Source organism: Rathayibacter sp. AY1E8, assembly GCF_002931415.1.
Classification (GTDB): domain Bacteria; phylum Actinomycetota; class Actinomycetes; order Actinomycetales; family Microbacteriaceae; genus Rathayibacter.
Genome location: NZ_PSVI01000029.1, coordinates 1 through 47,818, shown reverse-complemented (window position 1 = coordinate 47,818; position 47,818 = coordinate 1). Strand labels below are relative to the sequence as shown.

Genomic DNA, 47,818 nt, shown 5'->3' with positions numbered 1-47,818 from the left:
CGCCTCGGCCGACGGCGGAGCGGATGCGGGAGGTGCGGACGCCTCCGGTGCGGACGCCGGAGACGGCGGCGGCTGGGGCGACTCCGGCGGCGGCGACTTCGGTGGCGGAGGCGACTTCGGCGGGGGCGACTTCGGTGGCGGAGGCGACTTCGGCGGGGGCGGCGACTTCGGAGGCGGCGACTTCGGCTTCTAGCCTCGTTGCAGAGGGCCCCCGATCACGGTCAGTGGTCGGGGGCCCTCGCTCGTTCCGGGCTAGTCCTCGTCGGTCAGCATCGCCTTCACCTGGCGGCGGAGGACCTTGCCGATCATGCTCCGCGGCAGCTCGTCGACGACGGTGATCCGCTTGGGCACCTTGTAGGGCGTCAGCGCCTCCCGGACGGCCTTGCGGGCGGCTGCGACGTCGAGCTGCGCGCCCGGCTCCAGGACGACCGCCGCCGCCACGGACTCGCCGCTGCGCGGATCGGGCAGGCCGACCACCGCCACCTCCTTGATCTCGGGCAGGCGGAGCAGCACCTCCTCCACCTCGGACGGCGAGACGTTGAAGCCGCCCGTGATCACGAGCTCCTTGATCCGGTCGACGATGCGCACGAAGCCGTCCTCGTCGATCGTCGCGATGTCGCCGGTGCGGAACCAGCCGTCGCCGGTGAAGGTCGCCGCCGTCTCGTCGGGCTTGCGGTGGTAGCCCCGGAACACCTGCGGACCGCGCACGACCAGCTCGCCCTGCTCGCCGGTCGCCACCTCCGTGTCGGGATCCTCGGGGTCGACGATCCGCACGTCGGTGCCCGGCAGCGGGAGCCCGACCGTCCCGGCGCGTCGCGTCGGACCGACCGGGTTGGCCATCAGGACCGGAGAGGTCTCCGAGAGGCCGTAGCCCTCGACGAGCGTGCCTCCGGTCAGCGCCTCGAACGACTCGACCAGCGCCGGGTCGAGCGGCATCGCGCCGGAGATGGCGATCTCGATGCCGCGGAGGGAGACGCCCCGCTGCTGCGCGCTGCGCGCCAGACGCTCCGCGATCGGCGGAACGGCCGGGAGGAAGGTGGCGGGGTGCTTCTTGACGACCTTCAGCACCAGCTCCGGGTCGAACTTCGGGAACAGCACCAGGCGCGCGCCCATGCTCATCGCGAAGGTGAGGCAGAGCGTCAGCCCGTAGGCGTGGAACATGGGGAGCACCGCGTAGACCACGCAGTCGCCGCGGCGGACCGTCGGCACCCAGGCGCGCGACTGGGCGGCGTTCGCCGTCAGGTTCGCGTGGGTCAGCTCGGCGCCCTTGGGCGTGCCGGTCGTGCCGCTCGTGTACTGGATGACCGCGAGGTCCTCCGCGACCGGGCGCGGGTGCGCCGGGTCAATCCGCCGGCGCAGCAGCGTCTCCCAGTCGATCGCGCCGCGGACCGGCCCGGTCAGCGCGGCGCGCGACTCCCGGGCCTTCTTCAGCGGCAGGCGGAGGGCTGCGCGCATCGAGGCGGGCATCGCGCGGGTGAGGTCGACGGCGACGACGGTCTCGACGCCGAGATCGGCCGGGAGGTCCTGCACCGTCGGCACGACGCGGTTCCAGGCGATCGCGACACGAGCGCCGTGGTCCTCGAACTGGTGGCGCAGCTCGCGCGGGGTGTAGAGCGGGTTGTGCTCGACCACCACGGCGCCGAGCCGGAGGACGGCGTAGAAGGCGACGACGTGCTGCGGGCAGTTCGGGAGGACGAGGGCGACAGGATCGCCCGCGCGGACGCCCAGGCGGCGGAGGCCCTCTGCGGCCCGCTCCACCTCGTCGGCGAGCTGGGAGTAGCTGGTCGAACGGCCGAAGAACTCGAGCGCGACCTGGTGGGGATACCGCTCGGCCGACTCGGTGACGATGTCGACGAGCGAGCCGGTCGGGAGCTCGAGCTCCGTCGGCACGCCGGGCGCGTAGCTGCGGATCCAGGGGCGGGGCGGGTGGGTGCTCACCCGCCCCACTCTAGGAGGAGGTGCCGGGGCTCAGGCTCCCTGATCCACCGCGTCCTCGATCGGGGTGGGACCGGAGACGATCTCCCACGTCTTCGCGATGGAGGTCGGCTGCGCCAGGGCGGCGATCACCGTGGCGGCGACGTCCGCTCGGGGGATGCTCCCCTTCTCGACGGAGGTGCCGAGCGTGATCGTGCCGGTGCCCTCGTCGTCCGTCAGCCCGCCCGGGCGGAGGATCGTGTAGTCGAGGCCGGAGTCGCGCAGTGCCGCGTCGGCGTCGCGCTTGGCCTCGACGTAGGCCTTCCAGCCCTCCTCCGTGTCCTCGGGGAGCGGCTCGTCCACACCGATCGCGCTGACCTGCACGAAGTGCTGGACCCCGACGATCGCGGCGGCCTTCTGGCTGAGGACGGACGCCCCCAGGTCGACGGTGCGCTTGCGCTCCGGGCCCGAGTCGGGTCCGGCTCCGGCGGTGAAGACCATGCCGTCGACGTGGCCCAGCGCCTCGGCGAAGGCCTCGGGCGTCGTGTCCTCGAGGTCGTGCACGAGCGGCTCGCCGCCCAGCCGGACGATGTCCTCGGCGTGATCGGGGTTGCGGATCACTCCGACCGACTCGTGGCCGGCGTCGTAGAGCAGGTGCAGGATCTGCTGCCCCACCTTGCCGTGGGCTCCGATGACGGCGATGCGTGTCATGGACGTTCCTCTCCTCGTCGGGGCGGGTCGCCCCGTGTTCGTGGTCCCCTCCATCCTGCCGCGGCGTCCCTGGACGCCCCCAGGCCTTGACGGCGTCCGGGCGCCGGGCCGTCAGGCGGCGAGGCGGTCGTCGCGTCCGGTGATGGCGAGCAGGCGGCTCTGGAGGGAGGCGGCGTCGTCGACCGGCACGGGCGCGGCGTAGAGGCCGCTCGCACGCAGGGTCTCCTCCTGGGGTGCGAAGAGCTCCCAGACCGCTGCGACGAGCTCCTCGTCCAGCCGCTCGTCGCTGCCGGTCGCGCGGGCGAGGTCCCAGGCGTGGACGGTCACATCGGCCGTCTGCTCCTGCAGCAGCTCGACGGCGCTGACGGTGTCGCGCCCCAGCTGCACGGTCGCCGCCGGGTCGACGGTGCGGACAGCGACGCGCAGGCGGTCGGTCACGCGGCGCCACTCGCTCCTCAGATCGGTGGCGACGGACTCGAGGCGCAGCGCCGACTCGTCGCCGCCCGAGAGGAGCGTGTGCGCGCGCTGCTGCTCGCGGACGACGTGCAGCACGAGCGCGCGCGTGTCCCACTCGGTGTCGGGCGTGGGGGCCGACCAGTCCTCGACGGCGCTCAGCCGGAGCTCGAAGGCGCGGTGGGCGCGGTCCTGCAGATCGAGCCAGCGGCTCATCTCGGCGCCGGGGCCGGTCTCGGTGGCGGTGGGGGAGTCGGGCTGCTCGTGCGTCATGGTCTCTCCGGAGCGTCGTGGTGCTCGGGTCAACCGCGAGTGGTCGGCGCTCATTCCCGGGCGCGGCGGTCGAGCGGCCGATGTCGGTGGTGCGTGGGAGCATGTCCCGAGGCATGGGCGAGCAGGACGGAGCGGCGTGAGCAGGCAGGACGGCGCGGCGTGAGCGAGCAGGACGGCACCGCATGAGCAAGCAGGACGGCACGGGGCGGCAGGTCACGACCGAGCCCTTCGACGACCCGCGCGCGAGCATCATGCACATCGACATGGACGCGTTCTTCGCCTCCGTCGAGCTGCTCGACCGGCCGGATCTGCGCGGGAGGCCGGTCATCGTGGGGCACCACGGAGCGCGCTCCGTCGTCACAGCGGCGACGTACGAGGCGCGCCGCTACGGCGTCAACTCGGCGATGCCCATGGCGGTCGCCCTCCGCCGCTGCCCGCAGGCCGTGGTCCTCGAGCCGCACATGGAGCGCTACCGCGAGGCCTCTCGCCGCGTCATGGCGATCTTCGACTCCTTCACGCCGCTGGTCGAGCGCCTGAGCATCGACGAGGCGTTCCTCGACGTCGCGGGTGCCCGCCGCATCTCGGGCTCGCCGTTCGCGATCGGCACCGAGATCCGCCGCCGGGTGCACGCCGAGCTCGGGCTGACCTGCTCGGTCGGGATCGCCAGCACCAAGTTCGTCGCCAAACTCGCCTCCGGCCGCTCCAAGCCCGACGGTCTGCTGGTCGTCCCCGCCGACGGCGTCCGCGAGTTCCTCGATCCGCTGCCCGTGAGCGCGCTGTGGGGAGTCGGCGCGAGCACGGAGGAGGCGCTCGTCCGCCGCGGTCTGCGCACCGTCGCCGACGTCGCGACCACCCCGCTGCCGTCGCTGGTGTCCGCCCTCGGCGAGGCGACCGGGAGGCGCCTGCACGCCCTGGCGAACGGGGTGGATCCGCGGCCGGTCGACACCCGCCAGATCGAGAAGAGCGCCGGACACGAGATCACCTTCGCCGACGACGTGGCCGACCCCGAGCTCGTCCGTCGTGAGCTGCTGCGGCTCTGCGACAAGGTCGCCGTGCGGATGCGCCGCTCGGGAGTGCGCTGCCGCACCGTCGCGGTGAAGGTGCGCTTCGGCGACTTCAGCACCCTCACCCGCTCCCGCACGCTCGTCGAGGCGACGGACGTGGCCCGCGTCCTCTACGAGGCCTCCTCCGCGCTGCTCGAGGCGGCCAACCCGATGCGGCGGCCCGTGCGGCTGATCGGCGTGCGCGGCGAGCAGCTGGTCGAGGGCGACGACGTCGCGTTCTCCCTGTGGAGCGACTCCGACGACTGGCGCGACGCGGAGCTCGCGGTCGACGGCGTGGCCGCCCGCTTCGGCTCCGGGGCCGTGCGTCCCGCCTCGCTCCTGTCCCGGTCGGCTCCCGAGTCGGCCAAGGGGATCGACCTCAGCGACACGCTCGCTACGCGGAACCGATCGTCAGACTGATCGGGCGGTGGTCGGAGCCGTTCGGCGGCAGGACCGCGACGGTCGCGGCGGTGACGCCGTCGGCGAGCGCGTGGTCGAGCGAGACGAGCGGCAGCAGGGACGGCCAGGTCGCCGGGAAGCCGACTCCACCCGTGCGGACGAGGCCCGCCTCCGCCAGCACCGGAGCGAACAGGTGGTCGTCCGTCGGCGTGTTGAAATCACCGATGACCAGCGTCCGCTCCGACTCGTCGTCTCGGAGAGCGGTGGCGAGGTTCGAGAGCATGGTGTCCCGCTCCTCGTGGTCGCCCGGCCGGAACGAGGCCAGGTGCACCACGAACAGGCGAGCGCTGCCGACCGGCGTGTCGACGTCGACGGCGAGCGCGCGCTCCCAGCCGAGCCCGAGGTCGAGCGGCTCCTCGTCGGTCAGCTCGGTCCTGCTCCAGACGCCGACGGTGCTCGAGACGGACGAGTACGGGTACTCGTCCGCCAGCTCGGCGTCGACCGCGTCCACGGCGTCTCCGTCGAGCTCCTGCAGCGCGATCACGTCGGGGCGGCGGGCGGCGAGCGAGGCGGCGAGCCCGCCGGCGTCGCCGCTCGTCTCGATGTTCTGGCTGACGACGGTGAACGAGCCGGAGCGCACGGCCGGCGCCGGCAGTGCGACCGGCAGCACCAGCACGCCGTAGACCATCGCCAGCACGGTGACCGCGGCCGCCGTCCGGCGCGACCGGAGGGCCGCCGCGGCCGCGATGAGGAGCAGCACGAGGAGCCCCGTCCAGGGGATCCCGACCTCGAGGACCGACAGCCAGCCGATCGGATCGGGCAGTGCGCGGTGGAAGGCGAGGAAGGCGGCGAGCACGAGGCTCGCGACCGCCACCGCGGCCGAGCGCACGGGGCGGCGGCGGCGGGTGCGGGCGGACATCCGTCGATCATGGCAGCAGGTCCCCGGAGGTCCATGGACGAGTCCTGTGCGCCCCGGCGGGCCGCTTGTCGCCGCGGAGAGCCGCGGAGTACCGTCGCACCATGCCCAACATCGCAGTCTCCCTGGCCGACACCGTCACCACCGCGGGTACCGCGACGATCTACGGCGAGCCCGTCACCGTCGACGGCGTCTCGCTCGTCCCCGTCGCCCTCCGCTGGTTCGGTTTCGGCGGAGGCAGCGGCTCCGAGGACGGCCAGGAGGGCGGCGGCGGAGGCGGCGGCGCCACGGTCATCCCGATCGGCGCCTACATCAAGGACGACCTCGGCCTGCGGTTCCAGCCGAACGTGATCTCGGTCCTCGCCGTCGGCATCCCCTTCGTGTGGGTGACCGGCAAGGCCCTCGCGCGCATCATCCGCGCCCTCAAGAAGTAGCCGGAGCGGCCCCGCGTCAGCTGGCGCGCTGCTGGCGCGCGGGGTACCACTTCTTCTTCGTCCGGCCGAAGCCGACGATCAGACGCTCGGCGTCGTCCGGCCGGCGGGGGTCGTAGATCACCGCGGCGGGCTCACCGGCCATCCACGCGTCCCCCCGCTTCAGCGGGTACTTCTGCGCGCGCTTCTCCACACCCTCGGCGGTCCGGTAGACGACCAGGAGCCTGCCCAGATCCCGTGCCGAATCGCGATCGCCGCGTGCCGGATCCGGCCCGACGACGCGCGCCGGCACCCGCGTGCCGTAGCTGAGCAGCTCGCGGCGGATCCGCGCACGGCGCTGCCAGAGCAGGGCCTGCAGCAGGACGATCAGCAGCACGGCCAGGACGACGACCACCGACCACGACATGACGTCTATGATTGCCGATGAACACGGGAGTCCGGTGCACCGGGCTGAGAGGAAGGCAGCAGCCTTCGACCGTCGAACCTGATCTGGGTCATGCCAGCGAAGGAACGTTTCGATCTCCTCTTACCAACCCGTGCCCTCCATTCGCTTCCACGAAAGGGCACGTCAGTGCAGAACACGAACGCGCAGAACACGAACGCGCAGAACACGAACGCGCAGAACATGAACGCGCAGAACACGAACGCGCAGAACCACACCTCCTCCGCCCCGGCCCGGCGCGATCTGCGCTGGCGGGTCGTCGACATCGTGGTGGCGAGCGTCGTCGCCGTCGCGAGCGGGATCGTCTTCTGGGCCTGGGGCCTGGCGACGAACGTCCTCGGCCTCGCCTTCGAGTTCCTGCCCGGGCTCGGCGGGCTCCTCGGCGGCGGCTGGCTCTTCGCCGGCGTCCTCGGCGGCCTGATCATCCGCAAGCCCGGAGCCGCGCTCTACACCGAGCTGGTCGCCGCGGCCGTGTCGGCTCTGATCGGCACCCAGTGGGGCTTCACCGTGCTGATCTCCGGACTCGTGCAGGGACTCGGCGCGGAGATCGTCCTGGCGCTCTTCCTCTACCGCAGCGGCCGTCCGCTCGTCGCGATGCTGGCCGGTGCCGGTGCCGGGCTGGCCCTCGCGATCAACGACCTGCTGTCGTACTACGCCGTCAACGACGCGCTCTTCAAGACCGTCTACGTCGCCTCCTCGATCGTCTCGGGCGCGCTCCTGGCCGGGCTGCTGTCCTGGTTCGCGGTGCGGGGGCTCGCGGCCTCGGGAGCGCTGGACCGCTTCGCCTCCGGGCGCGAGGGCCGGACGGTCGAGGGAGCCGGCGCGGGCGCTCGATGAGCGGCGCTTCCGTCCGGGCGCGGGGCTGGAGCTGGCGGCACGCGGGACGCTCCCGCGACGCCCTCTCCGGCCTCGATCTCGCGCTGGAGCCGGGGGAGCGCGTGCTGCTCCTCGGCCCCTCCGGCGCGGGAAAGAGCACGCTGCTGCACGCCCTGGCCGGCGTCCTCGGCGGGGAGGAGGACGGCTCCGCGGCGGGCGAGCTCGAGATCGACGGAGCCGCGCCGCTCACCCGGCGCGGTGTCGCGGGGCTCGTGCTGCAGGATCCGGACACTCAGGCGGTCCTGGCGCGGGTCGGCGACGACGTCGCGTTCGCCTGCGAGAACCTCGGCGTGCCGCGCGAGGAGATCCCCGCGCGGGTGCGGGAGGCACTCGGCGACGTCGGGCTCGACGTGCCGTTGGACCACTCCACCTCCGCACTCTCGGGCGGGCAGAAGCAGAGGCTCGCCCTGGCGGGTGTGCTCGCCATGCGTCCGCGGCTCCTGCTCCTCGACGAGCCCACCGCCAACCTCGATCCGGACGGTGTACGCGAGGTGCGGGCGGCGGTGGAGCGCACGGCCGCCCGCACGGGGGCGACGCTGATCGTCGTCGAGCACCGGGTCGACGTGTGGGCCGGCCTCGTCGACCGGGTCGTGGTGCTCGGGCGGGACGGCGCGGTCGTCGCCGACGGCGCTCCAGTCGAGGTCCTCGATCGAACGCACGACGTGCTCCGCGCCTCCGGCGTCTGGCTGCCCGGTGACACCCCCGCCCGGCGCGGGGCGAGCGTGCTGCCCTCGCCCGCCGCCCTGAGCGCGCACGACCTCGCCATCGGCCGGCCCGTCCTCGGGCGCCGCCGCTCGACCATCGTGGCCTCGGGGCTCGAGCTCGCCGTCGACTCCGCGCGGGCCACGGCCGTGCTGGGACCCAACGGCGCGGGGAAGTCGACCCTCGCGCTCACGCTGGCCGGTCTCCTGCCGCCGGTCGCGGGGCGGGTGACCGCCTCCGAGTCGCTCCGCGCCGGTGCGGGCCCGGAGCCGATCCGCTGGACCTCGGCTCAGCTCGCCGGACGGATCGCGATGGTGTTCCAGGAGCCGGAGCACCAGTTCCTCACCGCTCGCGTGCGCGCCGAGCTCGCGCTGGGCGCCCGCGACGAGACGGAGCGGCATCGGGCGGAGGAGCTCCTGGAGCGCCTCGGCCTCGCGCACCTCGCCGACGCCAATCCGTTCACCCTCTCCGGAGGCGAGAAGCGGCGCCTGGCCGTCGCGTCCGCCCTCACCCGGTCGCCGTCCGTGCTCGTCCTCGACGAGCCGACGTTCGGGCAGGACCGCCTGACCTGGGAGGTGCTCGTCGACCTCCTCGCCGAGCAGCGCGACGCGGGCACGGCGGTGCTCGCCGTCACCCACGACGAGGCGCTGGTCGCCGCCCTCGCCGACTCGGTCGTCACCCTCGGCGCCCGCGAGGTGGTGTCGGGATGACGCTCCTCGACTCCGTTCCCGCGCGCAGCCGGATCGCCCGGGCCAACCCGGTCGCCAAGCTCCTCGCCAGCCTGGTCATCGCGTTCGCGCTCCTCCTCACGGTCGATGCGGTCTCCGCGGCGACGGCGCTGGCGCTCGAGCTGCTGGTTCTGCCCTTCGCGGGGCTCCGGGCGGGTGAGCTCGTGCGGCGGACGGCTCCCGTCTGGATCGCGGCTCCGCTCGCCGGCCTCTCGACAGTCCTCTACGGGCGTGACAGCGGCGCCGTCTACGCGGAGTTCCTCATCGTCTCGGTCACAGAGGGATCCGTCGCCCTCGGGCTGGCCATCGCGCTGCGCGTCCTGGCGATCGGACTGCCGAGCGTGGTCCTCATCGCCACCACCGACCCGACGGACCTGGCGGACGGCCTCGCGCAGATCCTGCGCCTGCCCTCGCGCTTCGTGCTCGGCGCTCTCGCCGGCATGCGGCTCGTCGGTCTGCTCGTCGACGACTGGCGCACCCTGTCGATGGCCCGTCGGGCCCGCGGGGTCGCCGACGGCCGCGGGCCGGTCGAGGCGCTCCGCAGCCTCGCGGCCCGCACGTTCTCGCTGCTCGTGCTGGCCATCCGGCGGGGGAGCAGGCTCGCGACGGCGATGGAGGCGAAGGGCTTCGGCTCCGGCGTCCCGCGCACCTGGGCGCGGCAGTCGCGCCTCGGAGCCGGCGACCTCCTGCTGCTCGCGGGCGGAGTGCTGATCGCTGCCGTCGCCGTGACCGCCGCCGTCGTCACCGGCTCCTGGAGCTTCGTCCTGCATGGCTGAGCGGATCCTGCCGCTGACGGATCACACGGCGGGCGACCTCGCCCGCTCCGTGATCGCGCGGCGTCGTCGGACGGTGCTGCTGGACGGACCGAGCGGCTCCGGCAAGTCGACGTTCGCGCGCGCGCTGGTCGAGCAGCTCCGTCTCGCGCCGGCGGCATCGTCGGTCGCGCTCGTGCGGATGGACGACCTCTACCCCGGCTGGACGGGCCTGGACCGGGCGTCGCGGGAGACGGCCGGGACGCTCGTCCGCCCCCACGGCCTCGGCCTCGAGGCGCACTGGCGGCCCTGGAACTGGGCCGCGGGGACGACGGCCGGGCGCCGCGTCGTCCGCGAGCCGCTTCTCGTGCTCGAGGGCTGCGGATCGGCCGGCGCCGCCGCGCGCCGCCACGCCGATCTGGTGGTCTGGCTCGAGGCCGACGACGAGGTGCGGCGCGTGCGCGCGCTCGAGCGCGACGGCGAGCTCTTCGCTCCGCACTGGGACGCCTGGGACCGCGACTTCCGCTCCTACTGCGCTCGGGAGCGGCCCCGGGAGAACGCCGACCTCGTGCTGGACACGGGCGGCGGGGGAGCGGTGCGCGGCTGAGGGGTCCCCTCCGAGCGCGGCGACGCGCGGATGCCGGTGGGAGGCTCGCCCTCGGCGGTGATCAGGCCCAGCCGAGCTCGTGCAGCCGGTCGTCGTCGATGCCGTAGAAGTGGGCGATCTCGTGGACGAGCGTGACGTGGATCTCGTCGCGCAGCGCGTCCAGATCGTCGCACGCGGCGAGGTGCGGCTCGCGGAACAGCACGATGCGGTCGGGCATCTCGCCGAAGCCGTAGCGCTCGCGCTCGGTGAGGGCGACGCCGTCGTAGTAGCCGAGCAGATCCAGGGTCCCGTCCTCGGGCCGGTCCTCCACGACGAACACGACGTTGTCGAGCCCGTCGACCATGTCGTCCGGGAGCGCGTCGAGCTCGGAGATCACCAGGGCTTCGAAGGCGTCCTCGTCCAGCTCGAGCATCCGGGACCTCTCTGCGTCGGCGAACGCTGCCGGTCGCCGGATGTGCGAAGAGGCCCGGAGTCGGAACTCCGGGCCTCTTCCGCTGCATGCACAGCCACTGGGGTGAGTAACGGGGCTCGAACCCGCGACCTCCTAGACCACAACCAGGCGCTCTGCCAACTGAGCTATACCCACCAGGAGCGTGTTCCGGCGGGGTGACCCGCCGAAGCAACTGTACGAGAGTACTACATCCGCGAGGCGAACTCGTCCACGACGGCGGCCGACACGGCCTGCACCTCGGCGGTGCTCGGCCCCGGCTGCTCCACGAACACGGCACGGCGGTAGTACTGCAGCTCGCGGATGCTCTCGAGGATGTCGGCGAGGGCGCGGTGTCCGCCGTGCTTCTTGGGCGCGTTGAAGTAGATGCGCGGGAACCAGCGCCGTGCCAGCTCCTTGATCGTGCTGACATCGACGTTGCGGTAGTGCAGGTGGCCGTCGAGGCGCGGCATGAACTTCGCGAGGAAGGCGCGGTCGGTGCCGATCGAGTTGCCGGCGAGGGGGGCCTGCTGCTCGGCCGGGACGTGCTTCAGCACGTACTCCAGCACCTCGTACTCGGCCTCCGCGACGCTGACGCCGGAGGGGATCTCGACCAGCAGGCCGGAGGTCTCGTGCATCGACCGGACGAAGTCGCCCATGTTCTCGAGCGCGGTCGCGTCGGGCCGGATGACGAGGGAGAGCCCCTCGTCGAGCGGGTTCAGCTCGAAGTCGGTGACGACGACGGCGATCTCGACGAGCTCGTCGACGGAGAGGTCGAGCCCCGTCATCTCGCAGTCGATCCAGACAAGACGGTCGGGGGCGCTACTCATGCGGGCAGTCTATCGGCGGCCGCCGACACCCGGTCCGGCCGTCCCGCTCCTCCTACACTGGACCCTCGTGATCACGCTCGCCTGCTGCCTCCTGATCGTCAACGCCGTGTGGAACGCGATCGTCTGGCCGCCCTTCCTCCGCCGCGTCCGCAAGGACCCGCGGGCGCGCGACGCGGACGGCCGCGCGACGACCTTCCTCCGCGTGCACACGGTGCTCATCGGCGTGTCGCTCGCCCTCGCCGTGGTCTCCCTGGTCGTGGGAGTGCTGGGACTCGTCCGGGGCGCCTAGGCCCCGGCGGGCGCGGCCTCTGCGCTTCGGTATCGTGGTCGGAGTCCGCCCCCGTAGCTCAGCGGATAGAGCAGGAGCCTTCTAATCTCTTGGTCGCAGGTTCGATTCCTGCCGGGGGCACCATCGGATCGGGAGCGCGCCGGTCGCCGTCCCTAGTCTTGTCCCGGTGGCGTGCGGATCAGCGTCGACGCCTCGCGCCCGTCCTTCGACCGCGTCGCGGCCTCTCCTCGGGCGGCGCTGCGCTCCTCCGAGGAGTGACGCCCGGCACCCACGGGGTTTTCCTCCGCTCCGGTGACCCTCGGACGAGGACTCGCGGTCGCTCCACCAGTGACACACCGGCAAATCGGAGGCAACACCGGCGTGTTTCCCACCCGAAGTCGTTTGAGTGTCATTCAGGCACCTAGTCTTGGGGTGTCCGGAATTACAACGACGTAACGAACGGAGGTACGACCATGCTGCTCCTCGCCATCCTCGGTGGAATCGCCGTCGCGTGGACGATCGTCGCGGCGCCCCTCGCCGTACTGGTCGGCCGAGTCGCCCGTGCACGTGATGCACACAGCTAGTCAGTACACGCACCGCCCGCACCACGGAGAAGGCTTCGATCGCACTCGCGATCGGGGCCTTCTTCTCGTGGTCGGGAGCACTCAGACCGAGCTGCGCTCCTGGCCTCGGTCGTCGTCCGAGGCGGACCGCTCGAACCGGGCCTCGTCCGCCCGGACGACGGCCTCGTCATCGGCCGGCACGTCGTCGCGGTCTCCGTCGGCCGGAGCCGACGGCGTCGCGTCGTGCTCCGCGTCCGGCTGCGGCTCGGCGGCAGGAGCCGAGCGCTGCGGGTCGACGGGCGGCAGCTCCTCCACGGGACGCTCGCGCGACGGCACCTCCAGGCGGTCGACGTCGGCGAGCAGGCGGCGGGTCTCCTCCTGCGAGGCGTCCCCGGCCGACGCGGGGAGGACGATCGTGGGCGTCTGCGGGGCTGCAGAGCCGGAGGCGGAGCCCGCGCCGACGACGACCGGTGCGACGGCGGTCGGTGCGGCGGCCGGGGGAGCGGTGCGCTGGGGAGCGGCCTCGGCGGTGCTCGCCGCCCGATCGGACGACGGAGCGGACTCGGCGGAGCGGTCTCGACCCGTCTCCGAGAAGCGCCAGCGCTCGAGGTCGGCGAGGAAGGCCTTCCGGGCGCGCCCGGGCTTGTCCCGCCACTGCACGAGGCGGTCGCGGAACTCGCCCACGCTCGCCTGCGTCTGGTAGCCGCCGGTGCTCGACGTGTGCTTCAGCTCGGCGAGCTCGTGAGCGGCCCAGTTGGCCGCGACTCCGGAGCCCTTGACGGGCAGGAGGCGCAGGTGCGTCTCGGCCTGCGCGGATGCGCGGTCGCTGAGGACGCGCTCCGGGCTGCTGAGGACGTTCCAGGCCGAGGCGTCGACCGCGGCGTCGACGAGCGTCGCGATGACCGCGTTCTTCCGCTCGTGATCCTGCTGACGGATGAGGCGCGCGATGGACGCTCGGAAGACGGAGGCGATCACGATCGCTCCGACCACCACGGCCAGCAGGACCACAGCGGCCGTGAAGACCGCCTGGTGCCCGTCGCTCGTGCGGATCCAGGACATGAACTCGTTCCACCACTGCATGGGGCGAACGCTATCCGGGGCGGTCGCCGCCGCCCGTTCGGCACGCCGCCGACCGGGCGGATCGGCGCGTCAGGCGACGCGGAAGACCTCGATCGCGTCGTCGACGCTCCAGAACTCGCCGAGCTCGGCGCCGGCGGGCATGCCCGCACGCAGCAGCCGGGCGCGGTACCGCTCGCCGAGCGGATCCTCGACCAGCTCGATGTGACCGACCACGGCACCCGAGCCGGTGCTCACGCGCCACAGCCGGGCGTTGACCCGGGTGAGCGTCGGCGGGGTGCGGGTGGCGTGCAGCGTGGACAGGGACATCGGTTCCTCCTGCTCGAGTGTCGGAGCACCCACCGGCCGAGTGCTGTCGCAGACTACGGCCGACCACCGACATCCCCGCCGGGGCGTCAGCGCAGGGTCGTGCCGTGCACCGCGAACTCCTCGATCGCGTCGATCTCCTCCTGCGAGAGGGGGCCGGCGTCCAGCGCGGCGACGTTCTGCTCGAGCTGCGCGACGCTCGACGCGCCGATGATGGCGCTCGTGACGGTGGGCACCCGGAGCACCCAGCTCAGGGCGAGCTGGGCCAGCGACTGGCCGCGCTGCTGCGCGATCGCGTTCAGGCCGCGGGCGCGCGTCAGGTACGCCTCGTCGATCCGGTCGGAGGAGAGGAAGCGCGACGTCGCCGCACGGGACCCCTCCGGCACGGTGCCGTCGAGGTAGCGGTCCGTCAGGAGCCCCTGCGCCAGCGGCGAGAAGACGATGCAGCCGGTGCCGAGCTCGTCGAGCACGGGGAAGAGGCCGTCCTCGGGTCCGCGGTCGAAGAGCGAGTAGCGGGGCTGGTGCAGGAGGAGCGGCACTCCGCTGCCCGCCAGTGCCGCATGCGCGGCCCGGGTCTGCTCGGGCGAGTAGTTCGAGATGCCGGCGTAGAGCGCCTTGCCCGACTCCACCGCCGAGACGAGAGCGCCCATGGTCTCCTCGATCGGAGTCTCCGGGTCCGGCCGGTGCGAGTAGAAGACGTCCACGTAGTCGACGCCGATCCGCTGCAGGCTCTGGTCGAGCGAGGAGAGCAGGTACTTGCGCGAGCCGCCGTCCCCGTACGGGCCGGGCCACATGTCGTATCCGGCCTTGGACGAGATGACGATCTCGTCGCGGTACGGGCGGAGGTCCTCCGCGAGGATGCGGCCGAAGGCCGTCTCGGCGGCGCCGTAGGGCGGTCCGTAGTTGTTCGCGAGGTCGAAGTGGGTGACGCCCAGGTCGAACGCGCGGCGGAGGATCGCGCGCTGCGTGTCGAGGGAGCGGTCGGATCCGAAGTTGTGCCAGAGGCCCAGCGACAGGGCGGGCAGCAGCAGGCCGCTCCGTCCGGTGCGTCGGTAGTCCATGCGGTCGTAGCGGGCGGGGGCGGCGTCGTAGCTCACGCCGCGACTCTATTGCAGGGGGCGGATCCGCGGAATGCAGGGGGCGGTGAGCGTGTTGAACCGACTGACGCCTCCGGCACCCCGGACACGTCGACGCGACAGGAAGTGAGTCACACGCAATGCGCACATTCGTACTCGCCGGAGGATGCTTCTGGTGTCTGGACGCCGTCTACCGCGTCCTCGACGGCGTGACCGACGTCGTCTCCGGCTACACCGGCGGCCGCACGACCGAGCCCGACTACGAGGACGTCTGCTCCGGGCGCACCGGCCACGCCGAGGCCGTCGCCGTCACCTTCGACCCCGAGGTCATCCCCGAGCAGGTCGTCCTCGACGTCTTCTTCACCCTGCACGACCCGCGACAGCTGAACCGCCAGGGCAACGACGTCGGCACGCAGTACCGCTCGGCGATGTTCTACTCCTCCGACGAGGAGAAGGAGCTGTTCGAGACCGCGCGCGACCGTGCGTCCGAGTGGTGGGACGGCCCGATCGTCACCGAGATCTCGCCGCTGGGCGTCTACTACCCCGCCGAGGACTACCACCAGGACTTCTTCGCGAAGAACCCGGGCCAGGGCTACTGCATGGCGGTCGCACTGCCCAAGGTGAACAAGATCCGCAAGTCCTACTCGAGGTACATCACCGCGTCGTAACGCTCCTCCACAGGGGACGATCCGCTCGTCCTCTCCCCAGAAGGGCCCGCCTCCACCTCGGAGGCGGGCCCTTCGTCGCGACACTGGCCCTGCGGCGCCCGAGCGGTACCAGCCCCCTCCGCCCGGGCGCCGTGCCCGTCGCAGCCGTGGCGGGGCAGGAGTAGAGAGGACACGACCATGACCGACACCCTGACCGTCATCGGGACCATCGGCACCGAGCCCCGGAGCATCGACACCTCCAGCGGCACCGCGATGACCAGCTTCCGGCTCGCCTCGACGCAGCGGCGCTACGACCGCTCGGAGCAGCGCTGGGTCGACGTCTCGACCAACTGGTACACCGTCACCGCGTTCAACGGCCTGGCCGGCAACGCGCTGTCCTCCCTGTCGCGCGGCGACCGGATCCTGGTCACCGGGCGGCTCGGGGTGAGGGCCTGGGAGGCGGGAGGCAAGGCCGGTACCGATGTGGTCCTCACGGCCGAGGGCATCGGGCACGACCTCGCCTGGGGGACCAGCAGCTTCACGAAGACCGTCGGGCGCGCCTCTGCTCCCGCCCCCGCCGCCGAGCCCGCGTGGAGCGAGGAGGCGCCGCGCGAGGGCGCCGCGGCGGGGGACTGGGGCGCGTCGGGCCAAGACCGCGGTGATGCCGTGCCCGAGCCGCCGGTGGCGGCGGGCGTCGGCGGAGGCGCTCCCGGTCTCTCGGTAGGATCCGGGGAGACCCCGTTCTGATCCGGGGGACCGGAGCGAGAGCCGTCCCGGTCGGGAGGAGCCGGGCGTGACACGGAACCGAGCGGCCCGCATCGCGCTCGTGCTCGGCGGTCTCGCCGTCTGCCTCTCCGGTTGCACGTCGCCGTCGGCGCCGGACCCCGTGGTGTCCTCCTCCGCGGCCGAGGCGCCGGCACCGGCGGAGTCCGCCGCACCCGTCGCCTTCGTGCCGGGCGGGACGACGGAGCAGAACCTCCCCGTGTTCGAGCAGACCCTTCGCGCGGCGGCCGAGCCCGATCCGGAGGTGAGCGGCTCCAGCGTGGTCGACGCGCTCGTCGCGGCGGGGTTCTCCCGCGAGTCGATGCAGCTGACAGCGGACGAGACCTCGGTCGGACTCGACGCGGACTCGGTGCAGGTCTCCGTCAAGCTCGGGGAGTCGTGCCTCATCGGCCAGTACGGCCCGAAGAGCGGCGGGGTGCGGGCGGTGATCGCGGCACCGATCGCGACCGGCGCCTGCCTGGTCGGCCGGACCGTCCCGATCCAGGGCTGACGCGCCGGACCCGACCGGGAACCGCCCCGCCGTGCGCCCCGGTCGGGGTCTGAAAGGGCGAAAGGATCCTCGACGAGGCCCCTCGCCCGTCGAGTCCGAGAGCGCCCGGTGTTCGCCCGACGCTCCTGCAGGACCACTCCGACCGGTGCGGATCCGAGCGTGAGCACAGCCTCGTGCGGGCGGACCGGTCGACGATCCCGGTGGTCGGCGGCGCCCTCCCCTCCCCGGGACGCCGCTCCGCACGGTTAGGCTGCCCTGACCGACACGTGGGCCCCAGCGCGGGCACCGCGACGGACGTGCCGACAGGAGTGCTCGGCACGAGGACCACGACGAGGGGGAACTCGCCATGACCACATCCCGACCGCAGACGACGACGCGAGCGAGGTGGAGGCGCGCCGCCATCGCGGTCGCGAGCACGGCAGCCGTCGTTCTCGGAGTGACGACAGGAGCCGGAGCGGCTGCCGCAGCGGAGACGCGTTTGCAGACGAAGCCCTACCCCTACAGCTGGTCGACCACCGAGACGTTCTCGGCCGCTCAGACCGCTCCCGTGGCGGGAGATGTCACCGGGCTCGACGTCACGCTGTCCGACTCCGCCCGGCCGACGGGGAGGTACCCGGCGTTCACGACGTACAACTGGGTGATCGGCGACTACGCCCTCACAGGGTCGGTGGAACTCGACCCCGGGGATCGCACCTTCCTCATCGACCTGAAGCGGCCCCTCTCCTCGTTCGGCGGTGGGACTGTCGCCCTCCAGATCACGGCGCAGAAGCCGCCGCTGGAGGAGAAAGAGACTCCGATCGGCCAGCCGGTCGACAGCGGCTTTGAGCTGACCACGTCGGCCACCCTCTCCGTCGCCGGAGCCTCCGGCGCCGGCGGTGTCGGCGGGGTCGACCTCAGCAGCAGCGCACAGACGCTCCAGCGGAGCGCCGCGTACTTCGCGTACGAGAAGGTCGACACGGCTCTGGACGTCAAGGGTGGCGACACCGTCGTCCTCGAGTCCAACCGGGACGACTTCTACGACCTCCAGGGGCTCGCCGCCTATGTCGGTCCCAGCAGGACCGAGCGGATCCCCGCCCAGGTGAGTACGAACAGCAGACGGTCCGCGGTCACCGTGACGATCCCCTCGAGCGCCTACGACGCCTACAAGGACCGCGCCAGCAGCCTGGTCCAGGTCACCGGCGTCAGCAACGGCAGGGTGGACCAGCCCCGCGGAGCGACCATCACGTCGGACGCCGCGGTCCGCGTGACGGGAAGCGGAGCCACCACCCCGCCGGTCACGCCGACCCCGACGGCCACCGCGACCACCCCGCCGGTCACGCCGAGCCCGACCACTCCTCCGGTCACGCCCGTGCCGACCAGTACGCCGACGGCCCCGCCTGCCGGCTCGCCGGTCGTCTCGCGCATCTCGGGCACCGACCGTCAGGGCACCGCGGTCGAGGTGTCCAAGCGCACCTTCCCGGCGAACGTCCCCGTCGTCTACGTCGCCACCGGGCAGAACTTCCCGGACGCGCTCAGCGCCGGACCTGCCGCGGCCAAGGCGGGCGGGCCGCTGCTCCTGGTCGACCGCGACTCGATGAGCCAGGTCGTCCGCACCGAGCTGACGCGTCTCAAGCCCGCGAAGATCGTCGTCGTGGGCTCCGAGCTCAGCGTCGGCAGCCAGGTCTACAGCGACCTGGCCGCGTATGCGCCGAAGGGGAAGACCACACGCATCGGCGGAGTCGACCGCTACGACACCTCGAAGCTGATCCTCCAGGACGCCTTCAGGGGCGGCTCCTCGATGGCCTGGCTGGCCACGGGCGAGAAGTTCCCCGACGCCCTGAGCGCCAGCGCCGCAGCCGGCGCGAATAGCGCTCCGGTGGTGCTGACCAACGGAACCGGCTCCACGGTGGACCCCCTCACCCAGCAGATCATCAGCGGCCTCAAGGTCAGTAGCTTGACCATCGCGGGCTCCTCGCTCTCGGTCAGCGCCGGCATCGAGCGCTCGATCACGGGCCCGGTGATCACCCGCATCGGCGGGACCGACCGGTACGACACCTCGGAGAAGCTGAACAAGGCGGCCTTCACCTCGGCGAATACCGTCTACCTCGCGACCGGTGAGAAGTTCCCCGACGCCCTGGCCGGAGCCACGGCGGCGGGCTACACCGGGAGCCCGCTCTTCGCGGTCCAGCCCACCTGCGTGCCCCGGGCGGTCCTCGCCGACATCACCGCATCCAAGGCGACGCAGGTGATCCTGCTCGGCAGCACGGACACGCTGTCCGAGGCGGTGGAGCGCCTGACGCCCTGCAGCTGATCCGCACCGTCGGCCGCTGACGCGATCCGCCCTCCCCACCGGCCCGGCCGGAGCGGAGGGCGGTCCGCGTTCAGACGCTCCCTCCGACGCGGACCGGCGAGTTCCCGTTATCCTCGTCTGGTGCGGACGGTCCCGCGGCCTGCGCTCCGCGTCGGCCGGGGCCCGGCGTCCCGCCCCGGTCCGAGCCTCCGTCAGCGCCTCCGCGCGGAGCAGGGGACCGGCGGGCGACCCGACTCCGCGCAGACCGACGGACTTGAGGACTGGGCATGGCTGAATACATCTACTCGATGGTGCGCGCGCGGAAGGCGGTCGGCGACAAGCTGATCCTGGACGACGTCACCATGTCGTTCCTGCCGGGAGCGAAGATCGGCGTGGTCGGGCCCAACGGCGCCGGCAAGTCGACGATCCTGAAGATCATGGCGGGGCTGGACACGCCGAGCAACGGCGAGGCGCGGCTCAGCCCGGGCTACACCGTCGGCATCCTGATGCAGGAGCCCGAGCTCGACGAGACCAAGACGGTACTCGAGAACGTCCAGGAGGGCGTGGGCGAGATCAAGGGCAAGATCGACCGCTTCAACGAGATCTCCCTCGCGATGGCCGACCCGGACGCCGACTTCGACAGTCTCCTCGCCGAGATGGGGACCCTGCAGGAGGCGATCGACGCCGCCGACGCCTGGGACCTGGACTCGCAGCTGGAGCAGGCGATGGACGCGCTGCGCACCCCGCCGGGGGACTCCCTCGTCACCAACCTCTCGGGTGGCGAGAAGCGCCGCGTGGCGCTCACCAAGCTCCTCCTGCAGAAGCCCGACCTGCTGCTGCTCGACGAGCCCACCAACCACCTCGACGCCGAGAGCGTGCTCTGGCTCGAGCAGTTCCTCTCGAAGTACCCCGGCGCCGTGCTCGCCGTCACCCACGACCGGTACTTCCTCGACAACGTCGCGGAGTGGATCGCCGAGGTCGATCGCGGACACCTCTACCCCTACGAGGGCAACTACTCGACGTACCTCGAGAAGAAGAGCGCCCGCCTGGAGGTTCAGGGCAAGAAGGACGCCAAGCTCGCCAAGCGGCTCACCACCGAGCTCGACTGGGTGCGCAGCAACGCCAAGGGCCGTCAGGCCAAGTCGAAGGCGCGCCTGGCGCGCTACGAGGAGATGGCGGCCGAGGCCGAGAAGACGCGCGTGCTCGACTTCGAGGAGATCGTCATCCCGGTGGGCCCCCGTCTGGGCTCCCAGGTCATCGACGCGAAGAAGCTGCACAAGCAGTTCGGCGAGCGCGTCCTCATCGACGACCTCAGCTTCACGCTGCCCCGCAACGGCATCGTCGGCGTCATCGGCCCGAACGGCGTCGGCAAGACCACGCTCTTCAAGACGATCGTCGGCTTCGAGCCGCTCGACTCGGGCGACCTGAAGATCGGCGAGACGGTCGACATCTCCTACGTCGACCAGAGCCGCGGCGGCATCGACCCGCAGAAGAACCTGTGGGAGGTCGTCTCCGACGGGCACGACTACATCACCGTCGGGAAGACCGAGATCCCCTCCCGCGCCTACGTCTCGCAGTTCGGCTTCAAGGGCCCGGACCAGCAGAAGAAGGCCGGCGTCCTCTCCGGCGGCGAGCGGAACCGCCTCAACCTCGCGCTGACGCTCAAGCAGGGCGGCAACCTGCTCCTGCTCGACGAGCCCACCAACGACCTCGACGTCGAGACCCTGGGCAGCCTCGAGAACGCGCTCCTCGAGTTCCCGGGCTGCGCCGTGGTCATCACTCACGACCGGTGGTTCCTCGACCGGATCGCGACCCACATCCTCGCCTACGAGGGCACCGAGGAGGACCCGGCCAACTGGTACTGGTTCGAGGGCAACTTCGAGGCGTACGAGGAGAACAAGATCGAGCGCCTCGGCCCGGACGCGGCGAAGCCGCACCGCTCCGCGTACCGCAAGCTCACCCGCGACTGATGCGCCTGCACGTCGCCATCCCGCTGCGCTGGTCGGACTTCGACGCCTACGCGCACGTGAACAACGCCGAGATGCTGCGCCTGCTCGAGGAGGCGCGCATCCAGGCGTTCTGGAAGCCGGACTCGCCGCAGCCCGGCGGGATGGCGACGGCGGTGCTCGACGCACGGCCGGGCGCCGAGTCGATCAGCCTCATCGCCCGGCAGGAGATCGAGTACCTCGCGCCGATCCCGTACATGCGCGCGCCGATCGACGTGGAGCTGTGGATCGGGCGGATCGGCGGGGCGAGCCTCGAGGTCTGCTACGAGCTCTACTCGCCCGCCGGCGTCGTCCCGCGGGTGCTCTTCACGAAGGCGGCCACCACTCTGGTGCTGGTCACGGCCGCGACGGGCAGGCCCCAGCGCATCCCGGAGGAGCTCCGCGAGGCGTGGGGCCCCTACGTCGAGGAGCCCATCACCTTCTCGAAGCGGGGCTGAGCTCAGCCCAGGGGGACGCGGACCATGCCCTCCTGGGCGACGCTCGCCACGAGCACGCCCTCCTGCGTGTAGATGCGCCCGAGCGAGAGCCCGCGTCCGCCGGACGCGCTCGGCGCCTCCTGCACGTAGAGGAGCCACTGGTCTACGCGCGCGGGGCGGTGCCACCACATCGCGTGGTCGAGACTCGCGATCCGCAGGCCGGGCGTCGTCCAGGCCGCACCGTGCCGGCGGAGCGTGGATTCGAGGATCGTGTAGTCGCTCGCGTAGGCGAGGGCGGCGCGGTGCAGCATCGGATCGTCCGGCAGTGGTCCGAGCGAGCGCATCCACACGCTCTGGTGCGCGACCCGCTCGGGGTCGGCCCGGAGGTACACCGGCTGCTCGACGTGCCGCACGTCGAAGGGGCGCTGCGTGGCCCAGAAGCTGCCGACCGGGTGGTCGACCCCCGCGAGGATCTCAGCGGTGCTCGGCAGCGACTCCGGGTCGGGGATCCCCTCCGGCATCGGCGCCTGGTGATCGAGGCCCTCGTCCTCGGTCTGGAACGAGGCGATCATCGAGAGGATGGGGCGTCCGTTCTGGTAGGCCTGCGTCCGACGGGTGCAGAAGGAGCGGCCGTCGTGGATCCGGTCGACCGAGAACGTGATCGGCAGGGAGACGTCCCCGGGGCGGAGGAAGTACCCGTGCATCGAGTGCACGGAGCGCCCCTCGACGGTGCGACCGGCCGCGATAAGCGACTGCGCGAGGACCTGGCCGCCGAAGACCCGCCCCTCGGGCATCCACTGCGAGGGACCCGTCGAGATGTCCTCGCTGGTGCGGGCGCCGGTGTCCGTCAGGTCGAGCGCGGTGAGGAACGAGGACAGGGGATCGGGCACGGTACCTCCGGGGTGTCGGGCGGTGGGGCGAGCGGCCTCGGGTAAGTTTATCGACGCGATGAGTTCGTCCTTCTCCCTGGCGGATCCGCCCAGCCTGTCGGATCTGCGCGTCTTCCTCGGCCGTTCGGCCCGGGTCGAGGACGGTGCGGTCCGGCTCCTCGCCGACGACCACGTGCTGGCCGCCTACACGCCGATCCTCCAGCCCCGCGGTCTGCTCGACCGCTCCGCGACCGTGCTGGGCCTGCGCGTCTTCGCGCTCGACGAGCCCGCCGGCTTCGACCGGATCGTGCCGATCCGTGCGCTGTCGGACCGCCTCGCCCGCCTGCAGTGGGAGCCGGGCGGAGCGGACGGCAAGCCGGTCGTCCTGCCCGACGGCGACGACGCGACGGCGGGGCCCTGGGCGGGCGTCTCCCCGCCCCGCGGCGGCTGGACCCGGCGCGAGCCCGTGGACCCGGGCTTCCTGGAGCGCGTCGCGCGCGAGGGGATCGACGAGATCGCGGCGGCCGTCGGCCCCGAGACGGGCGAGCAGATCGTCGGCCGCGTGCGGTCGAGCGTCTGGGGCCGCCCGCTCGACGGCCTCGAGGACGTCCCGGCGGGAGCGGCGTTCGCCCTCTTCGCGCTCGGGTTCCTCGGCGCCGACGACCCGGTCGCCCTGCTCGAGAGCGGCGCCTGGCGCCGCCTCACCTCACGGCGCGGACACGTGCTGGTCCGCACCCCGGGCTGAGCGGCTACTCCTCGAAGGTGTTCACCATCGCGTGGGCGGCGCGCTCCAGGTAGTCCCAGAGCAGGGCGTCGTCGGCCGGAGCGAGCTCGAGATCGTCGACGGCCGTCCGCATGTGCTGGAGCCAGTGGTCGCGGGCCTCGGGGTTGATCCGGAACGGCTGGTGCCGCATCCGCAGGCGCGGGTGGCCGCGCTCCTCGCTGTAGGTGCCCGGGCCGCCCCAGTACTGCTCGAGGAAGCCGGTCAGCCGCTGGATCGCGCCCTCGAGGTCGTGCTCGGGGTACATCGGCCAGAGCACCTCGTCCTCGCGGACGCCCTCGTAGAAGCGGCGGACCAGGCGCTCGAACGTCGGCCGGCCGCCGATGTGCTCCCAGAAGCTGCGCAGCGGCGGCGTGCCGCCGATCTGCAGGCCGCTCACGAGCGCGCTCCCGTCGGGCCGGAGGTGCCGCCGCCGTCCTGGGGCGGCGTCCCGCTCCCGCGCCGCAGCGCGCGGGGGAGCCGCACGGGCTTGCCGTGCTCGGTGCTGATCGTGGGGGAGGGCGTGGTCCGCGGCGGCTTGGCGCCTCCGACGCTCGTCGCCCCCTCGAAGCCCTCGAGGACGACGGTGGCCAGCGAGGGGAGCTTCACGTCGAGCGCGTCGAGCGACTTCTTCAGGCGCAGGCGCAGCTCGCGGGCGACGTCGTCCTTGGCGGTGGTGCGGGTCTTGACCACGACCCGGATGACCAGGGCGTCGTCGGCGATGGACTCCAGGCCCCAGAGCTCGGGCTTGTCGATGATCCGGGCCCGCCAGCGGCTGCTCGCCGCCAGCTCGTTCGCGGTCGCGAGGACCGTGGACTGCACCTGCTCGAGGTCCGTCTCGTAGGGCACGGCCAGGTCGACGATGACGCGCGACCAGCCCTGCGACATGTTCCCGACCCGGACGATCTCGCCGTTGCGGACGAACCAGAGGGTGCCGTTGACGTCGCGGATCTGCGTCACCCGGACGCCGACCGACTCGACCACGCCCGTCGCCTGCCCGGTGTCGACGACGTCGCCGACCCCGAGCTGGTCCTCCGCGACCATGAACAGCCCGTTGAGGACGTCCTTGACGATGTTCTGCGCGCCGAAGCCGAGGCCCGCGCCGAGGGCGGCCGTCAGCAGGGCGAAGGAGCCGATGAGGTCCTTGTCGATCGTCGTCACGATCATGACCAGGGCGATGACGACGATCAGGATCGAGCTCAGGTTGTTGAGGATCGACCCGAGCGTGCGCGTGCGCTGCACCACCCGCACGGCCGCGAGCGGCGACGCGGCGATCGACTGGGTGTCCTCGACGCGCTGGCGGCGCTTCACTCCCGACACGATCTGGTCGACGACGCGGCCGATCACGAAGTGGGCGATGACGCGCACCAGCAGCGCGCCCAGCACGATCCCGAGGATCGCGACCACCTTCCAGAAGGGCTCGGACTCGAAGAAGGAGACGGTGGCGGCGACAGGGTCCGGGGTGGAGGTCTGAAGAAGCAGCATGACCGCTCCAGGCTACGGGACGCCTCCCTCCGAGACGGGTGCACGAGCCCCGAGCGCGTATAGATTCGAGGCGGGTCCGCTCGGACCCGGACACCGCCCTGGGAAGGACGCCCGATGCTCCACTCCACCCGGACTCCCGCCGAGAAGCGCCGCCTCTTCCGCGAGCGCCTCGCCTCGGGCGAGCTGCTGCAGCTGCCCGGCGCGTTCACTCCGCTCTCCGCGCGCCTCATCGAGGCGAAGGGCTTCGACGGGATCTACGTCTCGGGCGCCGTGCTCTCGGCCGAGCTGGGGCTGCCGGACATCGGGCTCACCACGCTCAGCGAGGTGGCCGGCCGCTCGCAGCAGATCGCGCGCCTGACCGACCTGCCGGTCCTCGTCGACGCGGACACCGGCTTCGGCGAGCCGCTGAACGTCGCGCGGACGGTGCAGATGCTCGAGGACGCCGGAGTCGCGGGGCTGCACATCGAGGACCAGGTGAACCCGAAGCGCTGCGGGCACCTCGACGGCAAGGCGGTCGTCGACGAGGCGACCTCGGTGCGGAGGATCGCGGCGGCCGTCGACGCGCGCCGCGACTCCGACCTGGTGATCATGGCCCGCACCGACATCCGCGCCCTCGACGGCCTGCCGGCCGCGATCGACCGCGCCAAGCGCCTCGTCGACGCCGGAGCAGACGCGGTGTTCCCCGAGGCGATGCGCGACCTGTCCGAGTTCGAGGCCGTGCGCGCCGCGATCGACGTGCCGATCCTCGCCAACATGACCGAGTTCGGCAAGAGCGAGCTGTTCACCGCGCAGCAGCTCGCCGACGTCGGCGTGAACGTCGTGATCCACCCGGTCTCGCTGCTCCGGATCGCGATGGGCGCCGCGATGCGGGCACTCGACGCCCTCAAAGCGGAGGGCTCGCTCCGCTCGGAGGTCGCGGGCATGCAGACGCGCGCCGAGCTCTACGAGCTCCTCGACTACGCCTCGTACAGCCGCTTCGACGAGGGCGTCTTCGACTTCTCGCTCGCCGACCACTACGGCGCCTGAGCGCGCCGACCCGCACGAACCGGCGGCGCTCCCCGGTGCCGCCGCCCGCCTCTCGCGAAGGAGCGAAGGATGAGCACGACCGATCAGGACATCCGCAAGGGACTCGTGGGGGTCGTCGTCGACACGACGGCCGTCTCGAAGGTCGACCCGGCGTCGAACTCGCTGCTCTACCGCGGCTACCCCGTGCAGGAGCTCGCGGCGGGGACCTCGTTCGAGGACGTGGCCTGGCTGCTCTGGCACGGCGAGCTCCCCACTGCGGAGGAGGCGGCCGGGCTGGCCGCCGTGGAGCGGGCCCACCGCGCCCTGGCCCCCGAGGTGCGCACCGTGATCGACCTGCTGCCGCTGTCGGCGCACCCGATGGACGTGGTGCGAACGGCGGTGAGCGTCCTGGGCGCGCTCGAGGAGGATCCGGACGCCGACGCTCCCGAGGCCGTGCTGGAGCGCTCCGTGCGGCTCTGGGCGGCACTGCCGGCGATCGTCGCCTACGCTCAGCGCCGCCTGCGCGGCCTCGAGCCGATCGATCCGCGCGACGACCTCGACTACTCCGAGAACTTCCTCTGGACGACCTTCGGCGAGGTGCCGGAGCCGGTCGTCGTCGACGCGTTCCGCGTCTCGCTGGTGCTCTACGCCGAGCACTCCTTCAACGCCTCGACCTTCACGGCCCGCGTCGTGACGTCGACGCTGTCGGACGTCCACTCCGCCGTGACCGCCGCCGTGGGAGCGCTCAAGGGACCGCTCCACGGCGGGGCGAACGAGGCCGTGCTGCACGTGCTCGACGAGGTCGGCACCGGACCGGAGGCGGACCGGCGGTCCCGCGAGTGGCTCGCCGAGGCTCTCGGACAGCGCCGGAAGGTCATGGGGTTCGGCCACCGGGTCTACAAGTCGGGCGACTCGCGGGTGCCGACCATGGACGCCGCTCTCCGGCGGCTCGCCGAGCACGAGGGGGCCGGCGAGATGATGGAGCTGTACGACGCTCTGGCCGCGGCGATGGCCGAGCGGACGGGCATCCTGCCGAACCTCGACTACCCGTCCGGCCCCGCCTACCGGCTGATGGGCTTCGACACCGGGATCTTCACTCCGCTGTTCGTCGCCGCGCGGGTGGTGGGCTGGACGGCCCACGTGATCGAGCAGCGGGGCTCGAACGCGCTCATCCGGCCGCTGTCCGCCTATGACGGGCCGGAGCGCCGCTCGGTCCCGCAACGCTAGGCGCCGGGAGCGGGGAGAGCCGCCCGGTCCCGCAGCGCCGGGGGACCGGGCGGCTCGCTGTCAGCCCCGGGTGTCGCGCTCCTGGGCGCGGAGCGCACGCTCCACGCCGGCCAGGTTCTCGATCACGAGTCGGCGCAGCGCCGGGACCTCCGGGTTCGCGTCGAGCCAGGCGCGGGTGGCGTCGACGATCTCCTGCGAGGGCGTGGCGGCCGGGTAGAAGCCGACGACCAGGTACTCGGCGATCTTGTAGCTCTTCGACTCCCAGAGGGAGCGGAGGGCGTCGAAGTAGACCGGGACCATCGCGTCGAGCAGGCGCGGGTCGGCGGCGCGCTGGAAGCCCAGGCCCGTCGAGCGGACGATCGTGTTCGGTGCTGAGTCGTCGGCCGTGACGGAGTCCCACGCCGCGCGCTTCGCCTCCGCGGTCGGCAGTGCGGCACGGGCGTGCGCGGCCGACTGCTGGCCGGTCGCCGTGTTGTCCGAGGCGAGCGCCGCGTCGATGTAGTCCGCACCGGCCCGCCCGCCGGCGACGAGAGCGATCAGCAGCTCCCAGCCGAGGTCGGTGTCGATGTCGAGGCCGTCGAGAGCGGTGGAGCCGTCGAGCAGCGCCTGCACGGCCTCGAGGTGCGCCGGGGTGGACGCGATCGCGGCGAAGAACTTCACGAACTGGAACTGCGCGTCGCTGCCCGGCTCGGCGCTCTGCGCGAGCGTCCACAGCTGATCGCCCGCCTCCTCGAGGACCTCGGCCCGGTACTCCGGAGCGACGTACTGGGTGGCGGTGGCGACGAGCTGGTTGAGCACCGTCCGCAGGGTCGTGGACTCGGTCTCGGTCGCGACGTTGCCCAGGACGAGGCGGACGAAGTCGCGCGGCGCCGACTCGGCGTCGCGGGTCGAGTCCCAGACCGAGCCCCAGACCAGCGAGCGGGCCAGGGGGCTGTCGATGCTCGCGAGGTGCTCGACGGCCACAGCGAGCGAGGCGTCGTCGAGGCGGACCTTCGCGTAGGCGAGGTCGTCGTCGTTGAGCAGCACGAGCGCCGGACGGGTGCGGCCGATCAGCTCGGGCACCTCGGTGCGCTCCCCGTCGACGTCCAGCTCGAGGCGGTCGACGCGGACGAGGCGCTCGCCCTCGAAGTCGTACAGGCCGATCGCCAGGCGGTGCGGGCGGATCGTCGGGTACTCCTCGACCGCGGTCTGCTGGATCGCGAAGGACGCGATCGCTCCGCTCTCGTCGACCGCGATCTCGGGGCGGAGCGTGTTCACGCCGGCCGTCTCGAGCCACTGCGCCGACCACTCGGTGAGGTCGCGCCCGCTGGTGGCCTCCAGCTCGACCAGCAGGTCGCGCAGCTCCGTGTTCGAGAAGGCGTGCTTGACGAAGTACTCGTGGACGCCGGCGAGGAACTCCTTCTCGCCGACCCACGCGACGAGCTGCTTGAGCACCGAGGCGCCCTTGGCGTAGGTGATGCCGTCGAAGTTGACCTGGACGTCCTCGAGGTCGTTGATGGTCGCGACGATCGGGTGGGTCGAGGGCAGCTGGTCCTGGCGGTAGGCCCAGCTCTTCTCCATCGCGGCGAAGGTGGTCCACGCCTCGGTCCACTCCGTCGCCTCCGCGGTGGCGAGGGTGGAGGCGTACTCGGCGAACGACTCGTTGAGCCAGAGGTCGTTCCACCACTTCATCGTGACCAGGTCGCCGAACCACATGTGGGCGAGCTCGTGGAGGATCGTGACGACCCGGCGCTCCTTGATCGCGTCCGTCACCTTCGAGCGGAACACGTAGGTCTCGGTGAAGGTCACCGCTCCCGCGTTCTCCATCGCGCCGGCGTTGAACTCGGGGACGAACAGCTGGTCGTACTTCGCGAACGGGTACGGGACGCCGAACTTCTCCTCGTAGAAGGCGAAGCCCTGCTTCGTCTTCTCGAACACGTAGTCGGCGTCGAGGAAGGGCGCGAGCGAGGCCCGGGCGAAGACCCCCAGCGGGATGGTGCGGCCGTCGGAGGAGACGAGCGAGTCGGTCTCGACCACGTAGGGTCCGGCGACGAGGGCCGTGATGTAGGAGGAGATGCGCGGGGTGGGCTCGAAGCTCCAAGTCGCGATCCCCTCGCCCGCCGGGACCGGCTCGGGAGTGGGCTGGTTCGACACGACCTGCCACTGCGCGGGCGCGGTGACGGTGAAGCGGAACTCGGCCTTGAGGTCCGGCTGCTCGAACACCGCGAAGACGCGGCGGGAGTCGGGCACCTCGAACTGCGAGTACAGGTACACCTCGCCGTCGACGGGGTCGACGAAGCGGTGCAGGCCCTCGCCCGTGTTGGTGTAGAGCATGTCGGCGACGACGGTGAGCTCGTTGTCCGCAGCCAGGGAGTCGAGGCGGATCCGGACGCCGTCGGCGACGTCGGCGGGGTCGAGCTCCGCGCCGTTGAGGGTGACGGAGTGGACCGTGCCCGTGACGGCGTCGATGAAGCTCGAGGCGCCCTCGGCGGAGGAGAAGCGCACCGTGGTCGTGCTGAGGAAGGTCTCGGCTCCCCGGGTCAGGTCGAGGGCGATGTCGTAGTCGTGGACCTGGATCAGCGAGGCGCGCTCCTGCGCCTCGCTCCGGGTGAGGTTGTCTCCTGGCACGGGGGTGCTCCATCCGTTCGTCTCGGGCGCTGCCGCGGGCGCCGGGGTGCGGGCGCCGCCGATCCACCCTAGAGCTGCCGGGACCCGCCGTGGAGCCCCGTGGCGCCGATCCTGCGGAGCCGCCGGGGAGCGCGGACGCGGCCGCCGCGAGCGGCGTAGCGTGTCCCCATGACCTCTGTGGACTTCTGGTTCGACCCCTCCTGCCCGTGGGCCTGGATGACCTCGCGATTCGTGGACGAGGTGACCCCCGCGCGCGACCTCGACGTGCAGTGGCACATCATGAGCCTCGCCGTCCTCAACGAGGACAAGGACGTGGACGACTCGTACCGCGCCTTCCTCCCGCGCGCGCTGCGATACACCCGCCTGGTCGCCGCCGTCGCCGAGCGCGAGGGCCGCGAGCACGTCAAGCCGCTCTACGACGCGCTCGGCACCCGGATCCACCCGGGCGGGCGCACCGACGTCGACGCGGTGATCGCCGAGTCGCTCGCCGAGCTCGGCCTGCCTGCGGAGCTCGCCGCCCACGCCGACTCGGACGAGTACGACGAGCCGATGCGCGCCTCCCACTTCGACGGGATCGAGCGGGTCGGCCAGGACGTCGGCACCCCGGTCATCGCGATCGGCGACGTCGCCTTCTTCGGCCCCGTCATCTCGCCGATCCCGAGGGGCGAGCAGGCGCTGACCCTCTGGGACGGCATCGTCGCCGCCGCCTCCTTCGACGGCTTCTTCGAGCTCAAGCGCTCGCGGACCCGCGACCCGCAGTTCGACTGAGCCGACCCGCGGTACTCTGGCTCCCGGCCCGGGCACCGCGGGCCCCAGACGGCTCTTCCGGAGGAGTTCTCTCGTGCGCATCCACATCGCCACGGACCACGCAGGGCTGGACTTCAGCCGTCACCTGATCGAGCACCTCGGCGCCGCCGGTCATGACGTGATCGACCACGGCCCCACGTCCTACGACCCGCTGGACGACTACCCGTCCTTCTGCATCAACGCCGCCGCCGCGGTCGTCCGCGATCAGGAGGCGGGGGTCGAGGCTCTCGGCGTCGTCTTCGGCGGCTCGGGCAACGGCGAGCAGATCGCGGCGAACAAGGTCGCGGGCGTGCGCGCGGCGCTCGTGTGGAATCTGAGCACCGCCGTGCTGGCCCGCCAGCACAACGACGCGAACGTCATCTCGATCGGGGCCCGCCAGCACTCCGTCGAGGAGGCCACCGGCTTCATCGACGCGTTCGTCGCCGAGCCCTTCACCTTCGAGGAGCGGCACGTGCGCCGCATCGCGCAGCTCGCCGAGTACGAGGCCACCGGCGACATCGCCGGCCGGGTCGTCGACTCCGCCGCGAAGGAGCGCTGAGTGCCCGAGGGGCACTCCGTCCACCGGATCGCCCTGCAGTTCGAGCGCGACGTCGTCGGGCACCGCGTCGCGACCAGCAGCCCCCAGGGTCGCTTCACCGAGGGAGCCGCGCTCCTCGACGGGCGCGAGGTCCTCGAGTCCACGGCCGTCGGCAAGCACCTGCTGCTGCGCTTCGAGGGCGACCTGACGCTGCACGTCCACCTCGGCCTCTACGGTGCGTGGGACTTCCTCGGGCACGTCTCGCCGCTGTTCCCGGACGGCAAGGCGGGCAGCAGCATCGGCGCTCCCCGGCGCCGCCGCGCCGTGCGCCTCTCCGAGACGGAGCACGAGACCGACTCCGATCTCGACGAGTTCCCGCCGCCGCCCGTGGGCGCGGTGCGCGTGCGCATCATGACGGAGGAGACGGTCGCCGACCTGCGCGGCCCCACCGCCTGCGAGGTGATGGATCCCGCCCAGGTGGAGGCCCTCCTCGCCCGCCTCGGTCCGGATCCGGCCGACGACGACTCCGACGAGGCGCGCGACCGCTTCGTGAACCGGCTCCGCAGGACGGCGACGCCGGTCGGGCTGGTGCTGATGGACCAGTCCGTGGTCAGTGGCATCGGCAACATCTACCGCGCGGAGCTGCTCTACCGCGCCGGCCTCGACCCGCACACTCCCGGCAAGCAGGTGCCGCTGGAGCTCGCACAGGAGCTGTGGCGGGACTGGGCGGACCTGCTCGAGGACGGCATCCGGACCGGGATGATGATCACGCGCCGCGGCCTGACGAAGACCGAGCGCTCGAAAGCCGTCCGCAGCCGCGCCGAGCGCAACTACGTCTACAAGCGCGAGGGCCTGCCCTGCCGCGTCTGCGGCACGAACGTGCTGCTCGAGGAGATCGGCGCGCGCAAGCTCTACTGGTGCCCGGTGTGCCAGTCGTGAGCGCGGGTGGAGAGCGGTCGGCCCGGTCGCGCACCCGCCGAGCCGTCCGCCCCGCGCTCCGCGAGGCCGCCCGATGACCGGCGGTCTCCTGCTCCGGGGCGCCCGCCTCCTCGGCTCGTCCCGACCCGGTGCCGTGCTCCTGCGCGACGGCCGCGTGGAAGCGGTCGGACCGGACGCCGCCGCCGCCCCGGGCGACGAGGTGCGCGACCTCGACGGGCGCTGGGTGCTCCCCGGCCTCTGGGACGAGCACGTCCACTTCTCCCAGTGGGCGATGACGGCCCCGCGCCTGGACGTCTCGTCAGCCGACTCGGCCCGCGGAACGGCGGACGCGGTCCGACGTCGCCTGGCGGAGGAGCCCGGTACCGGCACGCTGATCGGCTTCGGCTTCCGCGACGGCCTCTGGCCGGAGCCGCCGACGACCGCGCTCCTGGACGAGGTCTCTCCGGAGCGGCCCGTCGTGCTGATCAGCGGCGACCTGCACTGCGCCTGGCTGAACTCCGCCGCGTACCGGCGCTACGCCGTCGCTCCCGAGCCCGAGCTGCTGCGCGAGGACGCCTGCTTCGAGCTCGTCACCGCACTCGGCGCCCTCGGCGACGACGAGCTCGACGCACTCGCCGACGCGGCGGCGCGGCGGGCTGCGGCTCGCGGGGTGGTCGGCGTCGTCGACCTCGAGATGCGCTGGAATGTGGGGGACTGGCCCCGTCGCGTCGCTGGCGGAGCACGCTCCCTCCGCGTCGACACCGGCGTCTACCGCGACCACCTCGACCGCGCCCTCGCGGAGGGACTGCGCACTGGCGACGAACTCGACGGCGGTGACGGCCTGCTGCGGATGGGCCCGCTCAAGGTCCTGATCGACGGCTCCCTCAACACGAGGACCGCCTACTGCGCCCACCCCTACGCCGACCACGACGGCAACGGCGTCCTCACCGTGGAGCCCGCCGAGCTGGACGAGCTGCTCGCCCGCGCGGCCGCCGGGGGCATCCGCTCCACCGTGCACGCGATCGGAGACGCCGCGGCGACGCTGGCTCTGGACGCGCTCGGCCGGGTCGGCGGGGGCCGGATCGAGCACGCTCAGCTGCTCGCGGAGACCGACCTTCCGCGGTTCGCCGCGCTCGGCGTGGAGGCCGGAGTGCAGCCCGCGCACGCGCTCGACGACCGCGAGGTGGCGGAGCGGTACTGGCCGGGACGCACCGGCCGGGCGTTCCCGCTGCGCTCGCTGCTCGACTCCGGGGCCCACGTGGTGCTCGGCTCGGACGCTCCGGTCGCTCCGCTCGACCCGTGGGTCGCGATCTCGGCCGCGGTCGCGCGGGCGCTGCCCGGCGACGAGCCCTGGCATCCGGAGCAGCGGGTGAGCGTCGAGGAGGCGATCGTCGCCTCGACCCGGGTGCGCCGGCTCACGCCCGCGGCCGGCGATCCCGCCGATCTGGTGGTGGTCGACCGCGATCCGCTCGCCGCCGACGCGGGAGCCCTCCGATCCATGCCGGTCGCCGCGACCCTCCTGGCGGGCCGCTTCACGCACGGCGGCTGACCCGCGCCCGTCGCGACACCGGCTGCTCCGGATCGCGCGAACGGGCCCGGGAACGACGACGGCCCGCGGGATCCGAGGATCCGCGGGCCCGTCGAGGCGTGGTGCTCAGCTCTCGCTGACGTGGGCGAAGAGGAACCAGCGGTCCTTCTCGAGGCCGCGGCCGATCTCGATCGCGACGTCCTGGCTGCTCGCGTCGATCTCGGCGAGCTCGGCGATCGCCGTGTTGACGGTCGCGATGGCGACGTCCATCTGGCGGATGATCTCGACGATCGCGTTCTCGGAGCGCTGGAAGCCGGGGGTGAGGGGTTCGGACTGCGTCGCCGAGGCGACGGTCTGGATGCGGGCGTCGACCGGGAGGCCGAGGGCGACGACGCGCTCCGCGGCGAGGTCGGCCCACTCGATGGCGCGGCCGACGATCGCGTCGAGCAGCTCGTGGACGCCGATGAAGTTGGCGCCGCGGACGTGCCAGTGCGCCTGCTTGCCGTTGACGGCGAGCGCGGTCATCTCGACGACGACGGGGCTGAGGAACTGGGCGACTCCGGATGCGACATCCGGGTTCGACGAGGTGAGCGACGTGACGGACGTGGTGGACATCGTCTGGTCCTTTCGAGAGGGGGTGACTGATCGTCAACAGTACGCAGATCCCCCGGCGCCGCAAGGAAGCGCAGGCTCGGCTCAGTCCGGTGAAGGACAGGCTCACCTCTGTCGCGGAGGGGCGTCACGGGGGCTTCCCCCCGGGTGCCCGGAGCCGTGCCGCCGGTACGCTCGACCGGGTCGCGGCGGCGGCGGGAGCGGACAGGAGGCGCGGATGAGCGGAGCATCGACGGCCCTCGGCGAGGCCTCGCGCGCCTACCTCCGGCTCTGGCGCGGACTGCCCCGGGAGGTGCTCGCGCTGGTGGCCGCGATCCCGGTCGCGCTCCTCGGCGCCTTCTGCGCCGGCGTCGCGCTGGCCGTCGCGCTCGGGCTCGTCGGAGTCCTGATCGGCCTGGTGTTCCTGCCTGCCGCCCTCTACACGGCGCGCTTCTTCTCGCGGGCCGCCGTCGGCCTCGACGTGCTGGCCGGACGGCCCGCCGTCCCCCGGCCGCAGTGGCGGCGACCGCCCTCCGCCGTCACTCCCTCGACCTTCGCCCTCTACGGTCCGGTGATCGACGGGCACTACTGGCTCGCTCTCCTGCACACGCTCGTCGTGGCTCCGGTGCTCGCGCTGCTGTCCGGACTGCTCCTCGCGCTGTGGACCTGGGCGGGCCCGGGCACGGTGGCCGCCGCGCTCACGGGGGCCCCCGGTCCGGCCCGCCTGCTGGCCGAGAGCGGAGCCGCTCTGCTGGGCGCCCCGCAGCCTCCGGCGGGACTGGTCGCCGCGGCGACGGTCGCCACGACCGTCCTCTTCGTCTCGACCCTGCCGTTCGCCACCCGCGGCCTCTCCCTCCTGCACTGGCTGGTCGACCGTCTCCTGCTCGGCCCGTGGGAGTCGGAGGCGCTCCAGCGCGAGGTCGCCGAGCTGAGCGCTTCCCGCGGCGCAGCCGTCGCCGCCGAGGACCGCGCGCTGCGCCGGCTCGAGCGCGACATCCACGACGGCCCGCAGCAGCGCCTGATCCGGGTGCAGATGGACCTGGCCTCGGCCCGCAACCGACTCGCCGCCGACCCGGAGTCCGCCGCCCGCCTGGTCGACGAGGCTCGCGAGCACGTGCGCGCCGCGCTCGACGAGCTGCGCGCCCTCTCCCGCGGAGTGGCGCCGCCGATCCTGCAGGACCGGGGCTTCGAGGCGGCGGTGCACTCGCTCGCCGAGCTCAGCCCGGTGCCGGTCGAGGTCCTCACCGAGCACCCCGTGGCGGACGTGCCGCCCGAGGTCGAGCGCAGCGTCTACTTCGTCGTCGCCGAGCTGCTCGCCAACGCCTCCAAGCACTCCGGCGCCCGATCAGTGCGGGTGCACCTCGACACCCGCGACTCCGGCACTCCGGGGGAGCGCTGGCTCGACGCCTGGGTGGTGGACGACGGAGTCGGCGGGGCGTCGCCGGTCGCCGGTCACGGCCTCGAGGGGGTCGGCGGGCGCGTCCGGGGCCTGCGCGGGATCCTGAGCGTGGAGTCGCCGGTCGGCGGGCCGACCGCGGTCGGGGTGCACGTCCCCTACCGCCCGGCCGTCCTATCCTGAGGGCGTGCTCGTGATCCGCGTCGCCATCGCCGAGGACTCGGTCCTCCTGCGCGAGGGCCTGGTCCGCCTCTTCGAGGACGCGGGGTTCGCCTCTGTCGGCGCCTTCGGAGACGCGGACGCCCTGCTCGCCGATCTGGCGCGGGACCCGGCCGGGGTCGACGTCGCCGTGCTCGACGTCCGGATGCCGCCGACCTTCCGCGACGAGGGCGTCCGCGCGGCGCTGGAGATCCGCCGGCGCTACCCGCAGGTGTCGGTCCTGCTGCTCAGCCAGTACGTCGAGGTCACCTACGCGCAGGAGCTGCTCGGCTCCGGCGACGGCGGACTCGGCTACCTCTTGAAGGACCGGGTCGCCTCCGTGGAGGAGCTGCGCGACGCCGTCGAGCGCGTCGCAGCGGGCGGAACCGTCCTCGACCCGCAGGTCGTCGCCTCGCTCCTGCAGCGCAACCGCGACCCGCTCGCCTCGCTGACCCCGCGGGAGCGGGAGGTGCTGGAGCAGATGGCCCAGGGGCGCACGAACGCGGGCATCGCCTCCGCTCTCTTCGTCGGCGTGGGCGCCGTGGAGAAGAACGTGACCGCGATCTTCCAGAAGCTCGGGCTCGAGGACTCGGGCTCCGACCACCGGCGGGTGCTGGCGGTCCTCGCCTTCCTGCGCGCCGGGCGCTGACCACCGGAGAAGAGGAGAACCCGATGCCGTCGAGTCCTGCGGAGGGCGCCCGCGTCCTCGCCCTGACCGGGGGACGCGCCCCGGAGATCGCCGACACCGCGTGGGTCGCTCCGGGCGCCACCGTGATCGGCTCCGTGCGCCTGGGGGAGCGGGCGAGCGTCTGGTACGGAGCCGTCCTGCGCGCCGAGCACGCGCGGATCGAGCTCGGCGCCGGCAGCAACCTCCAGGACGGCGTCGTCGTCCACGTCGACGCCGACTACGACGCGGTCATCGGCGCCGGAGTCTCGGTCGGGCACAACGCCGTGCTGCACGGCTGCACCCTCGAGGACGACGTGCTGGTCGGCATGAGCGCGACCGTCCTGAACGGGGCCGTCGTCGGCACCGGCTCGCTGATCGCCGCGGGCGCCGTCGTCCTCGAGGGGACGGTCGTCCCGCCGGGCTCGCTGGTGGCGGGCGTCCCCGGGAGGGTCCGGCGGGAGCTGACGGAGGAGGAGCGCGAGGGCATCCGCCGGAACGCCGCCTCGTACCTCGCCCTGACGGAGGAGCACCGCGGCGCGGTCGGCTGAGCACGCCCGGAACGCCTCGGAACGACGAAGAGCCCCGGACATCCGGGGCTCTTCGAGAGGAGAGGGGCTGACGAGAATCGAACTCGCATCATCTGTTTGGAAGACAGAGGCTTTACCACTAAGCTACAGCCCCGGATCGGCGGCCGGACGACCGCGAACCGGTGCGATCGGGTCTCTCGACCGGGCACCAGGACAGCGTAGTACATCGCGCGAGCACCGTGGACACCCCGGTCGTCCTCCGCCGCGCGGTTCCGGTCGCCGCTGCCGCGGTGCAGTACACTTGCGAAGGCCATTTCGGCGTGTCGCGTAAGCGCACGTGCGGGGACGGCTCGACGAGAGTCTCACGCACGGTGCCCAGGCCCGCGCATCCGGGGCGTAGCTCAGCTTGGCTAGAGCGCCCGCTTTGGGAGCGGGAGGTCGCAGGTTCGAATCCTGTCGCCCCGACCACGAGTACTCATCGTGACGACATCGACCCGTGACGACCGTCATCCGGCGCCGACACCAACCAGCACAGGAGATCCCCTCACGTGAAGACCACGGTAGAACAGCTGAGCCCGACCCGCGTGAAGCTCGCGATTTCGGTCACCCCGGACGAGCTCGGCCCCAGCATCACGCACGCCTACGGCCACATCGCCGAGCAGATCAACGTCCCCGGCTTCCGCAAGGGCAAGGTCCCGCCCGCCATCGTCGACCAGCGCGTCGGCAAGGCCGCGGTGCTCGAGCACGCGGTCAACGAGGGCCTCGACGGCTTCTACCGCGAGGCCGTCCGCGAGACCGAGGTCCGCCCCCTGGGCCGCCCGCAGGCCGACATCGTCGCCTGGCCGAGCGACAAGGACTTCACCGGCGACCTCGAGCTCGCCATCGAGGTCGACGTGCGCCCCGAGATCACCGTCCCGGACTACGACGGCATCGAGCTCACCGTCGAGGCGGCCGAGGTCACCGACGCCGACGTCGACGCCGAGCTGGACAAGCTCCGCAGCCGCTTCGGCACCCTGGTCACCGTGGACCGCCCGGCGAAGACCGGCGACTTCGCGCAGATCGACCTGGTCGCCTCCATCGACGGCGTCGAGGTCGACACCGCCAACGCCATCTCCTACGAGCTCGGCTCGGGCGAGCTGATCGAGGGCATCGACGAGGCGCTCGACTCGCTCACCGCGGGCGAGAGCACCACGTTCACCGCTCCGCTGCTCGGCGGCGACCACGCCGGCGAGCAGGCCGAGATCGCCGTCGCGCTCACCGCCGTCAAGGAGCGCGAGCTCCCCGAGGCCGACGACGACTTCGCGCAGATCGCCAGCGAGTTCGACACCATCGCCGAGCTGCGCGAGTCGCTCAAGGAGCAGGCCGCTCAGCAGAAGACCTTCGGCCAGGGCGGCGAGGCCCGCGAGAAGCTCGTCGAGGCGCTGCTCGCCCTCGTCGAGGTCCCCGTGCCCGCCGGTCTCGTCGAGGACGAGGTGCACCGCCACCTCGAGGGCGAGAACCGCCTCGAGGACGACGAGCACCGCGCCGAGGTCAAGGAGGCCAGCGAGAAGACCTTCAAGACGCAGATCCTCCTCGACCACGTCGTCGAGCAGGAGAAGGTCCAGGTCAGCCAGGACGAGCTCACGCAGTACCTCATCCAGGGTGCGGCGCAGTACGGCATGGAGCCGAACGAGTTCATCAAGATCCTGTCCGAGAACAACCAGATCGGCCAGATGGTCGGCGAGGTCGCCCGCAACAAGGCGCTCGCGATCGTCCTCGGCAAGGCGAAGGTCACCGACACCGAGGGCAACGCCGTCGACCTGACCGCGTTCACCGCGGTCCCCGGTGACGACGAGGCCGTCGAGGCCTCCGACGAGGCCGTCGCCTCGGACGAGACCGAGGTCGCGGAGGAGGCTCAGGCCGCCGCCGACGCCGAGGTCCCCGCCGAGCCCGTCGCCGAGGAGCCCGCCGCCGAGGAGGAGCCCGCCCCGGCCCCCAAGAAGAAGCGCGCGCCGGCCAAGAAGAAGGCCGCCGCTCCCGCCGAGGAGACCCCGGCCGCGGAGTAGTCGCCGCGAGCACGTCAGGAGCCGCCCCCCGATCCGTCGGAGGGCGGCTCCTCTCGTTGGGGGGGCTCCGGTCCGCCCCGGGCGAACACGGGCGACTCCCGCTCCGCCCCGGGCGAACACGGCCGGATCGGCCTGGCGGCGTCCGATAGATTCGCCTCCGAAGCGACAACTGAAACGGAGCAATACATGGCCGACATGGTTATGCCCAACAGTGTTTTCGACCGCCTGCTCAAGGACCGGATCATCTGGCTCGGTTCCGAGGTGCGCGACGAGAACGCGAACGAGATCGCCGCGAAGCTCCTGCTCCTGGCAGCCGAGGACTCCGAGCGGGACATCTACCTCTACATCAACTCGCCCGGCGGCTCCATCACCGCGGGCATGGCGATCTACGACACGATGCAGTTCGTCCCGAACGACATCGTGACCGTGGGCATCGGGATGGCGGCCTCCATGGGCCAGCTGCTCCTCACCGCCGGAACCCAGGGCAAGCGCTACATCACCCCGAACGCGCGGGTGCTCCTCCACCAGCCGCACGGCGGCTTCGGCGGCACGGCCTCCGACATCCAGACCCAGGCGCAGCTCATCCTCGACATGAAGAAGCGCCTCGCCGAGATCACCGCCAAGGCGACCGGCAAGACCGTCGAGCAGGTCAACGAGGACGGTGACCGCGACCGCTGGTTCAGCGCCGAGGAGGCCCTCGCCTACGGCTTCGTGGACCACATCCGCTCGTCGGCGACCGACGTGGCCGGCGGTGGCGGAACCGCCATCGACGAGTAGTCCAGCGAACGCGCCGAGAGATCAGGAACAGACAATGACCACACCCACCTTCGGCGGAACGGCGTTCGGCTCCGGAGCCGCACCGTCCTCGCGCTACATCCTCCCCACGTTCGAGGAGCGCACGGCCTACGGCTACAAGCGCCAGGACCCGTACGCCAAGCTCTTCGAGGACCGCATCATCTTCCTCGGAGTCCAGGTCGACGACGCCTCCGCGGACGACATCATGGCCCAGCTCCTCGTGCTCGAGAGCCAGGACCCGGACCGCGACATCGTCATGTACATCAACTCGCCCGGTGGCTCCTTCACCGCGATGACGGCGATCTACGACACGATGCAGTACATCCGCCCGCACATCCAGACGGTCGTGCTCGGCCAGGCCGCCTCGGCCGCCGCCGTGCTCACCGCCGCGGGAACGCCCGGCAAGCGCCTCGCGCTGCCGAACGCGCGCATCCTCATCCACCAGCCCGCCGTGCAGCAGGGCGGGGGCCAGGCCTCGGACATCGAGATCCAGGCCGCCGAGATCATGCGCATGCGCGAGTGGCTCGAGGAGACGCTGTCGCACCACTCGAACCGCTCGATCGAGCAGGTCAAGAAGGACATCGACCGCGACAAGATCCTCGGCGCGAGCGACGCGCTCGAGTACGGGCTGATCGACCAGGTGCTCACCAGCCGCAAGAGCCTCCCGGCTCTCACGGCGTAGGGCGTCCAGGAGGGGCCGGGTGGCGGAGCGATCCGCCGCCCGGCCCCTCTCTGCGTCCTCCGTCGCCGTAGCAAAGCGCCACACGAGGCGCAAGGCACGGCGAATCCGGCCCGCCTGCCGAGCCCTCGCGGCTCAGCGGCTAGGCTCGGAGCAGTGTCAGGGGGCTCGTCCCGCTCGCACCGGCCGGAGCTCCGGGCTCCGTTGCACGACCGACCGACGCACGACAGACGCACGACAAGGAAGTGGGGCATCCCCGTGGCACGTATTGGCGAAAGCGCCGACCTGCTGAAGTGCTCCTTCTGCGGCAAGAGCCAGAAGCAGGTCCAGCAGCTCATCGCGGGACCGGGCGTCTACATCTGCGACGAGTGCGTCGAGCTCTGCAACGAGATCATCGAGGAGCGCCTCTCCGAGTCGAGCGAGGAGACGAGCCACGAGTTCGACCTCCCGAAGCCGAAGGAGATCTTCGGCTTCCTCGAGGAGTACGTGATCGGGCAGGAGCAGGCCAAGAAGGCCCTCGCCGTCGCCGTGTACAACCACTACAAGCGCGTGCGGGCCCGCAACACCATCACCGCCGCCGACGCGATCCACGACGAGGTCGAGATCGCCAAGAGCAACATCCTGCTCATCGGCCCCACGGGCTGCGGGAAGACCTACCTCGCCCAGACCCTCGCGAAGCGCCTCAACGTGCCCTTCGCCGTCGCGGACGCCACGGCCCTCACCGAGGCGGGCTACGTCGGCGAGGACGTCGAGAACATCCTCCTCAAGCTCATCCAGGCCGCCGACTACGACGTCAAGCGTGCCGAGACGGGCATCATCTACATCGACGAGGTCGACAAGATCGCGCGGAAGGCCGAGAACCCCTCGATCACGCGCGACGTCTCGGGCGAGGGAGTGCAGCAGGCGCTGCTCAAGATCCTCGAGGGCACCGTCGCCTCCGTGCCTCCGCAGGGCGGGCGGAAGCACCCGCACCAGGAGTTCATCCAGATCGACACGACGAACGTCCTCTTCATCGTCGCCGGCGCCTTCGCCGGACTCGAGGACATCATCTCGTCGCGGGCGGGCAAGCGCGGCATCGGCTTCGGCGCCCCGCTGCACAACAAGGAAGACGAGATCAACATCTTCAGCGAGGTCCTCCCGGAGGACCTGCACAAGTTCGGGCTGATCCCCGAGTTCATCGGGCGCCTCCCCGTCGTCACGACGGTCACGCAGCTCGACCAGGACGCGCTCATGCAGATCCTCACCGAGCCGCGCAACGCGCTCGTGAAGCAGTACCAGCGGATGTTCGAGATCGACGGCGTCGAGCTCGAGTTCGACCGGGGCGCTCTCGAGGCCATCGCGGACCTGGCGGTCCTCCGCCAGACCGGAGCTCGCGGACTGCGCGCCATCCTCGAGGAGGTGCTCGGCCCGATCATGTTCGAGGTGCCCTCCTCGGACGAGGTGGCGCGCGTCGTCGTCACCCGCGCCGCGGTGCTCGACAACGCGGCCCCGACGATCGTGCCCCACGCTCCCCGTCGCCAGGAGAAGAGCGCCTAGTCGCTCCCCGCCCCGCTCTGCCAGTTCACCGCGATTGGCCCGGCGGATCGTCGGGCGAGGCGCTCCCGCTTCCCTAACCTGGCGGAGCGCGCCGACGGCGCGTCCGGTCGCCTCGGTGCCGGTCGATCCTCCGGGAGGCTCCGCCATCGTCCAGCCGCTGCTCGCCGGGATCGTCGCCGCCCTGACCGGCTTCTCGAGCTCGTTCGCGATCGTGCTCGCCGGGGTGGTCGCGGTGGGCGCCACCGACGTGCAGGCCGCGTCGGGCCTCCTCGCCGTCTGCGTGCTGCAGGGGGTCCTCTGCATCGTGCTGAGCATCCGCTACCGCGTGCCGATGACCTTCGCCTGGAGCACGCCGGGCGCCGCCCTGCTGGCCGCGACCGCGACGCTCCCCGGCGGCTTCGACCGCGCGGTCGGGGCGTTCCTGGTCGCCTCCGCTCTGCTGGTGGTCACCGGGCTGTGGCCGGCGCTCGGGAGGCTCGTCGCGCGCATCCCGCGGCCGCTCGCGAACGCCATGCTCGCGGGCATCCTGTTCCCGCTCGTCCTGGCGCCGGTGCGCGCGGCGGTCGAGATCCCCGCGCTCGCGCTGCCGGTGATCCTGCTCTGGCTGCTGCTCCTGCGGCTCCTGCCCCGCTGGGCGGTGCCGGCCGCGATCGCCCTGGCGATCGTGCTGCTGATCGTGACGGACGGCGCGGCACTCGCCGGTGCGCCGCTGCTCCCCGTGCCGCAGTTCGTCGCTCCGGTGTTCGAGATCGGAGCGATGGTCGGGATCGGCCTGCCGCTCTACGTGGTCACCATGGCCGGGCAGAACATCCCGGGCATCGCGGTGCTGACGAGCTTCGGCTTCGCGGCCCACTCGCGTCCCGGGATCGTCTCGACCGGTGCTCTCTCCGGGGTCTCGGCGATCTTCGGCGGCGTGCCGATCAACTACGCCGCGCTCAGCGCCGCGCTGACCGCGGGTCCCGAGGCCTCGCCGCGGCCGGAGCAGCGCTGGGTCGCCTCGGTCTCGGCGGGCGCCTCCTACCTCGTGCTGGGCGTGTTCGCCGGAGCGGCCGCCGCGCTGGTGTCCTCCGCGAGCCCGCTGCTGATCGAGGCGGTCGCCGGTCTGGCGCTGCTGGGGGTGTTCGTGTCGGCGGTGCAGGCCGCTGTGGAGGACGCGCGGCTGCGGCTGCCGGCGGCGGCGACGCTCCTGGTCACCGCCTCCGGCACGACCATCGCGGGGATCGGCTCGGCCTTCTGGGGCCTGGTCGTGGGACTCGTCCTCCTCGCCTGGCTCGTCCCCCGGCGCCGCTAGAGGAGGCCGCGGCGCGCGAGCAGCGGCTCGGTCCGCGCATCCCGCCCGCGGAACGCGCGGTACGCGTCGAGCGGATCGCGGGAGCCGCCGAGCTCGAGCACCCCGCGGCGGAAGCGCTCGCCCGCCGAGCGGTCGAGGCCGCCGTTCTCCTCGAACCACTCGACCGTGTCCGCGTCGAGGATCTCGCTCCAGATGTAGGAGTAGTAGCCCGCGGAGTAGCCGCCGGAGAAGACGTGCGCGAAGTACGTGCTGCGGTAGCGGGGCGGCACGGCGGGAAGGAGGAGGCCCGCGCCGTCGAGCACGTCGCGCTCGAAGGCGGCCGCGTCGCGCGGCTCGACCGGGGCCGGCAGGGAGTGCCAGGCGAGGTCGAGCAGGGCGGACGCCAGGTACTCGCTCGTCGCGAAGCCCTCGCCCCATAGCGCGGACGCCTCGAGGCGCTCGACGGTCCCCGCGGGCAGGGCCTCGCCGGTCTCGACGTGGCGGGCGTACTCGGCGAGGAGCCCGGGGCGGCGCACCCACGTCTCGTTCACCTGGCTCGGGAACTCGACGAAGTCCCGGAACACCGCGGTACCGGCGAAGCGCGGGTACCGCGTGCTCGCGAACAGGCCGTGCAGGGCGTGCCCGAACTCGTGGAAGAGCGTCTCCACCTCGTCGAGGCTGAGAAGGGCGGGCTCACCCGGGCCCGGAGCCGACAGGTTCAGGTTGTTCACGACGACGGCGGAGTCGCCGAGCAGCGAGGTGCGGCTGGACAGGGAGTTCATCCACGCCCCGCCGCGCTTCGAGTCGCGGGTGAAGGGATCGAGCAGGAACAGGCCCAGCGGCGTCCCGTCCTCCTCGTGCACCTCGAACACGCGGACGTGCTCGCTGTAGCCGGCCAGGTCGCTCCGCTCCGAGAAGCGGACGCCGTAGAGACCGGTGGCGGCGGCGAACACGCCGCGGCGGAGCACCCGCTCCAGCTCGAAGAAGGGACGCAGTGCGCTGGAGCCGACGGAGTAGCTCTCCGACCGCACGCGCTCCTCGTAGTAGGCGCGATCCCACGCCTCGATCGTGAAGCGCGGCGCTCCGGCGGCGTCCTGCTCGGCGTCGGCGGAGGCCTGCATCCGCTCGAGCTCGATCCTCGCGTTCCGGGCGGCGGGAGCGGCGAGCTCGCGCAGCAGCGACAGGACGCGCTCCGGCGAGCCCGCGGTCTGGCCCGAGATCACGAACTCGGCATGCGAGGCCGCGCCCAGCAGAGCTGCGCGCTCGGCCCGCAGCGCGACGATCTGCTGCAGGGTCGCGGTGGTGTCGTGCGGCCCGCCTTCCGCACCGCGGCCGACAGAGGCGCGCAGGACGCGCTCGCGGACGCCGCGGTCGCGCAGACGCGCGAGCCAGGGGTGGCCGGAGTAGAGGGGAAGGGTGATCAGCCAGCCGTCGACGCCGCGGTCGGCGGCGGCGCGCGCGGCGGCCGAGACGTCGGACTCGTCGAGCCCGTCGAGGCCGGCGACGTCGTCGAGGAGGACGGCCCGGTCGTTCGACTCGGCGAGCAGATCCTTCTCGAAGCGCGTGGTCAGGGTCGACAGCTGCTCGTTCAGCTCGCCGAGCCGTGCCTTCCCCGCGTCGTCGAGGAGCGCACCGGAGCGCTCGAACCCGGTGATCCTCCGCTCGAGGAGGTAGGCCGTCTCGGCGTCGAGGTCGAGCTCCGTCGACTGCTCGGCGAGAGCGCGGAGCCGGGCGAACAGGCGCGGGTCGAGGCTGATCGCATCGCTGTGGGCCGAGAGCAGCGGAGCGAGCTCGGCCTCCAGAGCGTCGGTGAGCGGAGTGCGGTCGGAGGCGGCGACGGTGAAGAAGACGGCGCTCACCCGGCGCAGCTCGCGGCCCGCCCGCTCGAGGGCGACGAGGGTGTTCTCGACGGTCGGCGGCTCGGAGGCGCCGGCGATCGCGTCGATCTCGGCGCGGTGCCGGCGGAGGGCCTCGAGGAACGCCGGGCGGTAGGCCTCGGGGTCGACGGCGGCGAAGTCGGGGAGCCCGTGGGGGAGTCTGCTCGGCTCGAGCAGGACGGCGACGGGATCGGGAGCGCTCATCCTGCGAGCCTAGAGCGCGAGCGGGGGAGAGGGCTCCGGCTCAGGATCGCAGGACGCGCGCGCTCACCGGGCTCGGCGACCGCGCCGCGAAGGGGCGTCAGCCCCAGTCGTCGTCGTCCTCGCCCTCCACGCGGCCCTGCGGCTGCGTGATGTAGGCAGCGTCCTCGGCGGGACGGTAGGTGATCGTCGTGCCGTCGTCGAGTTCGAGGACGGGCCTGCCCTCGAGCCAGGTGAGCGTCCAGCGCCAGTCGGCGGTCGCCGTGCCGGCCGCGGCGAGCTCGCCCTCGACGTCGCCGATGGCGGTGACGACGATCTCGGGGAGGGTCTGCGGCGGCACCTGGCCGACCGACCAGCGGGTTCCGAGCTGCATGGGAGGGGTCCTCTCGACGGTGGGGAGGGAGGCGGGACGGTTCCCGCCCCCCGGGAGCGGCGCTACGCCTCGGTCTCGAGCTCGATGCCGACCGCGAGGGCGTCGCCCTCGGCGAAGTCGAGCGTCGCGATCCTGCCGACGGCCGCGAGGTCTCCCGCGGCGAGTCGGAGAGACGCGACGAGCTCGGCGGGCGCCGTCACCAGGGCGGAGCGGGCCGGCGTCTTCTGCGAGGCCTTCGCATCGGTCTTCGCGCGTCGGATGGCCGTGAGGACGGAGCTCGCGGCGGCCAGGACGGCGGGGTCGCCGCCCAGGCCCTCGACGGCCGGCCAGGGGCGCAGGTGCACCGAGTCGTCGTGCGACCACGACCAGGTCTCCTCCGTCGCGAACGGCAGGAACGGCGCGAACAGGCGCTGGAGGACGTCGAGCGCCCGGTGCAGGGCGGCCGCGGCGGACGCGCCGTCCTCGCTGTACGCGCGCTCCTTCACCAGCTCCAGGTAGTCGTCGCAGAACGTCCAGAAGAACGCCTCCGTCGTCTCGAGGGCGCGGGCGTGGTCGTAGTTCTCGAGCGCCGTCGTCGCGTCGGCGACCACGGTGTCGAGGGTGGCCAGCATGCTGAGGTCGAGCGGGTCGGTGACCTCGGCGCCCTCGGCGAGAGGGAAGCCGTGGATGAACTTCGCCGCGTTGAGGATCTTGATCGCCAGTCGGCGGCCGATCTTGATCTGCGTCGGGTTCTGCGGGTCGAAGGCCGCGTCGGTGCCCAGGCGCGAGGAGGCGGCCCAGTAGCGGACCGCGTCCGAGCCGTGCTGCTCGAGCATCGCGGCGGGAGTGACCACGTTGCCCTTCGACTTCGACATCTTCTTGCGGTCGGGGTCGACGATGAAGCCGGACACGGTCGCCGTGCTCCACGGGGCGCGGCCGTCCTCGAGCTGCGAGCGCAGGAGGGTCGAGAAGAGCCAGGTGCGGATGATGTCCTGGCCCTGCGGGCGCAGGTCGTAGGGAGCGACCAGCTGCCAGAGCTCGTCGTCGCGCTCCCAGCCGCCCGCGAGCTGCGGGGTCAGCGAGGAGGTCGCCCAAGTGTCCATCACGTCGAGCTCGCCCTGGAAGCCGCCCGCCGCTCCGCGCTGGTCCTCCGAGTAGCCGGGGGCCGGGTCGCTGGAGGGATCCACCGGCAGCGCCGCCTCGTCCGGCACGATCGGGGAGTCGAAGACGGGGTTGCCGTCGCCGTCGAGCGGGTACCACACCGGGATCGGCACGCCGAAGAAGCGCTGGCGCGAGATCAGCCAGTCGCCGGAGAGGCCGTTCACCCAGTTCTCGTAGCGGACGCGCATGAACTCCGGCACGAAGCGCACGTCGCGGCCGAGCTCCAGCAGGCGCTCCTTGAGCACCGCGTCGCGAGCGCCGTTGCCGATGTACCACTGGCGGGTCGACACGATCTCGAGCGGCTTGTCGCCCTTCTCGAAGAACTTGACCTGGTGCGTGATGGGGCGCGGGTCGCCGACCATCTCGCCGGACTCCTTCAGCAGCGCCACGACGGCCTGCTTCGCGGAGAAGACGGTCTTGCCGGCGAGCTGCTCGTAGGCGGCGCGGCCCCCGTCGCCCGTGATCGCGGCGGGCGCCTCCGAGATCAGGCGGCCGTCGAAGCCGATGATCGCGCGGTTGGGCAGGTCGAGTTCGCGCCACCAGACCACGTCCGTGATGTCGCCGAAGGTGCAGATCATCGCGATGCCCGAGCCCTTGTCCTTCTGCGCGAGGTGGTGCGCGAGCACCGGGACCTCGACGTCGAAGAGCGGCGTGCGGACGGTGGTGCCGAACAGCGCCTGGTAGCGCTCGTCGTCGGGGTGCGCGACGAGGGCGACGCAGGCGGGCAGCAGCTCGGGACGGGTCGTCTCGATGAAGACGTCCTCGCCGCCCTCGCGGTGGAAGCCGAGGCGGTGGTAGGCGCCGGGCTGGTCCTTGTCCTCGAGCTCCGCCTGGGCGACGGCGGTCCGGAAGGTGATGTCCCAGAGCGTCGGGGCCTGCGCCTGGTAGGCCTCGCCGCGGGCGAGGTTGCGGAGGAAGGCGCGCTGCGAGGCGGCCTGCGACTCGTCGCCGATGGTCCGGTAGCTCTGCGACCAGTCGACGGACAGGCCGAGGGCCCGCCAGACGTCCTCGAACTGCTTCTCGTCCTCGACGGTGAGGCGCTCGCACAGCTCGACGAAGTTGCGGCGCGAGATCGGCTTCTGGTCGGCGGCCTTGCTGCTCTTGTTGTCGCCGCCCTCGAACGGAGGCGTGAAGCCGGGCTCGTAGGGGAGCGTCGGGTCGCAGCGCACACCGTAGTAGTTCTGCACGCGGCGCTCGGTGGGCAGGCCGTTGTCGTCCCAGCCCATCGGGTAGAAGACGCTCTTGCCGCGCATCCGCTGGAACCGCGCGACGACGTCGGTGTGCGTGTAGGAGAAGACGTGCCCGATGTGCAGCGACCCGGACGCGGTGGGCGGCGGGGTGTCGATCGAGTAGACGTCGGCGCGGGTGAGGCCGGTGCGGTCGAACCGGTAGGTC

The 47,818-nt window shown here is 72.3% G+C and carries 47 protein-coding genes, 4 tRNA genes and 1 riboswitch; of the genes, 31 read left to right on the top strand and 20 right to left on the bottom strand.

Annotation, left to right across the window (positions count from 1 at the left end):
• The coding region (locus C5C74_RS17445) for a hypothetical protein (RefSeq protein ID WP_181134685.1) at positions 1–193 on the top strand (193 nt) is incomplete at its 5' end.
• Positions 194–252: 59 nt separating this feature from the next.
• Here the strand turns inward: C5C74_RS17445 and C5C74_RS10280 are convergent.
• The 3 genes from C5C74_RS10280 to C5C74_RS10270 all read right to left on the bottom strand — a co-directional run bounded on the left by C5C74_RS10280 (position 253) and on the right by C5C74_RS10270 (position 3,351).
• Positions 253–1,938 (bottom strand): long-chain-fatty-acid--CoA ligase, encoded by a 1,686-nt coding sequence (locus C5C74_RS10280; protein WP_104261291.1) that lies wholly within the window; start codon positions 1,936–1,938, stop codon positions 253–255.
• A gap of 30 nt (positions 1,939–1,968) precedes the next feature.
• The gene (locus C5C74_RS10275; RefSeq protein ID WP_104351471.1) at positions 1,969–2,625 is read right to left on the bottom strand and encodes an SDR family oxidoreductase; all 657 of its coding nucleotides are present in this window, start codon (positions 2,623–2,625) and stop codon (positions 1,969–1,971) included.
• A gap of 111 nt (positions 2,626–2,736) precedes the next feature.
• Positions 2,737–3,351 (bottom strand): TIGR03086 family metal-binding protein, encoded by a 615-nt coding sequence (locus C5C74_RS10270; protein WP_258059445.1) that lies wholly within the window; start codon positions 3,349–3,351, stop codon positions 2,737–2,739.
• A gap of 182 nt (positions 3,352–3,533) precedes the next feature.
• Between C5C74_RS10270 and dinB the strand changes: the two genes are divergently transcribed.
• Positions 3,534–4,814, top strand: coding sequence for a DNA polymerase IV (dinB, locus tag C5C74_RS10265; RefSeq protein ID WP_104223726.1), 1,281 nt, complete (start codon positions 3,534–3,536; stop codon positions 4,812–4,814).
• Here dinB and C5C74_RS10260 read toward each other — a convergent pair.
• On the bottom strand, positions 4,789–5,712 hold the full coding sequence (locus C5C74_RS10260; RefSeq protein WP_104351470.1) for an endonuclease/exonuclease/phosphatase family protein: 924 nt from the start codon (positions 5,710–5,712) through the stop codon (positions 4,789–4,791). The genes dinB and C5C74_RS10260 overlap by 26 nt on opposite strands.
• Before the next feature lie 101 nt (positions 5,713–5,813).
• Here C5C74_RS10260 and C5C74_RS10255 point away from each other — a divergent pair, with 101 nt between their 5' ends.
• Positions 5,814–6,143, top strand: a complete 330-nt coding sequence (locus C5C74_RS10255) for a hypothetical protein (protein ID WP_104223724.1) — start codon at positions 5,814–5,816, stop codon at positions 6,141–6,143.
• A gap of 16 nt (positions 6,144–6,159) precedes the next feature.
• Here the strand turns inward: C5C74_RS10255 and C5C74_RS10250 are convergent, their stop codons facing one another.
• The gene (locus tag C5C74_RS10250; protein WP_104223723.1) at positions 6,160–6,546 is read right to left on the bottom strand and encodes a DUF3592 domain-containing protein; all 387 of its coding nucleotides are present in this window, start codon (positions 6,544–6,546) and stop codon (positions 6,160–6,162) included.
• 14 nt (positions 6,547–6,560) lie between these two features.
• Positions 6,561–6,668: riboswitch (TPP riboswitch) on the top strand.
• Between the two features lie 97 nt (positions 6,669–6,765).
• Here C5C74_RS10250 and C5C74_RS10245 point away from each other — a divergent pair.
• From C5C74_RS10245 to C5C74_RS10230, 4 genes are read left to right on the top strand one after another with little or no spacing between them, the layout of a single operon-like run.
• Entirely contained in the window at positions 6,766–7,419 is a 654-nt protein-coding gene (locus tag C5C74_RS10245; RefSeq protein ID WP_104351473.1) for an ECF transporter S component, read from the top strand.
• Entirely contained in the window at positions 7,416–8,870 is a 1,455-nt protein-coding gene (locus C5C74_RS10240; protein WP_104351469.1) for an ABC transporter ATP-binding protein, read from the top strand. The genes C5C74_RS10245 and C5C74_RS10240 overlap by 4 nt, the downstream gene beginning before the upstream one ends.
• Positions 8,867–9,664 carry an energy-coupling factor transporter transmembrane protein EcfT gene (locus C5C74_RS10235; RefSeq protein ID WP_104223720.1) on the top strand — a complete coding sequence of 266 codons (798 nt, stop codon included), beginning with the start codon at positions 8,867–8,869 and terminating at the stop codon, positions 9,662–9,664. Before C5C74_RS10240 ends, C5C74_RS10235 begins: the two co-directional genes overlap by 4 nt.
• Entirely contained in the window at positions 9,657–10,247 is a 591-nt protein-coding gene (locus tag C5C74_RS10230; RefSeq protein WP_219813461.1) for an AAA family ATPase, read from the top strand. The genes C5C74_RS10235 and C5C74_RS10230 overlap by 8 nt, the downstream gene beginning before the upstream one ends.
• Before the next feature lie 61 nt (positions 10,248–10,308).
• On the opposite strand, the gene C5C74_RS10225 is transcribed toward C5C74_RS10230, so the two are convergent.
• From C5C74_RS10225 to orn, 3 genes are all read right to left on the bottom strand, one after another.
• Positions 10,309–10,659, bottom strand: a complete 351-nt coding sequence (locus C5C74_RS10225) for a metallopeptidase family protein (RefSeq protein WP_104223719.1) — start codon at positions 10,657–10,659, stop codon at positions 10,309–10,311.
• 98 nt (positions 10,660–10,757) lie between these two features.
• Positions 10,758–10,833, bottom strand: a tRNA-His gene (locus C5C74_RS10220).
• A 50-nt stretch (positions 10,834–10,883) separates the two neighbouring features.
• The gene (gene orn, locus C5C74_RS10215; RefSeq protein ID WP_104223718.1) at positions 10,884–11,504 is read right to left on the bottom strand and encodes an oligoribonuclease; all 621 of its coding nucleotides are present in this window, start codon (positions 11,502–11,504) and stop codon (positions 10,884–10,886) included.
• Positions 11,505–11,571: 67 nt separating this feature from the next.
• Between orn and C5C74_RS10210 the strand changes: the two genes are divergently transcribed.
• Both C5C74_RS10210 and C5C74_RS10205 read left to right on the top strand, forming a co-directional pair.
• Positions 11,572–11,793: an SCO4848 family membrane protein gene (locus tag C5C74_RS10210; protein WP_104223717.1), complete on the top strand. Its 222-nt coding sequence runs from the start codon at positions 11,572–11,574 to the stop codon at positions 11,791–11,793.
• A 47-nt stretch (positions 11,794–11,840) separates the two neighbouring features.
• A tRNA-Arg gene (locus C5C74_RS10205) sits at positions 11,841–11,916 on the top strand.
• Positions 11,917–12,437: 521 nt separating this feature from the next.
• Here the strand turns inward: C5C74_RS10205 and C5C74_RS10200 are convergent.
• The 3 genes from C5C74_RS10200 to C5C74_RS10190 all read right to left on the bottom strand — a co-directional run bounded on the left by C5C74_RS10200 (position 12,438) and on the right by C5C74_RS10190 (position 14,815).
• The gene (locus C5C74_RS10200; RefSeq protein WP_104238546.1) at positions 12,438–13,415 is read right to left on the bottom strand and encodes a hypothetical protein; all 978 of its coding nucleotides are present in this window, start codon (positions 13,413–13,415) and stop codon (positions 12,438–12,440) included.
• A 69-nt stretch (positions 13,416–13,484) separates the two neighbouring features.
• Entirely contained in the window at positions 13,485–13,721 is a 237-nt protein-coding gene (locus C5C74_RS17440) for a hypothetical protein (RefSeq protein WP_104223715.1), read from the bottom strand.
• An 86-nt stretch (positions 13,722–13,807) separates the two neighbouring features.
• A complete protein-coding gene (locus tag C5C74_RS10190; RefSeq protein ID WP_104226739.1) occupies positions 13,808–14,815 on the bottom strand; it encodes an aldo/keto reductase in 1,008 nt (335 codons plus the stop codon).
• A 119-nt stretch (positions 14,816–14,934) separates the two neighbouring features.
• On the opposite strand from C5C74_RS10190, the gene msrA reads away from it, so the two are divergent.
• The 6 genes from msrA (at position 14,935) to C5C74_RS10155 (ending at position 21,426) form a co-directional block, all read left to right on the top strand.
• Positions 14,935–15,462 carry a peptide-methionine (S)-S-oxide reductase MsrA gene (gene msrA, locus C5C74_RS10185; protein WP_104223713.1) on the top strand — a complete coding sequence of 176 codons (528 nt, stop codon included), beginning with the start codon at positions 14,935–14,937 and terminating at the stop codon, positions 15,460–15,462.
• 177 nt (positions 15,463–15,639) lie between these two features.
• A complete protein-coding gene (locus C5C74_RS10175) occupies positions 15,640–16,188 on the top strand; it encodes a single-stranded DNA-binding protein (protein WP_104223711.1) in 549 nt (182 codons plus the stop codon).
• A gap of 46 nt (positions 16,189–16,234) precedes the next feature.
• Positions 16,235–16,714, top strand: coding sequence for a DUF6993 domain-containing protein (locus C5C74_RS10170; protein WP_104223710.1), 480 nt, complete (start codon positions 16,235–16,237; stop codon positions 16,712–16,714).
• A 478-nt stretch (positions 16,715–17,192) separates the two neighbouring features.
• Positions 17,193–19,004, top strand: a complete 1,812-nt coding sequence (locus tag C5C74_RS10165; protein ID WP_104226738.1) for a cell wall-binding repeat-containing protein — start codon at positions 17,193–17,195, stop codon at positions 19,002–19,004.
• Between the two features lie 266 nt (positions 19,005–19,270).
• Positions 19,271–20,953 (top strand): energy-dependent translational throttle protein EttA, encoded by a 1,683-nt coding sequence (ettA, locus tag C5C74_RS10160; RefSeq protein ID WP_104223708.1) that lies wholly within the window; start codon positions 19,271–19,273, stop codon positions 20,951–20,953.
• Positions 20,953–21,426, top strand: a complete 474-nt coding sequence (locus tag C5C74_RS10155) for a thioesterase family protein (RefSeq protein WP_104223707.1) — start codon at positions 20,953–20,955, stop codon at positions 21,424–21,426. Before ettA ends, C5C74_RS10155 begins: the two co-directional genes overlap by 1 nt.
• A gap of 2 nt (positions 21,427–21,428) precedes the next feature.
• On the opposite strand, the gene C5C74_RS10150 is transcribed toward C5C74_RS10155, so the two are convergent.
• A complete protein-coding gene (locus tag C5C74_RS10150; protein WP_244230637.1) occupies positions 21,429–22,295 on the bottom strand; it encodes an acyl-CoA thioesterase II in 867 nt (288 codons plus the stop codon).
• Positions 22,296–22,353: 58 nt separating this feature from the next.
• On the opposite strand from C5C74_RS10150, the gene C5C74_RS10145 reads away from it, so the two are divergent.
• Positions 22,354–23,019 (top strand): hypothetical protein, encoded by a 666-nt coding sequence (locus C5C74_RS10145; RefSeq protein WP_104351468.1) that lies wholly within the window; start codon positions 22,354–22,356, stop codon positions 23,017–23,019.
• A 4-nt stretch (positions 23,020–23,023) separates the two neighbouring features.
• On the opposite strand, the gene C5C74_RS10140 is transcribed toward C5C74_RS10145, so the two are convergent.
• Positions 23,024–23,434, bottom strand: coding sequence for a globin (locus C5C74_RS10140; protein WP_279630823.1), 411 nt, complete (start codon positions 23,432–23,434; stop codon positions 23,024–23,026).
• Positions 23,431–24,519, bottom strand: coding sequence for a mechanosensitive ion channel family protein (locus C5C74_RS10135; RefSeq protein ID WP_104223705.1), 1,089 nt, complete (start codon positions 24,517–24,519; stop codon positions 23,431–23,433). The genes C5C74_RS10140 and C5C74_RS10135 overlap by 4 nt, the downstream gene beginning before the upstream one ends.
• Positions 24,520–24,633: 114 nt before the next feature.
• Here C5C74_RS10135 and prpB point away from each other — a divergent pair, with 114 nt between their 5' ends.
• On the top strand, positions 24,634–25,545 hold the full coding sequence (gene prpB, locus C5C74_RS10130) for a methylisocitrate lyase (protein WP_104226736.1): 912 nt from the start codon (positions 24,634–24,636) through the stop codon (positions 25,543–25,545).
• A gap of 69 nt (positions 25,546–25,614) precedes the next feature.
• Positions 25,615–26,751: a bifunctional 2-methylcitrate synthase/citrate synthase gene (locus C5C74_RS10125; RefSeq protein ID WP_104232531.1), complete on the top strand. Its 1,137-nt coding sequence runs from the start codon at positions 25,615–25,617 to the stop codon at positions 26,749–26,751.
• Between the two features lie 60 nt (positions 26,752–26,811).
• On the opposite strand, the gene pepN is transcribed toward C5C74_RS10125, so the two are convergent.
• Positions 26,812–29,358: an aminopeptidase N gene (gene pepN, locus C5C74_RS10120; protein ID WP_104351467.1), complete on the bottom strand. Its 2,547-nt coding sequence runs from the start codon at positions 29,356–29,358 to the stop codon at positions 26,812–26,814.
• Between the two features lie 168 nt (positions 29,359–29,526).
• On the opposite strand from pepN, the gene C5C74_RS10115 reads away from it, so the two are divergent.
• The 4 genes from C5C74_RS10115 to C5C74_RS10100 all read left to right on the top strand — a co-directional run bounded on the left by C5C74_RS10115 (position 29,527) and on the right by C5C74_RS10100 (position 33,149).
• Positions 29,527–30,126: a DsbA family protein gene (locus tag C5C74_RS10115; RefSeq protein WP_104223701.1), complete on the top strand. Its 600-nt coding sequence runs from the start codon at positions 29,527–29,529 to the stop codon at positions 30,124–30,126.
• A 73-nt stretch (positions 30,127–30,199) separates the two neighbouring features.
• Entirely contained in the window at positions 30,200–30,703 is a 504-nt protein-coding gene (locus C5C74_RS10110; protein ID WP_104223700.1) for a ribose-5-phosphate isomerase, read from the top strand.
• Positions 30,704–31,621: an Fpg/Nei family DNA glycosylase gene (locus C5C74_RS10105; protein ID WP_104262810.1), complete on the top strand. Its 918-nt coding sequence runs from the start codon at positions 30,704–30,706 to the stop codon at positions 31,619–31,621.
• Positions 31,622–31,694: 73 nt separating this feature from the next.
• Complete coding sequence (locus C5C74_RS10100) at positions 31,695–33,149, top strand: amidohydrolase (protein ID WP_104351466.1); 1,455 nt, start codon at positions 31,695–31,697, stop codon at positions 33,147–33,149.
• Positions 33,150–33,254: 105 nt separating this feature from the next.
• Here C5C74_RS10100 and C5C74_RS10095 read toward each other — a convergent pair whose 3' ends face one another.
• A complete protein-coding gene (locus tag C5C74_RS10095) occupies positions 33,255–33,743 on the bottom strand; it encodes a Dps family protein (protein WP_104226731.1) in 489 nt (162 codons plus the stop codon).
• Positions 33,744–33,957: 214 nt separating this feature from the next.
• Between C5C74_RS10095 and C5C74_RS10090 the strand changes: the two genes are divergently transcribed.
• The 3 genes from C5C74_RS10090 to C5C74_RS10080 are packed head-to-tail and all read left to right on the top strand — an operon-like array spanning position 33,958 to position 36,528.
• A complete protein-coding gene (locus C5C74_RS10090) occupies positions 33,958–35,298 on the top strand; it encodes a histidine kinase (RefSeq protein WP_104351465.1) in 1,341 nt (446 codons plus the stop codon).
• A gap of 13 nt (positions 35,299–35,311) precedes the next feature.
• Positions 35,312–35,962 carry a response regulator transcription factor gene (locus C5C74_RS10085; RefSeq protein WP_208543396.1) on the top strand — a complete coding sequence of 217 codons (651 nt, stop codon included), beginning with the start codon at positions 35,312–35,314 and terminating at the stop codon, positions 35,960–35,962.
• 23 nt (positions 35,963–35,985) lie between these two features.
• The gene (locus tag C5C74_RS10080; RefSeq protein WP_104223695.1) at positions 35,986–36,528 is read left to right on the top strand and encodes a gamma carbonic anhydrase family protein; all 543 of its coding nucleotides are present in this window, start codon (positions 35,986–35,988) and stop codon (positions 36,526–36,528) included.
• Positions 36,529–36,590: 62 nt separating this feature from the next.
• Here the strand turns inward: C5C74_RS10080 and C5C74_RS10075 are convergent.
• Positions 36,591–36,661: transfer RNA gene (locus C5C74_RS10075), tRNA-Gly, on the bottom strand.
• Between the two features lie 236 nt (positions 36,662–36,897).
• On the opposite strand from C5C74_RS10075, the gene C5C74_RS10070 reads away from it, so the two are divergent.
• The 6 genes from C5C74_RS10070 (at position 36,898) to C5C74_RS10045 (ending at position 42,853) form a co-directional block, all read left to right on the top strand.
• Positions 36,898–36,975, top strand: a tRNA-Pro gene (locus C5C74_RS10070).
• 80 nt (positions 36,976–37,055) lie between these two features.
• Positions 37,056–38,552, top strand: a complete 1,497-nt coding sequence (gene tig, locus C5C74_RS10065) for a trigger factor (protein WP_104257383.1) — start codon at positions 37,056–37,058, stop codon at positions 38,550–38,552.
• Positions 38,553–38,738: 186 nt separating this feature from the next.
• Entirely contained in the window at positions 38,739–39,329 is a 591-nt protein-coding gene (locus C5C74_RS10060; protein ID WP_097165884.1) for an ATP-dependent Clp protease proteolytic subunit, read from the top strand.
• A gap of 34 nt (positions 39,330–39,363) precedes the next feature.
• A complete protein-coding gene (locus C5C74_RS10055) occupies positions 39,364–40,029 on the top strand; it encodes an ATP-dependent Clp protease proteolytic subunit (protein WP_068253282.1) in 666 nt (221 codons plus the stop codon).
• A gap of 255 nt (positions 40,030–40,284) precedes the next feature.
• Positions 40,285–41,562, top strand: a complete 1,278-nt coding sequence (gene clpX / locus C5C74_RS10050) for an ATP-dependent Clp protease ATP-binding subunit ClpX (protein WP_104247278.1) — start codon at positions 40,285–40,287, stop codon at positions 41,560–41,562.
• A gap of 115 nt (positions 41,563–41,677) precedes the next feature.
• Complete coding sequence (locus tag C5C74_RS10045) at positions 41,678–42,853, top strand: benzoate/H(+) symporter BenE family transporter (protein ID WP_104226726.1); 1,176 nt, start codon at positions 41,678–41,680, stop codon at positions 42,851–42,853.
• On the opposite strand, the gene C5C74_RS10040 is transcribed toward C5C74_RS10045, so the two are convergent.
• From C5C74_RS10040 to valS, 3 genes are all read right to left on the bottom strand, one after another.
• Positions 42,850–44,913, bottom strand: a complete 2,064-nt coding sequence (locus C5C74_RS10040; RefSeq protein ID WP_104351463.1) for a M3 family metallopeptidase — start codon at positions 44,911–44,913, stop codon at positions 42,850–42,852. The two genes, C5C74_RS10045 and C5C74_RS10040, sit on opposite strands and share 4 nt — an antisense overlap.
• A 97-nt stretch (positions 44,914–45,010) precedes the next feature.
• Positions 45,011–45,283, bottom strand: coding sequence for a hypothetical protein (locus tag C5C74_RS10035; RefSeq protein WP_104223690.1), 273 nt, complete (start codon positions 45,281–45,283; stop codon positions 45,011–45,013).
• Positions 45,284–45,345: 62 nt separating this feature from the next.
• On the bottom strand, positions 45,346–47,818 hold a 2,473-nt coding region (valS, locus tag C5C74_RS10030), incomplete at its 5' end, for a valine--tRNA ligase (protein ID WP_104351462.1).

Coding starts and splice junctions, on each gene's coding strand:
- C5C74_RS10040 (WP_104351463.1), bottom strand. CDS start 44,913: ATGAGCGCTCCCGATCCCGTCGCCGTCCTGCTCGAGCCGAGCAGACTC.
- C5C74_RS10225 (WP_104223719.1), bottom strand. CDS start 10,659: ATGCTCGAGCTGGACGAGGACGCCTTCGAAGCCCTGGTGATCTCCGAG.
- C5C74_RS10035 (WP_104223690.1), bottom strand. CDS start 45,283: ATGCAGCTCGGAACCCGCTGGTCGGTCGGCCAGGTGCCGCCGCAGACC.
- dinB (WP_104223726.1), top strand. CDS start 3,534: ATGAGCAAGCAGGACGGCACGGGGCGGCAGGTCACGACCGAGCCCTTC.
- C5C74_RS10060 (WP_097165884.1), top strand. CDS start 38,739: ATGGCCGACATGGTTATGCCCAACAGTGTTTTCGACCGCCTGCTCAAG.
- C5C74_RS10090 (WP_104351465.1), top strand. CDS start 33,958: ATGAGCGGAGCATCGACGGCCCTCGGCGAGGCCTCGCGCGCCTACCTC.
- C5C74_RS10260 (WP_104351470.1), bottom strand. CDS start 5,712: ATGTCCGCCCGCACCCGCCGCCGCCGCCCCGTGCGCTCGGCCGCGGTG.
- C5C74_RS10240 (WP_104351469.1), top strand. CDS start 7,416: ATGAGCGGCGCTTCCGTCCGGGCGCGGGGCTGGAGCTGGCGGCACGCG.
- C5C74_RS10175 (WP_104223711.1), top strand. CDS start 15,640: ATGACCGACACCCTGACCGTCATCGGGACCATCGGCACCGAGCCCCGG.
- C5C74_RS17440 (WP_104223715.1), bottom strand. CDS start 13,721: ATGTCCCTGTCCACGCTGCACGCCACCCGCACCCCGCCGACGCTCACC.
- C5C74_RS10135 (WP_104223705.1), bottom strand. CDS start 24,519: ATGCTGCTTCTTCAGACCTCCACCCCGGACCCTGTCGCCGCCACCGTC.
- C5C74_RS10115 (WP_104223701.1), top strand. CDS start 29,527: ATGACCTCTGTGGACTTCTGGTTCGACCCCTCCTGCCCGTGGGCCTGG.
- C5C74_RS10275 (WP_104351471.1), bottom strand. CDS start 2,625: ATGACACGCATCGCCGTCATCGGAGCCCACGGCAAGGTGGGGCAGCAG.
- C5C74_RS10200 (WP_104238546.1), bottom strand. CDS start 13,415: ATGCAGTGGTGGAACGAGTTCATGTCCTGGATCCGCACGAGCGACGGG.
- C5C74_RS10235 (WP_104223720.1), top strand. CDS start 8,867: ATGACGCTCCTCGACTCCGTTCCCGCGCGCAGCCGGATCGCCCGGGCC.
- C5C74_RS10245 (WP_104351473.1), top strand. CDS start 6,766: ATGAACGCGCAGAACACGAACGCGCAGAACCACACCTCCTCCGCCCCG.
- C5C74_RS10155 (WP_104223707.1), top strand. CDS start 20,953: ATGCGCCTGCACGTCGCCATCCCGCTGCGCTGGTCGGACTTCGACGCC.
- C5C74_RS10230 (WP_219813461.1), top strand. CDS start 9,657: ATGGCTGAGCGGATCCTGCCGCTGACGGATCACACGGCGGGCGACCTC.
- C5C74_RS10055 (WP_068253282.1), top strand. CDS start 39,364: ATGACCACACCCACCTTCGGCGGAACGGCGTTCGGCTCCGGAGCCGCA.
- C5C74_RS10250 (WP_104223723.1), bottom strand. CDS start 6,546: ATGTCGTGGTCGGTGGTCGTCGTCCTGGCCGTGCTGCTGATCGTCCTG.
- C5C74_RS10080 (WP_104223695.1), top strand. CDS start 35,986: ATGCCGTCGAGTCCTGCGGAGGGCGCCCGCGTCCTCGCCCTGACCGGG.
- C5C74_RS10095 (WP_104226731.1), bottom strand. CDS start 33,743: ATGTCCACCACGTCCGTCACGTCGCTCACCTCGTCGAACCCGGATGTC.
- C5C74_RS10145 (WP_104351468.1), top strand. CDS start 22,354: ATGAGTTCGTCCTTCTCCCTGGCGGATCCGCCCAGCCTGTCGGATCTG.
- ettA (WP_104223708.1), top strand. CDS start 19,271: ATGGCTGAATACATCTACTCGATGGTGCGCGCGCGGAAGGCGGTCGGC.
- orn (WP_104223718.1), bottom strand. CDS start 11,504: ATGAGTAGCGCCCCCGACCGTCTTGTCTGGATCGACTGCGAGATGACG.
- C5C74_RS10255 (WP_104223724.1), top strand. CDS start 5,814: ATGCCCAACATCGCAGTCTCCCTGGCCGACACCGTCACCACCGCGGGT.
- msrA (WP_104223713.1), top strand. CDS start 14,935: ATGCGCACATTCGTACTCGCCGGAGGATGCTTCTGGTGTCTGGACGCC.
- prpB (WP_104226736.1), top strand. CDS start 24,634: ATGCTCCACTCCACCCGGACTCCCGCCGAGAAGCGCCGCCTCTTCCGC.
- C5C74_RS10100 (WP_104351466.1), top strand. CDS start 31,695: ATGACCGGCGGTCTCCTGCTCCGGGGCGCCCGCCTCCTCGGCTCGTCC.
- C5C74_RS10270 (WP_258059445.1), bottom strand. CDS start 3,351: ATGACGCACGAGCAGCCCGACTCCCCCACCGCCACCGAGACCGGCCCC.
- C5C74_RS10125 (WP_104232531.1), top strand. CDS start 25,615: ATGAGCACGACCGATCAGGACATCCGCAAGGGACTCGTGGGGGTCGTC.